Origin of the sequence: Shinella sp. SUS2, from assembly GCF_001262505.1 — a bacterium.
In the GTDB taxonomy this organism is placed as follows: Bacteria; Pseudomonadota; Alphaproteobacteria; order Rhizobiales; family Rhizobiaceae; genus Shinella.
On sequence record NZ_KQ410738.1, the window covers coordinates 1 to 57,058 of the forward strand.

Annotated in this window: 52 protein-coding genes (1 of these 52 cut by a window edge); 26 read left to right on the forward strand and 26 right to left on the reverse strand. The window is 65.1% G+C overall.

Annotated elements, in window-relative coordinates:
- Positions 1-230: 230 nt before the first annotated feature.
- From AKG11_RS23150 to AKG11_RS23160, 3 genes are read left to right on the forward strand one after another with little or no spacing between them, the layout of a single operon-like run.
- Positions 231-968 (forward strand): sulfite exporter TauE/SafE family protein, encoded by a 738-nt coding sequence (locus AKG11_RS23150; RefSeq protein ID WP_023515505.1) that lies wholly within the window; start codon positions 231-233, stop codon positions 966-968.
- Positions 969-996: 28 nt separating this feature from the next.
- Positions 997-2,151 carry a 2-methylaconitate cis-trans isomerase PrpF family protein gene (locus tag AKG11_RS23155; protein WP_050745603.1) on the forward strand — a complete coding sequence of 385 codons (1,155 nt, stop codon included), beginning with the start codon at positions 997-999 and terminating at the stop codon, positions 2,149-2,151.
- Positions 2,148-3,545 (forward strand): CoA transferase, encoded by a 1,398-nt coding sequence (locus tag AKG11_RS23160; protein WP_050745604.1) that lies wholly within the window; start codon positions 2,148-2,150, stop codon positions 3,543-3,545. Before AKG11_RS23155 ends, AKG11_RS23160 begins: the two co-directional genes overlap by 4 nt.
- 32 nt (positions 3,546-3,577) lie before the next feature.
- Here AKG11_RS23160 and AKG11_RS23165 read toward each other — a convergent pair whose 3' ends face one another.
- On the reverse strand, positions 3,578-4,234 hold the full coding sequence (locus AKG11_RS23165; protein WP_050745605.1) for a GntR family transcriptional regulator: 657 nt from the start codon (positions 4,232-4,234) through the stop codon (positions 3,578-3,580).
- Positions 4,235-4,406: 172 nt separating this feature from the next.
- On the opposite strand from AKG11_RS23165, the gene AKG11_RS23170 reads away from it, so the two are divergent.
- The 6 genes from AKG11_RS23170 (at position 4,407) to rraA (ending at position 9,328) form a co-directional block, all read left to right on the forward strand.
- Positions 4,407-5,462 carry an AbrB family transcriptional regulator gene (locus AKG11_RS23170; RefSeq protein WP_157255828.1) on the forward strand — a complete coding sequence of 352 codons (1,056 nt, stop codon included), beginning with the start codon at positions 4,407-4,409 and terminating at the stop codon, positions 5,460-5,462.
- Positions 5,463-5,580: 118 nt separating this feature from the next.
- Positions 5,581-5,838 (forward strand): hypothetical protein, encoded by a 258-nt coding sequence (locus AKG11_RS34650; RefSeq protein ID WP_156334123.1) that lies wholly within the window; start codon positions 5,581-5,583, stop codon positions 5,836-5,838.
- A complete protein-coding gene (locus tag AKG11_RS23175) occupies positions 5,756-6,652 on the forward strand; it encodes a LysR family transcriptional regulator (RefSeq protein ID WP_050745607.1) in 897 nt (298 codons plus the stop codon). Before AKG11_RS34650 ends, AKG11_RS23175 begins: the two co-directional genes overlap by 83 nt.
- A 118-nt stretch (positions 6,653-6,770) precedes the next feature.
- On the forward strand, positions 6,771-7,856 hold the full coding sequence (locus tag AKG11_RS23180; protein ID WP_050745608.1) for an Ldh family oxidoreductase: 1,086 nt from the start codon (positions 6,771-6,773) through the stop codon (positions 7,854-7,856).
- A gap of 3 nt (positions 7,857-7,859) precedes the next feature.
- Positions 7,860-8,837, forward strand: coding sequence for a D-2-hydroxyacid dehydrogenase family protein (locus AKG11_RS23185; RefSeq protein ID WP_050745609.1), 978 nt, complete (start codon positions 7,860-7,862; stop codon positions 8,835-8,837).
- The gene (gene rraA, locus AKG11_RS23190) at positions 8,834-9,328 is read left to right on the forward strand and encodes a ribonuclease E activity regulator RraA (RefSeq protein ID WP_050745610.1); all 495 of its coding nucleotides are present in this window, start codon (positions 8,834-8,836) and stop codon (positions 9,326-9,328) included. The genes AKG11_RS23185 and rraA overlap by 4 nt, the downstream gene beginning before the upstream one ends.
- Before the next feature lie 71 nt (positions 9,329-9,399).
- Here the strand turns inward: rraA and AKG11_RS23195 are convergent, their stop codons facing one another.
- From AKG11_RS23195 to AKG11_RS23210, 4 genes are all read right to left on the reverse strand, one after another.
- On the reverse strand, positions 9,400-10,458 hold the full coding sequence (locus tag AKG11_RS23195) for an isocitrate/isopropylmalate dehydrogenase family protein (protein ID WP_050745611.1): 1,059 nt from the start codon (positions 10,456-10,458) through the stop codon (positions 9,400-9,402).
- 53 nt (positions 10,459-10,511) lie between these two features.
- On the reverse strand, positions 10,512-11,618 hold the full coding sequence (locus AKG11_RS23200; protein WP_023515256.1) for a 4-oxalomesaconate tautomerase: 1,107 nt from the start codon (positions 11,616-11,618) through the stop codon (positions 10,512-10,514).
- A 93-nt stretch (positions 11,619-11,711) separates the two neighbouring features.
- Positions 11,712-13,736: a tripartite tricarboxylate transporter permease gene (locus AKG11_RS23205; protein ID WP_050745612.1), complete on the reverse strand. Its 2,025-nt coding sequence runs from the start codon at positions 13,734-13,736 to the stop codon at positions 11,712-11,714.
- Positions 13,737-13,875: 139 nt separating this feature from the next.
- Entirely contained in the window at positions 13,876-14,976 is a 1,101-nt protein-coding gene (locus AKG11_RS23210) for a Bug family tripartite tricarboxylate transporter substrate binding protein (RefSeq protein ID WP_050745613.1), read from the reverse strand.
- Between the two features lie 175 nt (positions 14,977-15,151).
- Between AKG11_RS23210 and AKG11_RS23215 the strand changes: the two genes are divergently transcribed.
- The 7 genes from AKG11_RS23215 to AKG11_RS23245 all read left to right on the forward strand — a co-directional run bounded on the left by AKG11_RS23215 (position 15,152) and on the right by AKG11_RS23245 (position 22,472).
- Positions 15,152-16,063, forward strand: a complete 912-nt coding sequence (locus AKG11_RS23215) for a LysR family transcriptional regulator (protein WP_023516247.1) — start codon at positions 15,152-15,154, stop codon at positions 16,061-16,063.
- Between the two features lie 150 nt (positions 16,064-16,213).
- A complete protein-coding gene (locus AKG11_RS23220; RefSeq protein ID WP_245290187.1) occupies positions 16,214-17,332 on the forward strand; it encodes an NAD(P)-binding domain-containing protein in 1,119 nt (372 codons plus the stop codon).
- Positions 17,333-17,513: 181 nt separating this feature from the next.
- Positions 17,514-18,128: a hypothetical protein gene (locus AKG11_RS23225; RefSeq protein ID WP_050745614.1), complete on the forward strand. Its 615-nt coding sequence runs from the start codon at positions 17,514-17,516 to the stop codon at positions 18,126-18,128.
- A 111-nt stretch (positions 18,129-18,239) separates the two neighbouring features.
- Positions 18,240-19,994, forward strand: a complete 1,755-nt coding sequence (locus AKG11_RS23230; protein WP_050745615.1) for an alkaline phosphatase — start codon at positions 18,240-18,242, stop codon at positions 19,992-19,994.
- Between the two features lie 71 nt (positions 19,995-20,065).
- The gene (locus tag AKG11_RS23235) at positions 20,066-20,530 is read left to right on the forward strand and encodes a hypothetical protein (protein ID WP_050745616.1); all 465 of its coding nucleotides are present in this window, start codon (positions 20,066-20,068) and stop codon (positions 20,528-20,530) included.
- Between the two features lie 2 nt (positions 20,531-20,532).
- Complete coding sequence (locus AKG11_RS23240) at positions 20,533-21,219, forward strand: ABC transporter ATP-binding protein (RefSeq protein WP_050745617.1); 687 nt, start codon at positions 20,533-20,535, stop codon at positions 21,217-21,219.
- On the forward strand, positions 21,216-22,472 hold the full coding sequence (locus AKG11_RS23245; protein WP_050745618.1) for an FtsX-like permease family protein: 1,257 nt from the start codon (positions 21,216-21,218) through the stop codon (positions 22,470-22,472). Before AKG11_RS23240 ends, AKG11_RS23245 begins: the two co-directional genes overlap by 4 nt.
- A gap of 78 nt (positions 22,473-22,550) precedes the next feature.
- On the opposite strand, the gene AKG11_RS23250 is transcribed toward AKG11_RS23245, so the two are convergent.
- The 6 genes from AKG11_RS23250 to AKG11_RS23275 form a co-directional block, all read right to left on the reverse strand.
- Positions 22,551-24,251 carry a dihydroxyacetone kinase family protein gene (locus AKG11_RS23250; protein WP_050745619.1) on the reverse strand — a complete coding sequence of 567 codons (1,701 nt, stop codon included), beginning with the start codon at positions 24,249-24,251 and terminating at the stop codon, positions 22,551-22,553.
- 38 nt (positions 24,252-24,289) lie between these two features.
- A complete protein-coding gene (locus AKG11_RS23255; protein WP_050745620.1) occupies positions 24,290-25,228 on the reverse strand; it encodes a sugar phosphate isomerase/epimerase family protein in 939 nt (312 codons plus the stop codon).
- Positions 25,229-25,267: 39 nt separating this feature from the next.
- Positions 25,268-26,806: a tripartite tricarboxylate transporter permease gene (locus AKG11_RS23260; RefSeq protein ID WP_050745621.1), complete on the reverse strand. Its 1,539-nt coding sequence runs from the start codon at positions 26,804-26,806 to the stop codon at positions 25,268-25,270.
- 34 nt (positions 26,807-26,840) lie between these two features.
- Entirely contained in the window at positions 26,841-27,341 is a 501-nt protein-coding gene (locus AKG11_RS23265; protein WP_050745622.1) for a tripartite tricarboxylate transporter TctB family protein, read from the reverse strand.
- Positions 27,342-27,406: 65 nt separating this feature from the next.
- Positions 27,407-28,399, reverse strand: coding sequence for a Bug family tripartite tricarboxylate transporter substrate binding protein (locus AKG11_RS23270; RefSeq protein ID WP_023515995.1), 993 nt, complete (start codon positions 28,397-28,399; stop codon positions 27,407-27,409).
- Between the two features lie 70 nt (positions 28,400-28,469).
- The gene (locus AKG11_RS23275) at positions 28,470-29,504 is read right to left on the reverse strand and encodes a 4-hydroxythreonine-4-phosphate dehydrogenase PdxA (protein ID WP_050745623.1); all 1,035 of its coding nucleotides are present in this window, start codon (positions 29,502-29,504) and stop codon (positions 28,470-28,472) included.
- A gap of 187 nt (positions 29,505-29,691) precedes the next feature.
- On the opposite strand from AKG11_RS23275, the gene AKG11_RS23280 reads away from it, so the two are divergent.
- From AKG11_RS23280 to AKG11_RS23305, 6 genes are all read left to right on the forward strand, one after another.
- Positions 29,692-30,393, forward strand: a complete 702-nt coding sequence (locus AKG11_RS23280; protein ID WP_050745624.1) for a GntR family transcriptional regulator — start codon at positions 29,692-29,694, stop codon at positions 30,391-30,393.
- A gap of 456 nt (positions 30,394-30,849) precedes the next feature.
- On the forward strand, positions 30,850-31,812 hold the full coding sequence (ytfQ, locus tag AKG11_RS23285) for a galactofuranose ABC transporter, galactofuranose-binding protein YtfQ (protein ID WP_050745625.1): 963 nt from the start codon (positions 30,850-30,852) through the stop codon (positions 31,810-31,812).
- Between the two features lie 106 nt (positions 31,813-31,918).
- Positions 31,919-33,439, forward strand: a complete 1,521-nt coding sequence (ytfR, locus tag AKG11_RS23290; protein WP_050745626.1) for a galactofuranose ABC transporter, ATP-binding protein YtfR — start codon at positions 31,919-31,921, stop codon at positions 33,437-33,439.
- Positions 33,436-34,461, forward strand: coding sequence for an ABC transporter permease (locus AKG11_RS23295; RefSeq protein ID WP_050745627.1), 1,026 nt, complete (start codon positions 33,436-33,438; stop codon positions 34,459-34,461). Before ytfR ends, AKG11_RS23295 begins: the two co-directional genes overlap by 4 nt.
- On the forward strand, positions 34,458-35,426 hold the full coding sequence (gene yjfF, locus AKG11_RS23300) for a galactofuranose ABC transporter, permease protein YjfF (protein WP_050745628.1): 969 nt from the start codon (positions 34,458-34,460) through the stop codon (positions 35,424-35,426). Before AKG11_RS23295 ends, yjfF begins: the two co-directional genes overlap by 4 nt.
- Before the next feature lie 87 nt (positions 35,427-35,513).
- Complete coding sequence (locus AKG11_RS23305) at positions 35,514-36,236, forward strand: FadR/GntR family transcriptional regulator (protein WP_037406640.1); 723 nt, start codon at positions 35,514-35,516, stop codon at positions 36,234-36,236.
- A gap of 16 nt (positions 36,237-36,252) precedes the next feature.
- Here AKG11_RS23305 and AKG11_RS23310 read toward each other — a convergent pair whose 3' ends face one another.
- The 11 genes from AKG11_RS23310 to AKG11_RS23355 all read right to left on the reverse strand — a co-directional run bounded on the left by AKG11_RS23310 (position 36,253) and on the right by AKG11_RS23355 (position 46,938).
- Complete coding sequence (locus AKG11_RS23310; RefSeq protein WP_278025897.1) at positions 36,253-36,957, reverse strand: cytochrome c3 family protein; 705 nt, start codon at positions 36,955-36,957, stop codon at positions 36,253-36,255.
- Between the two features lie 2 nt (positions 36,958-36,959).
- The gene (locus AKG11_RS23315) at positions 36,960-37,451 is read right to left on the reverse strand and encodes a nitrate reductase cytochrome c-type subunit (RefSeq protein WP_023514111.1); all 492 of its coding nucleotides are present in this window, start codon (positions 37,449-37,451) and stop codon (positions 36,960-36,962) included.
- On the reverse strand, positions 37,421-39,925 hold the full coding sequence (gene napA / locus AKG11_RS23320; RefSeq protein ID WP_050745629.1) for a periplasmic nitrate reductase subunit alpha: 2,505 nt from the start codon (positions 39,923-39,925) through the stop codon (positions 37,421-37,423). Before napA ends, AKG11_RS23315 begins: the two co-directional genes overlap by 31 nt.
- Positions 39,900-40,184 (reverse strand): chaperone NapD, encoded by a 285-nt coding sequence (locus AKG11_RS23325; protein ID WP_050745630.1) that lies wholly within the window; start codon positions 40,182-40,184, stop codon positions 39,900-39,902. The genes napA and AKG11_RS23325 overlap by 26 nt, the downstream gene beginning before the upstream one ends.
- On the reverse strand, positions 40,177-40,677 hold the full coding sequence (gene napF / locus AKG11_RS23330) for a ferredoxin-type protein NapF (RefSeq protein WP_050745631.1): 501 nt from the start codon (positions 40,675-40,677) through the stop codon (positions 40,177-40,179). Before napF ends, AKG11_RS23325 begins: the two co-directional genes overlap by 8 nt.
- 9 nt (positions 40,678-40,686) lie before the next feature.
- On the reverse strand, positions 40,687-40,878 hold the full coding sequence (napE, locus tag AKG11_RS33780) for a periplasmic nitrate reductase, NapE protein (RefSeq protein ID WP_082342609.1): 192 nt from the start codon (positions 40,876-40,878) through the stop codon (positions 40,687-40,689).
- A gap of 504 nt (positions 40,879-41,382) precedes the next feature.
- Positions 41,383-42,372: a phosphotransferase enzyme family protein gene (locus AKG11_RS23335; RefSeq protein ID WP_050745632.1), complete on the reverse strand. Its 990-nt coding sequence runs from the start codon at positions 42,370-42,372 to the stop codon at positions 41,383-41,385.
- 4 nt (positions 42,373-42,376) lie between these two features.
- Entirely contained in the window at positions 42,377-43,660 is a 1,284-nt protein-coding gene (locus tag AKG11_RS23340) for an aspartate aminotransferase family protein (protein WP_050745633.1), read from the reverse strand.
- A 1-nt stretch (position 43,661) separates the two neighbouring features.
- Positions 43,662-45,020 (reverse strand): aspartate aminotransferase family protein, encoded by a 1,359-nt coding sequence (locus AKG11_RS23345; RefSeq protein ID WP_050745634.1) that lies wholly within the window; start codon positions 45,018-45,020, stop codon positions 43,662-43,664.
- An 11-nt stretch (positions 45,021-45,031) separates the two neighbouring features.
- Positions 45,032-45,685, reverse strand: a complete 654-nt coding sequence (locus tag AKG11_RS23350; RefSeq protein ID WP_023512494.1) for an HAD family hydrolase — start codon at positions 45,683-45,685, stop codon at positions 45,032-45,034.
- On the reverse strand, positions 45,682-46,938 hold the full coding sequence (locus AKG11_RS23355; protein ID WP_050745635.1) for a Tm-1-like ATP-binding domain-containing protein: 1,257 nt from the start codon (positions 46,936-46,938) through the stop codon (positions 45,682-45,684). Before AKG11_RS23355 ends, AKG11_RS23350 begins: the two co-directional genes overlap by 4 nt.
- A 579-nt stretch (positions 46,939-47,517) precedes the next feature.
- On the opposite strand from AKG11_RS23355, the gene AKG11_RS23365 reads away from it, so the two are divergent.
- Entirely contained in the window at positions 47,518-48,924 is a 1,407-nt protein-coding gene (locus tag AKG11_RS23365) for a pyridoxal phosphate-dependent decarboxylase family protein (protein WP_050745637.1), read from the forward strand.
- Positions 48,925-48,986: 62 nt separating this feature from the next.
- On the opposite strand, the gene AKG11_RS23370 is transcribed toward AKG11_RS23365, so the two are convergent.
- Both AKG11_RS23370 and AKG11_RS23375 read right to left on the reverse strand, forming a co-directional pair.
- Complete coding sequence (locus tag AKG11_RS23370) at positions 48,987-50,465, reverse strand: aldehyde dehydrogenase (protein WP_050745638.1); 1,479 nt, start codon at positions 50,463-50,465, stop codon at positions 48,987-48,989.
- A 46-nt stretch (positions 50,466-50,511) separates the two neighbouring features.
- Complete coding sequence (locus AKG11_RS23375) at positions 50,512-51,963, reverse strand: APC family permease (protein ID WP_050745721.1); 1,452 nt, start codon at positions 51,961-51,963, stop codon at positions 50,512-50,514.
- A 269-nt stretch (positions 51,964-52,232) separates the two neighbouring features.
- Here AKG11_RS23375 and AKG11_RS23380 point away from each other — a divergent pair, with 269 nt between their 5' ends.
- Positions 52,233-52,982 (forward strand): IclR family transcriptional regulator, encoded by a 750-nt coding sequence (locus AKG11_RS23380; protein ID WP_050745639.1) that lies wholly within the window; start codon positions 52,233-52,235, stop codon positions 52,980-52,982.
- Between the two features lie 15 nt (positions 52,983-52,997).
- On the opposite strand, the gene AKG11_RS23385 is transcribed toward AKG11_RS23380, so the two are convergent.
- Positions 52,998-53,462 carry an Lrp/AsnC family transcriptional regulator gene (locus AKG11_RS23385; protein WP_023512977.1) on the reverse strand — a complete coding sequence of 155 codons (465 nt, stop codon included), beginning with the start codon at positions 53,460-53,462 and terminating at the stop codon, positions 52,998-53,000.
- A gap of 125 nt (positions 53,463-53,587) precedes the next feature.
- On the opposite strand from AKG11_RS23385, the gene alr reads away from it, so the two are divergent.
- Both alr and AKG11_RS23395 read left to right on the forward strand, forming a co-directional pair.
- Entirely contained in the window at positions 53,588-54,721 is a 1,134-nt protein-coding gene (gene alr, locus AKG11_RS23390) for an alanine racemase (RefSeq protein WP_050745640.1), read from the forward strand.
- 27 nt (positions 54,722-54,748) lie between these two features.
- On the forward strand, positions 54,749-55,999 hold the full coding sequence (locus AKG11_RS23395) for a D-amino acid dehydrogenase (RefSeq protein ID WP_050745641.1): 1,251 nt from the start codon (positions 54,749-54,751) through the stop codon (positions 55,997-55,999).
- Between the two features lie 27 nt (positions 56,000-56,026).
- On the opposite strand, the gene AKG11_RS23400 is transcribed toward AKG11_RS23395, so the two are convergent.
- A protein-coding gene (locus AKG11_RS23400) for a D-alanyl-D-alanine carboxypeptidase family protein (protein ID WP_050745642.1) crosses the window boundary here: on the reverse strand, positions 56,027-57,058 show its 3' portion. The gene runs 21 nt beyond the window's last position; only the last 1,032 of its 1,053 coding nucleotides appear in the window; its start codon lies beyond the right edge, outside the window; it ends in the stop codon at positions 56,027-56,029.

Consider the following 57,058-nt stretch of genomic DNA (forward strand, 5'->3'; position numbering starts at 1 on the left):
GCCGACGGCACCGTGAAAAACGTCCCCCTCCTCTGCCGTATCGATACACTCGACGAGGTCACATACATGAACAACGGAGGTATCCTGCAAACCGTCCTAAGAGACCTCGCAGCTTGACGACATAAAGGGCACCGGGTCGTGATCGATCCGGTGCCCAACCCTGAAAGGCGGCGCCGCCGCTGCCGAACGATGCCGCGCCGGCCGTTCGCCCGGACAATCCCGAGCTCTCCATGACCGTTGTACTCTTCGCCGGCATGACCGTCACGGTGTTCCTGACATCGCTGTTGTCAGGCATTTTCGGCATGGCCGGCGGGATGATCCTGCTCTGGGTCCTCCTGTTCCTTGTGCCTGTCGCCACCGCCATCGCCGTGCACGGCCTGGTACAGATGGTATCGAACGGGTCGCGGGCCTGGTTTTCCCGCGACTACCTCGACTACCGCATCCTCGCCGTCCTCACCGCCGGCCTGTTCAGCGCCGCGATCCTGCTCCTGCTCGTCGCCTACCGTCCGAGCCTCATCGTCGTCTCGATCGTCGTCGGCCTGCTACCGATCCTCGTCTGGCTGCCGCTCGGCAAGCTGGAACTCGACGCGTCGAAACCGCTGCACGCCTTTGTCTGCGGTTTCGTGTCCGGCGGGCTGGCGATCGGCGTCGGCGTTTCCGGGCCGAGCATCGACGTCTTCTTCATCCGTACCAACATGGACCGCCGCACGGTCATCGCCACCAAATCCGCCATCCAGTTCTTCACCCATGCGACCAAGGTGATCTTCTACTGGGATGCAGCCATGACGCTTTCATCGGAGGGCTGGCTGGCGGTCGCCGCGGCCGTGCCCATCGCCGTGCTGGGCACACGCTCGGGCAACATCATCCTGCACCGCATGACGGATGCCAATTTCCGCGCCTGGACGCGCTGGATCGTAACCGGGATCGGCGCTGTCTACTTCGTTTCGGGGATCATGCAGCTCGCCTGAGGCAAGGCCCGGGCGGGAAGGAGGGACGATGACACAGACATTCATACCGGCCGTCTTCTATCGCGGCGGCAGCAGCAAGGGCCTCTTCTTCCATGCCCGGCACTGTCCGCCGGATCATGCAGTGCTCGAACGGATGCTGCTCTCAGCTCTCGGCAGCCCCGATCCCAACGGCCGCCAACTCGACGGCATGGGCGGCGGTACCTCGTCGCTGTCGAAGGCCGTCATCATCGGCCCGCCGACGCATCCGGATGCCGATGTCGACTATACGTTCGCGCAGGTCGCCGTCGACCGCCCGGTCGTCGACTGGGGCGCCAATTGCGGCAACCTCTCCTCAGCCGTCGGCCCCTTCGCGGTGGACGAAGGGCTGGTGTGCGCGGCGGACGGCGAGGCGCTGGTGCGCATCCATCAGGTCAACACGAAGAAGATCATCCATGCCCGCTTTCCGGTTCGCAACGGCAAGGCCGTAACGACGGGCAATGCCACCGTGGACGGCGTTGCGGGAACGGGAGCGCCCATCGCCCTCGACTTCCTCGATCCCGGCGGCACGGTGACATCCGGCCTCCTGCCGACGGGGCAGGTTATCGAGACGATCGAGATCGATGGCCGCGCCTTTGACATGTCGCTGGTCGATGCCAGCAATCCCGTCGCCTTCGTTGCAGCGAACGATGTCGGCCTTGCCGGATCGGAGCATCCCGACACCGTCGAGACGGACCGCGCCGTCATGGCACTGCTCGACCGGCTGCGCCGCGCCGCCGCTGTGCGGATGGGGCTTGGGCAGACACCCGACAGTGTTGGCCTGGCCAATCCCAAGATCGCCGTCGTCTCGGCGCCTGCCACCTTCGTAACGCTCGACGGCCGGACCGTCGAGGGCGCGGCACAGGACATCGCGATCCGCATGCTCTCCATGGAACGCGCGCACCGGGCGGTTACGCTGACCGGCGCCATGTGCCTTGCCGTCGCCTGCCGGATCGAGGGCTCGCTGCCGCATCGGCTATGCTCCGGACACGCGGACATGCAAACCATCCGGGTTGCCCATCCCTCCGGCATCGTCGAGGCCGGTGCGACCGTGTTTCAACGTGGCAACGGCTGGCATGTCGAGAGCGGCCGGGTCTACCGCACGGCGCGGCGCCTGATGCAGGGCGAGGTGGCCGTCGCCCCATTTGAAGGGGAGGGGGACCGATGAGCCTCGGCGCCGCGGAAAGGCCGCTTCAGGACCTCCTCAAGGCTGCCAGGTGGGACGACGCGCCCCTCGAGCGTCTCACTATCGAGGAGCGGCCCAAGGCGCTCGCCACGTCCTGGCCCATCGCGCCGCTTGCCACCGCGGTGCTCGGCGCGGTGGGGCTGGCGGCGTCGCGCATCAGCGAACTGAAAACCGGCAAGTGCCCACACGTTTCGCTGGACACGCGAGAGGCGGAGCTTGCCATGGCAAGTTCCAGCTACCTGCTGGTCGACGCAAAGCCCGCCAAATTCCGCGATCCGTTCACTGGCTTCTATGCGGCGGCGGAAGGGGAATGGGTCTATCTGCACGGCAATTTCCCCCATCTGCGGGACGGCCTGCTCGCTCTCCTGGGCGTTGCCAACGATGGCGCTGCGGTGCGGGCGGCGGTGGCCAAGCGCCGGGCAGAGGACATCGAGAGGGAGGCAATCCGGCGCGGCCTGTGCGCCGCCCGGGTGCGGGGGCGAGTCGACTGGCTGCGCGAACCGCAGGCCGCAGCCATCGCGGCGCAGCCTCTCGTGTGTCTAGAACAAGGCGGAGCCACGGCCATGCCGCTGCCGCCGGGCGGCGAACGGCCGCTTTCCGGCCTGCGCATGCTGGATCTCTCCCGCGTCATCGCCGGCCCCATGGCCGGCCGCACGATGGCCGAGCACGGCGCGACGGTCATGCGCGTCTCCAGCCCCCGCCTTCCGTCGATCCCCTCCCTGGTGATCGATACCGGCTTCGGGAAACACGCGGCCTTCTGCGAATTGGATACCGCGGAGGGGATAGCGTCCTTGCGGGCGCTCGCCGCCGATGCCGATATCGTTCTCGACGCCTACCGGTCGTCATCGCTCCGCGAACGCGGCTTCGGGCGCGAAGATTTCTACCGTCTCAATCCCCATCTCGTCCATCTCTCGCTGTCCGCCTTCTCGCTGCAAGGTCCCTGGCAGGGGCGCAGGGGCTACGACAGCCTCGTGCAGGCAACAACCGGCATGGCGATGGAGGGACGCGAGGGCAGGGGACCAGCGCTGCTGCCGTGCCAGCCGCTCGACTATCTCACCGGTTATCTCGCCGCCTTCGCCGCCATGCTCGCCCTCATCCGGCGCCATGAAAAGGGTGGGCGCTGGCAGGCGACGCTGTCACTTGCCGCGACGGCGCACTGGATGTGGCGCATGCGCGACACGCTGGGTGAGGATGCCGCGCACCCGTCCGCCAACCCGGACTTTGCCGCCGTGGCCGATCTGCTGGAGACGCATGACACCGCCTTCGGCCGCGTCACCGCCCTGCGGCCGGCGCTTCGTTTCGACGGTGTGCGCGCCGTCTGGAGCCGCATGCCCGTGCCGCTCGGCAGCGATCCCGCCTGTTGGCCACAGCCATGACGGAGGCGCAAGCGACAAGGCGCAGGAATGCTTCAGCTCTCGGTCCTGGTGATGACGAGACGAACCTCGAGCGCCGCCTTGATATGGCCGACCGCCGCCTTTTCCGCCCCCTCCGAGTCGCGCCGACGGATCGCCTCGATGATTGCGACATGCTCGTCGGTCGCCGTCGTGGTGCGGCCCGGCTGGATGAAGGTCGTGTCAGGCAAAAGCGCGATCGTCTCCTGCAGGTCCTCCACCGCCTGGCGAAGGTAGCGGTTGCGGGCGGCATCGTAGAGGCGCGCATGGAACTGCCGGTTCCACTGGGCAGCAACCTTCGGATCCTCAGAGGTCGCAAAACGGGCATTGAGCCGCTCCAGATTGGCGATCTCGGCCTCGGTCGCATGGCGGGCGGCAAAGCGGGCGACGACACCCTCCAGTTCCTCGCGCATGGCATAGAGTTCAAAAATCTGCTGCATGGAGAGGATCGAAACGGCGACCCCGCGGCCAGGGGCCGCCTCGAGAAGGCCCTTCTCCTGCAAGCGACCCAGTGCCTCGCGCACCGGCGTGCGGCTGACCCCGAGGCGGGTCGCCACCTCCTCCTCGCGCAACGGATCGCCCGGCCGATAGATGCCGTCGCGGATGGCCGTCAGAATGGCCTGATAGGTGCTCTGGCCGCGCGTCTTGGAAAGCAGGTCCTTGGATGCGGTCATGGCTGGCTCTCCCGTCCGTGTGGACTTTCCGGCTACAGAAGGAAAAAGGCGTTGTCCACGGGCTTGTTTAATTGCATGCCATTGGATGCAAAGCAAAAGCGAAATGGTACGACCTTTGTCGAAGCATGAGACCCCACCCCTGAAGGCGGCCGGGCACGGCAAGACCGTTCCGTTGCATCAGACCCTCCGCACACTGGCCATCGGTACGGTCGGCGGCTGGTGCGGCTACATGCTCGGCCTGCCGCTCGGCTGGCTGCTGGGTGCGATGGTATTGACCATGGCGCTGGCGATTGCCGGTATACGCGTGAGCGCCTCGCCGAAGCCGCGTGCGGCGATGATCGCGGTTGTGGGACTGATGGTCGGCAGCGCCTTCAAGCCTGAAGTGCTGCGCCAGGCGGCCGAGTGGCCGGTGAGCCTTGCCGCCGTCGCCGTTTATACCGTCATCGTCGCAGCGTTCGGCATCGTCGTATGCCGCCGGCTCGGCCGGCTCGATCCGGCAACGGCCGCCTTGAGCGGCATGCCCGGCGGCCTCAGCGAACTGATCTCCATGGCGCCCGCCTTCAAGGCGGATGTACGCAGTGTCAGCATGGTGCATGCGACGCGCCTCGTTCTCCTGATCACGATCGTGCCGCTGTCGCTCACCCTCTCCGGTGCGCTTGCCGCGCTCACGGGGCGCACAGTCGACAGGACGATGCACTGGGCGCTGACGATCTCGCCGCTGGATGCGGCCATTCTAGCCGGTTGCGCCGCGCTCGGCATCATCCTCGGCCGCCGCCTCCACCTGCCGGCGGCGAACCTGACCGGTCCGCTGGCGCTGAGCGCCGCGGCCCATATGACAGGCCTGACGGATGCGGCGGTACCCGACCTCGTTATCGCCGTCGCTCAGGTGGTGATCGGTGCGACGATCGGCCAGCACTTTGCCGGCGTTGCACGGCGCACGATGCTGACCGGCGTGGTGCTCGGCCTCGTTCTCACCTGCTTCAGCCTCACCCTGGCCGCACACTTCGCCATCGCCTTCGACCGCTATCTCGATATTCCCTTCGCGCTCGGCCTGCTCGCCCTGGTCCCGGGCGGCTTGCCGGAGATGAGCCTGATCGCCATCTCGCTCGATGCCGATCCAGCCTTCGTGAGTCTGCATCACCTGTGTCGCGTGATCATCGTCGTTCTGGCCGCGCCGTCGATCCTGCCGCTCTGGTTGCGGTTGTCGGGCGGGGAGGGTAAGGGCTGAAGGCAGGAGACAGGTGTTGCCGAGGCGCGATGCCCTCCTCGCCAACCGTCGCTACCCGCCAGCAACAGGAACCGATAGGCCATGGATATCGAGCAACCCCCAATCGGTGGAACGTGCCATGATCCTGGTCATCCTTTCCAACCTCGCCTCCGCCATCGAACGCTATCTCGCCTTCGTCCGACGCTGCGGGGATTACTCGCTGCACCGTTTCGACGCGAGCCTCGTGGCGCGGGTGCGACGCGACTTCGGCCTTACCGATCCATCCCTGCCGCCGACAGCAACGGAGGCGCAGCATGCAGCCCTTCGACCCGGTAACGGCACGCCTCGTCGTCGCGGTCTCTCGGTACGGGTCCATCGGGCGGGCGGCGGAGCATGAGAACATTGCGCCGTCCGCCGTCAGCCGGCGCATCAGCGAGCTGGAAGCGAGACTTGGCGTTGCGCTGTTCGACCGCTCCCTGCAGGGCGCACGCCTGACGCCGGCGGGTGAGGTCTATGTCTCCGGCTGCCGGGAAATTCTGCGGCAGGTCGCCGACCTCAACACGCAGATGGTCGATTTCTCGACGGGCACGCGCGGTTCGTTGCGGCTTGCCTGCACCAGCTCCTCCCTGTCGGGCCGGCTGCCGGAGCTTCTGGCAATCTATGCACAGAGCCATCCCGGCATCAGCCTCGACATACAAGAGATGTCGGCGGCCCTTGCGCTTGCCGCGATGGACGATGGGCAGGCGGACATCGCGTTTGTCGCAGACAACAATGATGTCGCACGCTTCGAAACGGAGATCTTCGAGGACGACAACGTGCTCGTCCTGTGTTCGCCGGATCATCCGCTAGCGGCATGCCTGCAATCGGGAAAACCGGTCAGCTTCGACATGGTGGCCGAATACGAAATGGTGGGCATCCACCAGAGCGGGGCGCTCGACCGGCTGCTGAATGAGGCTGCCGCGCGCAGCGGCCGGGCGCTCGGCGAGCGGGTGCGCGTCGAAACCTTCCCGTCGCTGGTGCGCATGGTCGAGGCAGGTTTCGGCATCGGCTTCCTTCGCTCGACAAGCCTGCATCTGCTTGCGGGAACGGATGTCATCAGCGTGCGCCTCTCGGACGAATGGGCCAGCCGAAAGCTGCTTTCCGTGCGGCGCGGATCGAGCCCGCTCTCCCGACCGATCCGGGAGTTCCTGGCATTGGCCCGCACACGCTAGGGTCAAGATCGAGGGCAGCATGTCATCCAGATTCTCTGGATACAATAGTATACATTCGCATCTCTCACTGCTAGATCTTGCTCTCATACCCTTGGACTTCCTGCAGGAGGATCGGTGCATGCCGGGAAAGGACGACACGATCGCGCATGTGGACGCGCAACGACTGGAGGCGCTGGTCGCCGCGATTTTCGCCGGCCTCGACGTCCCCGAACAGGATGCTGCCTCCGTCGCGCGCTATCTCGTGCTTGCCGATCTACGCGGTGTCGGCACCCACGGCGTTTCACGTATTCCCGTTTATGCGGACCGCCTGCGCCGCGGCCTGGTGCGCGCCCGACCTGATATCCGCGTCACGCATCCGATGCCCGCTGCCGCGCATGTCGATGGCGATGATGGTCTCGGCTTTGTGGTTGCCCGCCGGGCCATGCAGGAGGCGATCACTGCCGCAGAGCGATGCGGCATCGGCATGGCGAGCGTCCGCAACAGCGCCCATTTCGGCATGGCCGCGGCCTATCTGCTGGAAGCGATCGACGCCGGTTATGCCGCCTTCGTTTTCACCAACGCTTCGCCCACCATGCCGGTCTGGGGCGGACGCACGCCCTTCCTCGGCACCAGCCCCTTCGCCTTCGGCGCGCCGGGTGGCGAGGGCTCGCCGCCGATCGTGCTCGACATGGCAACCTCCGTCGTCGCGCGCGGAAAAATCCGCCGCGCGATGCAGCAAGGCGAACCGATCCCGGCTGGCTGGGCGCTCGACGCGGAAGGCCGGGAAACGACGGACGCCCGCCGGGCCTATGAAGGCATCGTGCTGCCGCTTGGCGGCCCGAAGGGATCGGGACTGTCGCTGATGATGGAGGTCCTGGCCGGCGTGATGAGCGGCGCAGCCTATGGCGGCACGGTCGGCGACCAGTATCGCGATCTCGACCGGCCGCAGAATGTCGGCCACAGCTTCATCGCCTTCCGGCCCTCGCTTTTCCTCGGCGAAGCGGTCTATGGCACGCGCATGGGCGACCTCGTCACCCGCGCCCGCGCCTGTCCGCGGATCGACGACGATCAGCCGATCCTGATGCCGGGAGAACCGGAGGCGAACCGCATGAAAACGCGGCTTGCCGAAGGGATCCCGCTTACCGCAGCCGACCTTGCCATGCTGCGCGAACAGGCGGGTCTCGCCGGCCTCACCGTTGACCTCGACACGCTCGGAAAGGTTTGAACCATGCTGCGGATCGCGATCCTCGACGACTATCAGGATGTGGCACTTTCCCTTGCGGACTGGACCTTGCTCGGCGACGACTGCGAGATCGTCCGTTTCGACCGCAACCTTGCGAGCGAGGATGAGGCCGCAGCATCGCTCGCCGGATTCGACGTGCTCTGCCTCATGCGCGAGCGCATGCCACTTTCCTCCGGGCTGATCGAGCGGCTGCCGGCCCTAAAGCTGATCGTCGTCACCGGTGCGCGCGTGCGCACCATCGACATGGAGGCCGCCGTCGCCCGCGGCATCACCGTCTGCCACACCCATGCCGGCGAATCCGCCCATGCGACACCGGAAATCGCCTGGGGGCTGATTCTCTCGCTCGCCCGGTCGATCCCCGAAGAGGACGCCCGCATCCGCGCTGGCGGCTGGCAGCGCACGGTGGGAACCGTACTCGGCGGCAAGACGCTGGGGCTCGTCGGACTCGGCAAACTCGGTGGCCGCATGGTGCCGATCGCCAAAGCCTTCGGCATGGAGGTGATCGCCTGGAGCCAGAACCTGACGGACGAACGCGCCGCCGAGGCCGGCACCCGCCGCGTCGACAAGGAGATCCTGTTTCGCGAGGCCGACGTGGTCTCGCTGCATCTCATCCTTGGCGAACGCAGCCGGCACACCGTCTCCGCCGCTGAACTCGGCCTGATGAAACGGGGCGCATGGCTGATCAACACCGCGCGCGGCCCGCTGGTTGACGAGGCGGCGCTGATCGAAGCACTGCGGCAGGGCCGCATCAAGGCCGGGCTCGACGTCTTCGACATCGAGCCGCTGCCGGCCGATCACCCGCTGCGCACCCTGCCGAATACCGTGCTGACGCCGCATCTCGGCTATGTCACCGAAGGCGCCTATGCCGCCTTCTACCGCGACACGGTGGACAATATCAGGGCCTGGCGCGACGGTGCGCCCGTGCGGGTGCTCGCCGCACCGAAAACGGAGGGAAGACCGTGACAGACATCATCAAGACGGCGGATCTGGTCGACAGCCACGATGCCGAGGTGCGCTTCTGCGAGAAGCAGTGGAAATCCTACGGCCGGCGCAAGGGATTCCATGGCGAGATCGTCACACTGAAGACCTTCGAGGACAACCGCCTGCTGCGCGCCACGCTTGAGGAAAACGGCACGGGCAAAGTGCTCGTCGTCGATGGCGCCGGCTCGCTGCGCTGCGCGCTGGTGGGCGACCAGATCGCCGCCCTTGGCCAGGTGAACGGCTGGCGGGGCCTGCTGATCAACGGCGCGATCCGCGACAGCGCCGATATCGACACGATGGATTTCTGCGTGATGGCGCTCGGCCAGGCGCCGAAGAAGAGCGGCAAGACCGGCCATGGCGCCCGCGACGTGCCGCTCGTCTTCGGCAATGTCGAATTCCGCACGGGGGCCTATCTCTATGCGGATGCCGATGGCGTGCTGGTGGCGGACGGACCGGTCCATTCCGCCAACTGAGCGGAGCCGGCAAAACGATCATGTTGCAGCGGCACCGGGGTTCACACCCCGGTGCCGTTTTCTTTGCCGGCTCAGCCAAGGGCCGCAACGACCGTCTCGGTGAACTGCGCCGTGCCGAGTGGTCCGCCAAGATCTCGGGTGCGGGTGGCAGCATCGGAAAGCACCCGGTCGATGGTGCCTTCGATGAGGGTCGCAGCTTCGCCATAGCGCGCATCGCCGGTGCGCTCGCCGTGCCAGCGCAGCAGCATCGCGGCCGACAGGATCATCGATGTCGGGTTCGCCTTGTCCTGCCCGGCAATGTCGGGGGCGGAACCGTGCTGTGCCTGCGCGGCGGCATGGTCGGCACCGGCATTCAGCGACCCGGCAAGACCGAGGCTGCCTGACAGTTCGGAAGCGAGATCGGACAGCGTGTCACCATAGAAGTTGGTGGTGCAGATAACGTCGTAGCGGCTCGCATCGCGCACGAGCAGCGCCGCCATCGCGTCGATCAGCACCTCCTCGAGCTCCACGTCGGGATAGCCGGCGGCGACCTTGCGCACCTCCTTCAGGAAGAGCCCGTCGGTCAGCACGAAGGCATTGGCCTTGTGCACCGCGGTCACTTTCCGCCGGCGCAGGCGCGCGAGCTCGAAGGAGGCCCTGGCAATGCGTTCGATCGCCCTTGCCGTCACCTTGCGCATGGAGATCGCCACATCCTCCGTCGGCATGTATTCGCCGGTCCCGGCAAACATGTTCCGATCCGGATACATGCCCTCCGTCGCCTCGCGCATGATGACGAGGTCCATATCCGTGCCCCGGTGGAAGACGCCCTTGCGGGTGCGGGCCGGGCGGATGTTGGCGAAGAGATCGAGCTGGGTGCGGAAAGCCGCCGAGACGTTGATGCCGCCCTTGTCGCGCGGCGGATAGTCGAGATGCGAGATCGGGCCGAGCAGAGTTCCATCCATCCCGCGGGCCTGATCGAGCAGATCCGCAGGCAGCGTCGTGCCGGCTTTCTCCAGTGACGCAAAGCCGATGTCACGCGTCGTGTAGCGGAAACCGAAGGCAAAGCGCCGGTCGACGGCATCCAGCACCGCGACGGTAGCGCCAACGATTTCCGGGCCGATGCCATCGCCCGGGAGAACAAGCAGTTTCATGATTCCATAAACTCCAGAAACAGAAAGCGGGGTTACCCTGCGATACCGGTGGCTCAAGCCGCAGGAGGCGCCGACAGCAGGGCCGCCGCCGGCACGAAGATGTTGCCCTGCATCAGCTTGCGCGCGGTGCGCACCACGCCGCCACTGATGATCTCAACAGCATTGCCATCCGGCTTGCTCGTCATCGCAACGTCGATGATACCCGTCGGATGCTCTATGATCACGGTACAATCGTCCCCCTCCGGCCGTTCCGCAAGGCCATCCGCCACGGTGCCCGGCACCAGCACGCAGGAGGAGACGCAGAGGCCGCCCGTCACCGCGAAGGCCGCATGGGTCTTGTGTGGCACGAAATAGCGCGCGGCGACGTTGCCGCCATCTCGCGGGGCGGCCAGCATGGCCATTTTCGGCACCACCTTGCCGGTGACGTCGCCAAGGCCCATCCGGCGGCCCGCCTCCATGCGCATTGCCTCCATGCGTGCAAAAAACGCCTTGTCGGCATCGAGTTCGGCGGCGCTCTCATAGCCGGTCTTGCCGACATCGGCCGCCCGCACGATCATCATCGGCACTGCCACGTCGATAAGTGTCGCGTTGACCCCGTCGATCCCCTCGATCGGCTTGCCGGTCGGCAGCAAGGCGCCGGTCTTCGAGCCGACGATATCCATGAAATTGAGCCGGATCTCTGCGGCGGTGCCGGGCACGCCGTCAATGCGGGCGTCGCCCTCATAGTTGACGGCTCCATCGGGCGTCTCGACGATCGCCTCGATGCGGCTCTGGGTGTTGATGTCGTAGATGACGACGCTGGTTCTCTCCCCACTGACCGGCACCATACCCGTCTCAATGGCGAAGGGGCCGACGCCGGACAGCATGTTGCCGCAGGAGGGCGAGGTATCGACGATCGCCTTGTCGACGGAGACCTGGGCGAAGAGATAGTCGACATCGACACCTTCGCGGCTCGACGGACCGACCATCGCGACTTTGCTCGTCAGCGTGTCGGCGCCGCCGAGGCCATCGATCTGGCGGATATCCGGCGAGCCCATCGCCGCCAGCAGCACACGTGCGCGGATATCGGGATCCTGCGGAATATCCTGCATCTTGAAGTAGGGTCCCTTCGACGTTCCGCCGCGCATGAGAATGCAGGGGATGGGATGTTGTGCTGGCATGATGCCCTCGCTGATTGATGTAGACAATTGGATGCAATTGCACACCTTGCAAATCGGCGTGCGAAGCCCCGGCGTTGCCGCCGGGGCTGAGGGTCAGCGCAGCGGCCAGACCAGCTGGTCGTAGAACTGGTTCTGCAGGAGACCGCCCGGCAGGTTCATGTGCAGGATCGAGGTCAGCAGCAGCACGAGGCCGACGGCAGCGCCAGTCAGCGCCAGCGTCTGCAGCCAGCTCGACTTTCCGACGATCCTCAGGAAGGCGACGAAGAAGCCGATCAGCGCCAGCGTGAAGCCGACGAGGCCGATGGCCGCGACGAAGCCAACCAGCCAGCCGACGAAGCGCCAGAGGCTGCCGCTGGTCGCGCCGTCATCGAGATCGAAGTTCATGGTACCGGCCGTACCGCGTCCCGTGGCACCCCGGACCTGCCAGAACAATACGGTGGCGGCGGTCAACAGGCCGACCGTGCCGACGGTGATCGGGAACACCGCGTCGAGGAACGAGTTCTCCGCGCCTTCGACGATGGTAAAGACGAAGAAGGCGACAGCGATGGCGCTGAAGATGACCTGAGGCCAGAGGTTCCTGGCGGCCGCCGTCTCGTCCTCCTCGCGCTCGAAATCGATATCGGTGGTGATGCCACCGGGCACGGTTTCCTCCTTCCGGCGCATGCGCGAGCGGCTGGTGAACCAGAGCGAGGCAACGGTGACGAGCGCGATGACGATGGCGATCGGGCGCAGCGGGAAGCCGTATCCGTAGAATTGCACCGCCTGGTAGAAGTAGGTCTCGACCTGGCCGGCGAGCACGAAGCCGATGAGGAAGGCGGGGCGGGGCCAGCCGAAGCGCTTCAGGAAAATGCCCGTCAGCGCAACGATCAGCAGCGCCACGATGTCCTCGAACGACCGGGTCGACTGGAAGGCGCCGAACACGATGATGAGGATCATGAAGGGCGCGAAGAGCACGAAGCGGATGGTCGTCAGCCGCGCAATGCTCGGCGACAGGGCGATGCAGGCCGCCGTGCCGATGACATTGGCGAGCGCCAGCGTCCAGACGACCGTATAGGTGAGGTTGAGGTCACGGTTCGGGTCGGCCATGCCGGGGCCGGGCTGAAGCCCGATCAGGATCATCGCCGCGAGGAAGATCGCCATCGAGCCGGAGCCAGGGATGCCGAAGAGCAGGGTCGGAATGAGGTTGCCGCCGGCGCAGGAGTTGTTGGCCGCTTCCGGGCCGATCACGCCGCGGATATCGCCCTTGCCGAACTGCGACTTGTCCTTGGCGCTCTGCACGGTGTGACCGTAGGAGATCCAGTCGGAAACGCTGCCGCCGAGGCCGGGCATCAGACCCACGCAGGCGCCGATCGTCGAACAACGCAGCGTCAGCCACTTCTCCCGCCAGGTGTCGCGCACGCCGTCCAGCCAGCCGCGGCCGAGCTTGCCGGTACTCGAAATGCTCGAGTTACCGCGCAGCAGGTCAAGCACCTCCGGCAGGGCGAAGATACCGAGGCCGATGATGGTGATCTCGAGGCCGCTCATCAGGTAGAGCGAGCCGAAGGTCATGCGCTCGCCGCCATTGGCGGGTGCCGTGCCGATCGCACCGAAGGCAAGGCCGAGCGTACAGGCGGCGATGCCCTTCGCCAGGCTGCTGCCCGAGAGCACGCCCACCATGGAGAGGCCGAAGATCGCCAGCATGAAGAGCTCCGCCGACGTGAAGCTCAGGATGAGCGGCCGGGCGACGATGACGATGCCGGTGAGACAGAGCGCGCCGAAGAGGCCGCCGATCATCGAGGCTGAAAAGGAGGCGCTGAGTGCGCGGGCCGCTTCGCCCTTGCGGGCAAGCGGGAAGCCGTCCAGCACGGTCGCCTGCGAGGCGGACGAGCCGGGAATGCCCATGAGGATGCAGGAAAAGGTATCCGAGGTCGGAATGACCGCCAGCAGGCCGACCATCATGGCGATCGCCGCGGTCGGCTCCATGCCGTAGACGAAGGGCAACAGCAGCGACATGCCGGCAATGCCGCCGAGGGCCGGCAGGATGCCGACGATGAGGCCCACCGCGACACCGATCATCATGTAACCGAGATGGTGGAGGGTCAGCAGGTTGTGGAGCGAAGTGACGAAGACATCGATCACTGTGGCTGTCCTTTCGATAGCAACAGGTGCGAGACGGCGCGGGTGCTCCGGCCTCGTCAGTGTCGGCAGATGGCTGTTCAAGCCCGATGGCTTCGGGCGGGCGTGCCCGCCGCCCTTTCAGCGGCGGGATCGCTTCCGGTCAGAGCTTGACCTGGTATTCCGTCGTCAGGAAGTTGCGCACCCAGTCGCGCGCTTCAGGCTTGATCGACGTCGCCACGGCATAGAGCTTTTCGATATCGCCGCCGACGGCCTGCTTGTAGTCGCCGAGAACCTCAGCCTTGGCCTTCTGCAATTCGGGGTCGGCCACCGCATCGGCAAAGGCCTTGCGGTAGGTCGCAACGATATCGTCCGACGTGCCTTCCGGCAGCATGCACGGCTTCTGCGCCGCAAAACCGGAACCGAAGAAGGCGAGATAGGCGTCGTACTCCACGCCCGACGGCTTCTTGCCGTGCATCATCTCATAGGCTTCGACGAAATGCGGCAGGTCGGGGAAGGTCGGATCGCGCGCGACATTGCCGTCTGCATCGAGAACGCCCCAGGAGAACATCGGCACTGCCGTGCCGGCCTCGACGAGCGGGGTGACGTTGGTCAGATAGGCCGAGGAGGTCTGGTAGTCGATCGTCGCCTCGCCGCGCTCGAAGGCGAGCCGCCCGTCGCCGCGCCCCTGCATGCCGAAGACATGGCGGACGTTGAGGCCGAGCAGACGGTAGGCGAGCATCGGCACGAGGTCGAGAGAGGTGGCACCCTGGCTGCCATAGACCAGCTCCTGATCCTTGATCTTGCCAAGGTCGGCCGACGACTTCACCTCGAACTTGGCGGGCAGATAACAGACGCCGCCGGTCGGCGAAACGAGCACGGGGATCAGCTTGGCATAATCGTAGCGCACGCGCGGATCGCCGAGCAGGAAAGGGAACTGCGTGGAGCCTGAGGTGCCGAGAATGGCAAGCCCGTCCGGCCGCGCGCGGGCGACGAACTCGTTCGAGCCGGTAATCGAGCCACCGCCCGGCACGTTGCGCACGACGACATTGGGGTTGCCCGGTAGATATTTCGACAGGTACGGTGCGAAGAAGCGGGCCCACACATCCGAGCCGCCGCCTTCGGAGAACGGCATCCACCATTCAACCGTCTTGCCGGCAAAATCGACCGATGCCTGCGAAAAGGCGGGGCGCACTCCAATAAGCCCCACAGCCGCGGCGGCCGAGCCGGCGGCAAGCAGTTGACGACGCGTAAAATCAGCCATGTTTTTTCCTCCCACAATGGCAATGCGTTCAAATGTATACAAAGGTACACATGAAAGTCGGAAACGCCAAGCCCATGATCGCCCCGGGCAGACATCATCCCTTCTTTCTCCCTTGAGGGGTATGCGCCACATGGATTATTAAGTTAAGTGCAAAATTTTGGATCAGTGATGCACAATGCGCATTAATTGCGAAATCCTCGACCTTCGGGCTTTCCTCGCTGTGGTGGAGCTGGAGAGCTTCCACCGGGCGGCAGAAGCGCTCAACCTGTCACAGCCGGCGCTCAGCCGCCGCATCCAGAAGCTGGAAGCCTCCATCGGCGCACCGCTTCTCGAGCGCACCACCCGGCACGTTTCCCCGACGGCGCTCGGCCTCGAACTGATGCCGCTTGTGCAGCGTATGCTGGAGGAATTCGATGGGTCACTCTTCGCCGCCCGCGACCGGGGGCTGCGGCGCAGCGAACTGGTGACGATCGCCTGCCTGCCGACGGCGGCATTCTATTTCCTGCCGACCGTGATCAAGCAGTTCAATCAGGAATATCCCGATATCCGCTTCCGCATCCTCGACCTCACGGCGACCGAGGGGCTGCAGGCCGTTTCGCGCGGGGAGGTGGAATTCGGCATCAACTTCATGGGAACCTCGGATCCCGACCTCCTGTTCGACCGGATTGCAGAGGACCCGTTCGTGCTGGCGGCGCGGCGCGACCATCCGCTGGCGAAAAGGCATGAGGTCGCCTGGACCGACCTTGCCCCCTACAGGCTGATCACTGTGCACCGCTCCAGCGGCAACCGCACCATGCTGGACGCGGCGCTGGCAAGGGCCAATATCGAACTGCGCTGGTCCTACGAGGTGACGCATCTGTCGACATCCCTCGGCCTCGTGGAGGCGGGCCTCGGCATCTCGGTCCTGCCGCGCACGGCAACCCCGGGCCCCGACCATCCCATCATCGTCACGCGGCCACTGGGTGCTCCACGAATTTCCCGAACCATCGGCATCGTGCGCCGCCGCTCCGCCACACTCTCGCCCGCCGCCGAACATTTCCGGCGCATGCTGGTCGGGACCTGGCAGGGCGCCGGGGCCGACGACTGAGGGCATCGACAGGCTCGCCGCACGCAATATGCGGCAAGGTCTGGGCAGCACCACGCGCGGACGGCTTGGCTGTCCTGGCTGCGCCCGGTTTCCTCCAGGGCAGCAATGGGATACCGAAGGGTGCGAGCAGCCGAAGCAACGGAGGTCGATTTGCCATCGCCATCCACAACACCAGCAAACGAGGCGAGCCTGCGCGCCGCCATCAAGATCGACATCGTTGTGATCGGCGCTGGCCAGGCCGGATTGTCCTCCGCCTACCATTTGCTGCAGCTCGGCCTCAAACCGGGCCGCAACTTCATCGTGCTCGACAGGAACGAGAAGCCGGGCGGCGCCTGGCAACACCGCTGGCCCTCGCTGACGCTGAGCACCGTCAACCGCGTGCACGACCTGCCGGGCATGGGCTTTACCGAAGTGGTGTCGGCGTGGGAGACCGAGGCCAAGGCGTCCGTCGCAGTGCCCGACTATTTCGCCGCCTACGAAGAACGCTTCCGGTTGCCCATCTACCGCCCGGTCACGGTCAAGGTGGTCTGCGACCGCTTCGAAAGACTGCGGGTGGAGACGGATCACGAGGCCTTCTCCGCGCGTGGCCTCATCAACGCCACCGGGACGTGGGAAAACCCGCAAATCCCCGACTATCCCGGTGCCGCGCTGTTCCAGGGCAGACAGCTTCATTCGCGTGACTACCACACAGCCGAGGAATTCGCGGGCCAGCATGTCATCATCGTCGGCAGCGGCATTTCCGCACTCCAGCATCTCGACGAAATCTCCAAGGTCACGACGACAAGCTGGGTCACGCGCCGTGAACCGCAGTTCCGCGAGACGCCGTTCACGCCGGAAGACGGCCGCGCAGCCGTCGCCATCGTCGAGGACAAGGTGCGCAACGGCCTGGTCCCGGGCTCCGTCGTCTCCGTCACCGGCATTCCCTGGACACCCGCGCTGCGGGCCGCCGCCGCGCGGGGCGCTCTGGAACGCCTGCCCATGTTCAGCGAGATCACCGCGCAGGGGGTGCGCTGGCCGGATGGCACGGAGCAGAAGGCCGATGTCATCCTCTGGGCAACCGGCTTTCGCAGCGCACTCGACCATCTCGCGCCCCTGCAGCTGCGCGGGGAGAACGGCGGTATCGTCATGACCGGGCGCCTCGCCACGCAGGTGGAGAAGGACCCGCGCATCCATCTCGTCGGCTATGGCCCCTCCGCCTCGACCATCGGCGCCAACCGCGCAGGCGCGGCGGCGGCCCGAGAGCTTGCAACCTATCTCGACCTGTTGTGAACCCGGCGGAACTCCGGTCTTCCTGGCCGATCCTAACCCGCCGATGCGGGCACTCGAAGACGGCCACTTCACCGGACGATACTTCGTCCACACCAGGTTCGCCCTCGGCGAGAGGAAGGGAGACGCGGCATTGCGCTTGAGGATAGGGTAGGGCACCGTCATTCGAGCGAGATGGAGCGCCATGCCTCTTCAAAACCGTGTCACGCCCTTTGGCGAAATCGTCGCGCTGCCGCAGCGGGGCCTCTTTACCGGCAATCGGGGCATCCTTCACGATCCGGCGACGAAGACACTGCTTTCGAAGCGCTGGACGTCGAAGGCCTGGCTCATCTGCCTCTGTGATTTTCAGGATCGCCGGCGGCCGGTCATGGGGGGACGGAGCTGGACCGAACTGTTCTTCCTCGACGAGGCGGTCGCACTTGCCGCCGGCCATCGGCCCTGCTTTTTCTGCCGGCGGGGATCCGCATTGCACTTCCAGGCATGCTGGGCAACCGCGAAAGGCGAGACGCTGCCCTCCGCGGGCACGATGGACGCGGTCCTGCACGGTGAGCGCCTGGACCGCCGACGCAAGCGCCTGCATCCGATCGCCGGGCCGCTGGCAAAGCTTCCCGATGGGGTCGTCCTTGCGGCAGCCGGGCACGCCTACACGCTTCGTGGCGGTCTTGCCCATCGCTGGACAGTCGAAGGCTACGCGCCGCCGCAACACCTCGGCAAGGCGGACGCCCTGCTGACCCCGCCATCGACGGTCCTGGCGCTTGGTGCCGGCTATCGGCCCGTCTTCCATCCGTCGATTGGCTGAAAGCCCGATGCAGGCACTTTGGTCACAGCATGGTCACCGCGGTGTAATACGCCTGTCATGCTCGCTTTCTATGCGCTGGGAGGCAACGCACCGCTCAAGAGAGGTTCTCCCATGCGCAAACTCATCCTCGCCCTGGCATCGGCAACGTTCCTGGCCGGCGCCGCAAACGCTGCAACCGTCTATCCCATCGACCGGGCGACGATCCTCATCGGCTCGCCGTTCGATTTCAAGGTCGAATTCGATGCCGTGGTGAAGCCGGAAGACGTCAAGGTCACGGTCAACGGCAAGGATTATGCGGAGATTTTCGGCAAGGCCGCCGAATTCGTCGCGGAAGAGAAGGGCGCTGAGGACAAGGTGCTGGGGTCGGCGCTCATCCTGCGCGATCTCGCAATCGGCACGGCCGGCGCGTACAAGGTCGAGGTTTCCGCCGGCAGCGAAACGCAGTCGGTCAACTGGGATGTCTATGAGACTGTCGCCCAGCCGAAGGCGAAGAACATCATCTTCCTGATCGCCGACGGCCTCTCCGTCGCGCATCGGACCGGTGCACGCATCATGTCCAAGGGCATGACCGAGGGCAAGGCGAACGGCCGCCTGGCAATGGACGACATCCCGCCCGTCGCCTTCATCGGCACGTCTTCCACCCATTCGATCGCCACCGACAGCGCCAACACCATGTCGGCCTACATGACCGGCCACAAGTCGCGCGTCAACGCGCTCGGCGTCTACGCCGACCGCACGCCGGCCAGCCTCGACGATCCGAAGGTCGAGACCATTGCCGAGGCCCTGCGTCGGAACACCAAGAAATCCATCGGCATCGTCACCACTTCGGAGGTAGAGGACGCGACACCCGCTGCACTCGTCGCGCATACCCGCAAGCGGGCCGACAAGGCCGATATCGTCGGCATGATGCTCGACGTCAAGCCGGACGTGCTGCTCGGCGGCGGCTCGGCCTATTTCCTCTCGAAGGACGTGCCGGGCTCCAAGCGCAAGGACGACAAGGACTACATCGCTGAGTTCCGTAATGCTGATTATGCAATCGCAACCGACAAGGCCGAGCTTGCCGCGGCCGCCGGTTCGAACCAGGAGCGCCTGCTTGGCCTGTTCCACACGGGCAATCTGGACGTGACGCTCGATCGCGAATTCCTCAAGAAGGGCACGGTCGACAAGTTCCCGAACCAGCCCGGCCTCGTCGACATGACCAAGACCGCGCTCGACAAGCTCTCGAAGAATCCCGAGGGCTTCTTCCTGATGGTGGAGGCCGCCTCCGTCGACAAGATGAGCCATCCGCTCGACTGGGATCGCGCTCTCGTCGAAACGATCGAATTCGACAAGGCCGTGGGTATCGCCCGCGAGTTCGCCGAGAAGAACCCGGACACGCTGATCATCGTGACCGGTGACCACACGCATGGCGTCGCCATCATCGGCACGGTCGACGACGAGAAGCCCGGCGAAGAGATGCGCGAAAAGGTCGGCACCTATGACAGCGCCGGCTTCCCGAACTACGAGGACAAGGACGGCGACGGCTATCCTGATCGCATCGACGTCTCGCGCCGCCTGTTCCTGGCAGCCAACAACGGGCCGGATCACTACGAGACCTTCCGCCCGAAGCTCGACGGCCCCTTCGTCCCGGCTGTGCAGAACGAGGCGAAGGAATATGTCGCCAACGAAGCCTACAAGGACGTGCCCGGCGCGGTCTTCGTCCCGGGCAACATCCCGAAGGAAGACGACACGGGCGTGCATGCGGTCGATGACGTCGTGCTGCAGGCCGCCGGTCCGGGCTCCGAAGGGTTCCGCGGCTACATGGAACAGAGCGACGTCTATCGCGTGCTGGCCGACGCCTTTGCCCTCGGCGTGCCGAAGGATTGAGCGGCGTCTTGTGGACAGGCGGCCCGCGCCGCCTGTCCACAACCTCACAGATCAAAGAAGGAAGCCTGGTCATGATGAAGACGGACCCTGTGTCGCTCGAAAGGCGGGGCCTGCTCTTGACGCTTGCGGCCTTGCCCATGCTTGCCCTCCCCCGCATCGCCATGGCCGGCGAAACACTTGGCTTTGGTGAGCTCTACAAGCGTTTCGGCGTCCTCGGTCTCGAATTCTCGGACAAGGTCAAACGGCTCTCCGGGCAGCAGGTGGCCGTGAAGGGCTTCATGGCGCCGCCGCTGAAGGCCGAGGCGAACTTCTTCGTGCTCACCGAAATTCCAATGTCGCTCTGCCCCTTCTGCTCCTCCGATGCCGACTGGCCGGACAATATCCTCGTCGTCTATCTCGCCGAGCGGCAGACCTTCGTGCAATACAACGCGCCGATCGAGGCACAGGGTGTGCTGGAATACGGGTCGTGGGTCGATCCCGAAACCGGCTTCGTCAGCCAGCTGCGCCTGCGCGGTGCCGCATTCGATACGGTCTGACGATGCTCGCGCTCGATATTGCCGACCTGGAGATGCGCTTTCCCGGCCTGGCTACGCCGGTACTCGCCATCGAAAAGCTGCACCTTCCCGCCGGCGGCGGGCTCGCGATCACCGGCGCTTCAGGGTCGGGCAAGAGCACGCTGGTCAATGTTGTCACCGGGCTGGAGCCCGCGACGAAGGGCTGTGTCCGCTGGGGAGAGATGGAGATCAGCCGCCTGTCCACAGGTCGGTGTGATGCCTTCCGCGCTGCCAATATCGGCCTCGTGATGCAGGATTTCCACCTTTTTCCCGGCCTTTCGGCCTACGAGAATGTCGTGCTGCCGATACGGCTTGCCCGGCGCCTGAAGCCGACTGATCGCGAGCGGGCCCTTCATCTCCTCGAAATGACCGGCATCGCCCGCCCGGGTCAACCTATCGAAACGCTGTCGCGCGGCGAGATGCAGCGCGTGGCGGTGGCCCGAGCACTGCTGTCGAAGCCCGGCGTGATCGTGGCCGACGAGCCGACGGCCAGCCTCGACCGGCGCACCGGCGGCGAGGTGGCCGACCTCATCGTCCAGCTCGCCCGCTCAGAAGGTGCCACGCTGCTCGTCGTGACCCATGACCCGGCCCTGGTGGAGCGCATCGGCCAGCACATCGTCCTTGACGGTGGCCGCATCCTCGAAGCTGCCGGCAAGGCGGAAGCGGCATGATCGGCTTCATCCTCGCCGACCTTCGCCGGTTCAAGGGCGGCGCGTTCGCCGTCATCATGCTGGTCGCCCTTTCCATCGCCCTCAGCGTTGCCGTCACCCTGCAGGAACGGGCCGTGCGGCTGGGCAGCGCGCGGGCGGCGGAAAAGTTCGACCTCGTCGTCGGCGCCGCCGGCAGCGAGACGCAGCTCGCCTTGTCGGCCGTCTTTCTCCAGCCATCCCCCTTGCCGCTGATGTCTGGCGCGGTGCTGGAGAAACTCGCGCGTGATCCGCGCGTCTCCTTTGCCGCCCCCGTCGGCTTCGGCGATTCCGCGGATGGCCGGCCGGTCGTCGGTACGACGACGGCGCTGGTTGCCGCCCTGTCGCCGACACTTGCAGAGGGCTCGGTCTTCACCCGCCTTGGCGAGGCGGTGGTCGGCGCCGACGTACCGATGCGACTCGGTGCAGAGATCAAGCCGATGCATGGGGCCGCCGATACCGGCGGCCATACCCATGTCGAGATCGCCTACAAGATACGGGGCCGCATGGCGCCAACCGGCACTGCCTGGGACCGCGCGATCCTCGTGCCGATCCAAGCCGTCTGGCAGCTGCACGGTGTGGGAAGGGAGAACGACCACGGCCACACCGGCGAGGAAGCGGAAGGTTCTGTTGCAGAGGATCACGACCACGAAATCCATGTCGAGGCCGACGCGGCGCTTGACGAGGAGTTTGGCGCCGGGACACCCGCCATTCCAGCCGTCCTCGTCAAGCCGAAGACCATGGGCGATGCCTATCGCCTGCGCCAGGAATATCGCAGCGAGACGACGCTCGCCGTGTTCCCCGCCGAGGTGTTGACCCGCCTCTATGCGACGCTGGGCGATGCGCGCAGCCTGCTGCTTGCGATCGCCATCGGCACGCAGGCCATCGTCGTCGCCGCCATCCTGCTCGTCACGATCATGCATGTCGGCGCCCGCCGGCGGCAGATCGGCGCGCTGAGGGCCTTCGGCGCGCCACGACGGGCGGTCTTCGCGATCGTCTGGGGGGAACTGTTCCTGCTGCTCCTCGCCGGTTGTGCCCTCGGCATCACCATCGGCTACGGCGCCGCGCAGGCCGTTTCCGCCACCCTCGCCGCCGCAACAGCCGTCCACATGCCCGTGGAATTCGCCAGGGCGGATCTTTCACTGGCAATCTGGTTTATGGTCGTCGCCGTGCTGGTCTCGATCGTGCCGGCACTCTCCGCGCTCCGCCTCAGCCCGGCAGCCGCCTTGAGGGCCTGACGCCATCGGCAGCAAGGGAGTCCGAAGGGGCAGAGCGGTGAAATGACCCCGCCCCTTCGGGATGGCTCTGCCGGCCGGTCAGATAGCCTCGCCGATGATCCGTGCGACCAGTGCCAGCGAGACCGCGCCGGCATCCGGATGACCGATGCTGCGTTCAGCGAGCGGGCGAGCACGACCGAGTTTGGGCGTCAGCGCGGCGGTGGCGCCGGCCGCTGCCGTCGCCGCAGATGCCGCGTCGATCCAGGCGGTTTTCAGCGACTTTCCGGCAGCAAACGACGCTTCCAGCGTCTCGACGAAAGGCACCAGGGCATCGACGAGGGTCTTGTCGCCGACACGAGCACGGCCAAGCCGCGTCACGGCATCAAGCGCAAGGCGCGCCCCTTTTACCACGGCGGCATCGTCGAGAGCAGCATCGTCGGAAAGCGCATTGCTCCAGGCGCGAAGCAAAAGGCCCCATATGGCGCCCGACGTGCCGCCCGCCCGGTCCGCCCAGGCGTCACCGGCAACAGCAAGTGTGCTCGCAGCACCCGCACCGGCAGCAAGCGCCTGTCCGACGGCGTCCTCGGCGGCAGCGGAGCCGCGGCGCATGCCTTGCCCATGGTCGCCGTCACCGGCCTGCGCATCGATGCGACCCAACTCCTCTTCCGCATCCTTCAAGCCTTTCGCGGCGAGGCCGAGAAGCCTTGCGACACAGGCCGCAGCCTCGCGCGAAGCGGCCGAGGACGGGCCGAAAGTCGGCACGGCATCGTCATTGACGATAGCGTCGGTGGCGGGCTCCGTGCGAATACCGTTGCCGCGCCGGAGGACCGGTGCATCGCAGGCCGCAGTCCAGTAGGTTTCCAACTCCGCGTCCAGCCACATCAGCGTCAGCGAACATCCCTGCATGTCGAGACTGGTAACGTATTCACCCGTCTCGGGCGCCACGATCTCCAGCCCCGCCTCCTTCAACAGCTTGGAAATCCGGGTCCAGAGGACGAAGAGCTCCTCGTATTTCGTGGCGCCGAGACCGTTCAGCACCGTGGCGACGCGCATAACGCCCTGCGGGCGTTCGGCAAGAAGCCTTTCGACGAGCAACGCCGCGATATCCCCGGCCGGCACGATGGCCTCTTCGCGGATGCCGGGCTCGCCGTGAATGCCGAGGCCGAGCGCCATGCGGCCCTTCGGCACGGTGAAGAGCGGACCGCCCGCACCGGGCAAGGTACAACCATCGAAAGCGACGCCGAAGGAGACGGTTCGATCGTTGGCATGGCGCGTGATGCGCTCCACCTCGTCGAGGGAAAGCCCGGCTTCCGCCGCCGCCCCCGCGACCTTGAACACGGCAAGATCGCCCGCAATGCCACGGCGCTTTTCATGCGCCTCGGACGGCGCGCTCGCCACATCATCGGTGACGGGAACGATGCGCACGTCGATGCCCTCGGACCTGAGGCGTTCGGCAGCAACGCCGAAGTTCAGCACGTCGCCGGCATAGTTGCCGAAGCCGAGCAGGATGCCGCCACCGTGATGGGCCTGCCGGCAGACGCGCGCGACCGCCGCCGTCGAGGGCGAGGCGAAGACGTCGCCGGCAACCGCCGCGTCCGCCAAACCCGGGCCGACATAGCCGGCAAAGGCCGGATAGTGCCCCGAGCCGCCGCCAACAACGACCGAAACCTTGCCCTGCGATACCTGCGTCGCACGTACCACGCCGCCGCGCACGAGGCGCACATGACGGCTGTAGAGATCGGCAAAACCGGCGAGTGCGGTGGCCGCGAAATTCTCCGGTGCATCGAAGATGGTGGTCATGGTGATGGTGATCGTCCTCGTCTTGCTGGATCGTCTTGTCAGCGGCGCGGCAGGATGCGCCGCAGGTAGTCGCGGTTGGCAGCCGAGACCGAAAGGCCATCGCCGCCGTAGTGCTCGCAGAGGAAGGCGCTGCGGAAACCGTGCGCAAGCGCCATGCGGATGGCAGCGCGGTAGTTGATGATGCCGCTCTCCAGCGGTGCGGGGTGGGTGATGATCGCCCCCGTTCCCGGATCCTCCGTGCGCGTATAGTTCTTGACGTGCCAGTACTTCGCGAAGGGCGCGACCTTCGCCATCATCTCCTGCCAGTGCTCGACGGGACGGTGCAGGCGGATGAGGTTGCCGAGATCCGCGTTGATGCCGACATTCGGCAGGCCGACCGTCTCGACGAAGCGCACGCTGCTCTCGGCGGTTCCGAGATAGGTGTCCTCGTACATTTCCAGCGCCACCTCGATGCCGAGTTCCTCGGCATGGCGGCCAAGTGCGCGGATGCGCTCGACGGCCTTCTGCCAGACGGCCGGATCATCGGGATTGCGCGGGCCGTCGACCGTCCAGAACCAGAGCGCCTTCTTCTGCTCAGCCGTCAGCGGCTCGAAGAGGCCGAAGGAGACGGCGGACGCGCCGATCGCCTTTGCCGTGTCGATGACACGGTGGCCATAGGCGAGATGGGCATCGCCGTGGATCGGATCGATGACGCTGCGGCGGGACGTGGAAATTGCCGGGATCGTCAGGCCGAGCGAACCCACCAGCGTCATGAACGTGTCGAGCCGTGCCGGCGAAAGGTCGGCAAGGCGCAGCCAGCTGTCTGTTGGGTCGAGCTCGGTGAAGCCGGCATCGACGACGTCATCGAGCGTTTCGGCCCATTCCTCGACGGACTGGTCCTGCACCGAGCGGCCGTCCGCCAGAAGGTCCGGATACTGGATCATCGCGGCCGCGATCGGCCAGGTTTCACGGGTCCATGCGGGCGCAGGAACGGTCATGGCAAACTCCTGATGGGGAATGGGTGGGGCACCGGCGGATCAGACCGTCGGCGTGCCGCCCTGCGAGGATTTAGGAACGCCGAACCGCCGCCGACGCGAGACGCCGAGGAGCCAGAAGACGAGCGGCGAGAAGAGCAGCGCAAGACCGATCAGCATCAGCGTCGTCACCAGCCCGTTCGACCAGAAGACCGAAAGCTGGCCGCCGGACAGGAGCATGGACTGCCGAAAGGCATCCTCCGCCTTGTCGCCGAGCACCATGGCAAGAACCAGCGGGGCCAGCGGGTAGTCGAGCTTCTTGAAGACATAGCCGACGAGGCCGAAGAGAAGCACCAGCCACATGTCGCTGACGGCGTTGCCGACCTGGTAGGCGCCGGACAGGATGATCGCGACGATGATCGGCCCGATGATGGCGAAGGGCACGCGCAGGATCGACGCATAGAGCGGCACGGTGGCGATCACCAGCACTACGGCGACGATGTTGCCAAGATACATGGAGGCGATCAGGCCCCAGACGAAATCCGGCCGGTCGGTGAAGAGCGTCGGGCCGGGCGTGAGGCCCCAGATCATCAGGCCGCCCATCATGACGGCCGCGGTGGCCGAGCCCGGCACGCCGAGCGCCAGCATCGGCAGGAGGGCGGAGGTGCCGGCGGAATGGTCGGCCGTCTCCGGCGCCACGATGCCACGCGGATCCCCCTTGCCGAACTGCGACTTGTCGCGGGCCGAACGGCGGGCGACGCCGTAGCTCATGAAGGAGGCGGCCGTCGGCCCGGCGGGCGTGATGCCCATCCAGATGCCGATCAGCGTGGAGCGGGCGATGGTGAACCAGTAGCGCGGCATCTCGACCAGCGTGCGGCCGATCTCGCCGAGCTTGACGCGGGCCTTGATACCCTCGAAGCGCAGCCCCTCCTCCGTCGTCAGCAGCAGCTCGCCGATGCCGAATAGGCCCATGACGGCGATCAGGAACGAGACGCCCTTGATGAGTTCGGGAATGTCGAAGGTCAGGCGCAGGTTGCCCGAAATCGTATCCATACCGACGGAGGCGAGCGCGAAGCCGATCATCATGGAGACGAGCGTCTTGAACGGCGACTGGGCGCCCATCGAGATGAAGCTCGCAAAGGCGAGGAAATAGACGGCGAAATATTCCGGCGATGAGAAGCGCAGCGCGAAATTGGCAACCCAGCCGGAGAGCAGCGTGATCATCACGACGCCGGCAAGCGCGCCGAGGCCGGCCGAAACGAAGGCAAGCGTCAGCGCGCGGCTTGCCTCGCCCTTCTTGGCCATCGGATAGCCGTCGAAGGTGGTGGCGACGGAGGAGGGTTCGCCGGGAATGTTGAAGAGGATGGAGGTGGTGGAACCGCCGAAGAGCGCCCCCCAATACATGCACGAGAGCAGGATGATGGCCGAGATGGGATCCATCGAGAAGGTGAGCGGCAGGAGCAGCGACACGCCGTTCGGCGCGCCGAGGCCGGGCAGCACGCCAACCAGAATGCCGAGCGTAACGCCAAGCATCATGAGCAGGATGTGGTTGAAGCTCAGGATATGGCCGAAGCCATCCATGAGAAGACCGATATTTTCCATGTCTTTCCTCCGAAGACCGGCGCCTTCGCGCGGATCAGTAGATCCCGAAGAAGGCCTCGACCGGACCCTTCAGGAGCGGAACCTTGAAGCCGATCTCGAAAATGACGAAGAAGAAGAGGGCGACGCCGACGCCCGCGGCAAGGCTCGCCCACCACTTGTATCTGCCCTGGAAGGTCATCGTGCCGGCGATGTAGAGCGCCGTGCCGACATAGAGGCCGAGGAAGGTGGCGACCGCGGCGAAGGCAACAAGCGGCAGCAGGAAGCCGAGCACGACCTTGAAGCGCGCCATGTCGACGAAGATCTCGCCGCTGCCGCGATGCTTGACGACAGCATAGGCAAGGTTCATCGCGCTGCCGAAGACGATCAGGAGACCGATATAGAAGGGGAAATAGCCGGCATCCGGCCCCATCTCCGTCCAGCCCGCGCCGGCCTCGATCGAGCCGTAGGCGACGGCGATGCCGAAGGCGCCTGTCAGGAGTGCGACGCCCGTTTCCATGGCGAAACGGGAAAGCCCATTCGCGCTGTTCTCACGCATGGATCAGACCTTTCCGAAAGGGGTTGCGGATGCCGTGTCGGCATCCGCGCGGAACCTTGGGAGGTTCAGTTCGCAAGCCAGCCTTCGCGTTTCAGAACGGCGCTGACGGTGGCCTCGTCCTTCTTGATGAAGTCCGCAAACTCCGCGCCGCTCATATAGGTGCCGGACTGCGAGGTGTCGGCAAGATATTTCTGCCATTCCGGCGTCTCGGACACCTTCTTCAGGACATCCGCATAAAAGCTGACGACATCGGACTCGACGCCGGCGGCAAGCCACACGGTGCGGGGCATGGCGTAGTTGTCGATGGCGATGCCGCTGTCCTTGCAGGTCGGGATGTCGGCCCAGCCCTGGTCGCCGGCCACCTTCGCATCGCTCTTCAGCTTTTCCGATTTGAAGACGCAGACCGGCTTGACCATGCCGGCCTGCCACTGGCCGAGATTCTCGCTCGGATTGTTGACATTCGCCGCGACGTGATCGCCGGCGAGCTGAACGGCCGCCTCCCCGCCGCTCTTGAAGGGAACGTAGCCGATATCGGAGCCGGTCGCCTCGTTGATCATGGAGGTGAGGATCTGGTCGACATCCTTGGACTGGCTGCCGGCAACCTTGAGCGTGCCCGGCGCCGCCTTGGCTTTCTCGACGAAGTCGGCAGCCGTCTTGATGTCGGACTTGCCGTTGACCCAGAGCACGAATTCGTCGGAAGCGAGCGCGGCGACCGGCGTCAGGTCGGCTGCGGTGTAGGGCACCTTGGCGCGCACGGGCAGCAGATAGGCATTGTTCGTGCCGAAGGTCAGCTTGTGGGCGTCGCCCTTTGCCGTCGCGGCATAGACGAAGCCTTCAGCACCACCGGCACTGCCCTTGTTCGTCACCACCACCGGCGCCTTCATCAGCTCGTACTTGGCGATGATCGACTGGATGGTGCGGGCGAAGATATCGGTGCCGCCGCCGGGGCCGGCCGTGACGACGAATTCGACGGGGCGCTCCGGCTCAAAGGCAAAGGCCGGCAGCGCGACCCCCGATGCAGCCGCGACGATGCAGGCAATGGTAAGGGACTTTTTCATCTTGCTCCTCCGTTGGGATGATCCCGGCACGAACCTCCTCCGTGCCGGTATACCTCAAAATTTCGATCGATCAGGCGGCCGCCGAAAGCGCGGCGGCCTTTCTCGCCATGCGCGCGGCCAGAAGCAGCGCCTCGCGGCTCGCCCCGACATCGGCAATGCCCCTTCCGGCGATATCGTAGGCCGTGCCGTGGGCCGGCGTGCAGAGCGGGAACGGCAGGCCACCCATCATGGTGACGCCCTTGTCGAAGCCCATGAGCTTCATCGCGATCTGGCCCTGGTCGTGATACATGGTCATGACCGCCTGGAAGCCGTCTTTCAGGGCGCGCAGGAAGACGGTATCGGCCGGGAACGGACCCTCGACATCGAAGCCCCGCGCCTTCGCCGCGGCGACCGCGGGCTCGATGATGTCGATCTCCTCCATGCCGAAGGAACCGCCGTCGCCCGCATGCGGATTGAGGCCGGCGACCGCGATCTTCGGATTGTCGTAGCCCGCATTCTTCAAGCAATTGCTGGTCAGCTCGATCTCGGCGAGGATCGCCTCGAGCGAAAGCGCCGCCGCCACGTCCTTCAGCGGAATGTGCGAGGTGACACGCGCATTCCAGACCTTTTCCAGCACGTTGAATTCGCGGACCTTTCCGGTGAAGCCGATGACGTCGGCGACGAAGCGGATCTCGTCGTCATAACCCGGATAGGCGTAGCGCATGGCCTTCTTGTTGAAGGGCGTGAAGCAGACGGCACCAGCCTTGCCCTGGTCGGCAAGCTGCAACGCTGTGCGGAAATTGGCGGTGGCAAAGGTGCCGCCGGCAAGCGTCGCCTCGCCGCGCACCACATCCGCCGGGTCGAGATGAGCAAGATCGATGAAGACATGGCGCTCGCCGCTCGCCGCACCGAAGGTCTCGAGCGTTGCGGTTTCCAGGTCGAGATCGATGCCAGCCGCCTTGGCGCCCTCATCGAGAATACGGCGATCGCCAATGACCACGAGATGGGCCGCGGCCTTGACATCGTCGAGCGCGATGATGCGGGCGGTCAGCTCCGGGCTGATACCGGCCGGATCGCCCATGGCGAGCGCGATAACGGGGCGCGCGTCTTTTGCGCTCTCGGTCATGATGAAACTCCTCCGCTGCATTCTGTATGCAGCCTTCATACGGCATCAAAAATGCTGCATCAAGTCTTTTGTATTCTGTATGCAGCATTTTTTATTGACGCCACCGCCCGGGCTCTTCATGCTCGCACCAAATCGCCAACGCGGCCGGCGCCCTCGGGCTGGACTTGAAAGACGCAAGATCAAAGACATGGATGAGATCAGAAGCTTGGGGCTCCCGGAAGGCAGCCTGCCGGAACCGATCCGCCGCACGGCCCTGCACGACACGCTCGTCAGCCGTCTGCGCGACATGATCATCGAAGGGCACCTCTCCCCCGGAACGCGCCTCAACGAAGGTCAGCTCGGCCAGATGCTCGGCGTCTCGCGGACGCCCTTGCGCGAGGCCATCAAATATCTTGCGAGCGAAGGTCTGGTCGAACTCGTTCCCAGCCGCGGCGCGGTCGTGAAGCGTTTCGGGGCGAAGGACGTCAAGGACATGCTGTCGGTCCTCGCCACGCTGGAGGAGCTGGCCGGCAGGCTTGCCTGCGCGAGCGCGCGCGACGAGGAGATCGCGGAAATCCGCCGTCTGCACGATGACATGGTCCGGCATTACAAGGCAGGAGACCGCCTGGAATATTACAAGCTCAACCAGGCGATCCACACGCGCATCGTTGCCATTTCCGGCAATGCCGCCCTCGCGGAGGTGCACGGCATGCTGCAGACCCGGCTGAAGCGCATCCGCTTCGTCGGCCATGAAGGTCCGGAGAAGTGGGCTGCCGCGGTCGGCGAACACGAGGAAATGGTGGCAGCGCTGGAAGCGCGCGATGCCGGCCGCTTGTCCGAAGTTCTCGGACGCCACCTGAAGAAGGCCTGGGAGCGCGTCAGCGAAACGCTGGAAGGCTCCAGCCGGTAGGAGCCGTCACCACCTTAACGGCCTCGGTGTTTCGCCTTACCCTGACGGCGGCGCCTCCCTTGCCGCTGCGCCCATGCGAGGCAAATCCACGTCGAATTTTTCTTGCGGCATGCGCAACGCCGACAGCAGGTTCCAATTGCGGATTGGACCTCCACGGCACGGCTATCGCCAATCCGCCGCCCTGCCCTCCCCTCCCTCTTGCTCGACAAGACGGATCCACAAGCGGCCTCGACGTTCGATCCCCATACGCGCAGCGATTTTACGGCTGAGCCGGCGATTTCTCGCACCAGCCGGCAACGCCTTGAAACACCTCACCAAAGCCACCCCGCGGTTGGCACCCACTGGCCCTTTCGGGCAAGGAAAATCGCGGCCCCGCAAATTTGATGGTTTACAATAGTAATACAATATGATGTTTTACCCGCGCTGCTGAGGAGCAGCTTTCTTTGGGAGGACATCATGAAATTCAAAATCGCACTCGCGAGTGCCACGATCCTTGCTGCCTCGATGTTCAGCGCCGCATCCGCCGCCGAGCTGACCGTGGGCTTTTCGCAGATCGGGTCCGAGTCCGGCTGGCGCGCCGCCGAGACGACGCTCACCAAGCAGCAGGCCGAGCAGCGCGGCATCGACCTGAAATTCGCCGATGCGCAGCAGAAGCAGGAAAACCAGATCAAGGCGCTGCGCTCCTTCATTGCGCAGGGTGTCGATGCCATTCTCGTCGCCCCGGTCGTGGCAACCGGCTGGGACGAGGTGCTGCAGGAAGCCAAGGATGCGGAAATCCCGGTCATCCTGCTCGATCGCACGGTCGATGCCTCTGAGGACCTGTACCTGACAGCCGTCACCTCCGACCTCGTGCACGAGGGCAATGTCGCCGGCAAATGGCTGGTCGACACCGTCGCCGGCAAGCCGTGCAATGTCGTCGAACTCCAGGGCACGACCGGTTCCTCGCCGGCCATCGACCGCAAGAAGGGCTTTGAGGAGGCGCTGGCCGGCAAGGACAACCTGAAGATCATTCGCAGTCAGACCGGCGACTTCACCCGCACCAAGGGCAAGGAAGTCATGGAAAGCTTCCTGAAGGCGGAAGACGGCGGCAAGAACATCTGCGCGCTCTACGCCCACAACGACGACATGGCCGTCGGCGCGATCCAGGCGATCAAGGAAGCCGGCCTGAAGCCGGGCACGGACATCCTCGTCGTCTCGATCGACGCCGTACCCGACATCTTCCAGGCGATGGCCGCCGGCGAAGCCAATGCCACGGTCGAGCTGACGCCGAACATGGCAGGCCCCGCCTTCGACGCGCTTGATGCCTTCCGCAAGGACGGCAAGGCACCGCCGAAGTGGATCCAGACGGAATCGAAGCTCTATACGCAAGCTGACGATCCGGCGAAGGTCTATGAGGAGAAGAAGGGCCTCGGCTACTGATCTCTCTCTGGAGCCCCGCATCCGGCCACCGGCCGGCGCGGCGCACTGCCAGGCCCGCCGCCTCTCCTGGAGGCGGCGGGCGGCCATCCACATCCGGGTCGGGATCATGCAGCCTGCCAGTTCCTACATTCTCTCGGCGGCGGGGATCGACAAGATCTTCCCAGGCGCCAAGGCACTGAGCCGCGTCGATTTCTCTCTGCGGCGCGGCGAGGTGCATGCGCTGCTCGGCGAAAACGGCGCCGGCAAGTCGACGCTCGTCAAGTGCCTCACCGGCGCCTATCGCCGGGATGGCGGACACATCCTCGTCGATGGCGCCGACGTTGATCCGCAAAGCACGCTGGAGGCCCAGAACCTCGGCATCGGCACCGTCTACCAGGAAGTGAACCTGCTTTCGAACCTGACAGTCGCCGAGAACCTTTTCCTCGGTCGTCAGCCAAGACGTTTCGGTCTTATCGACACCCGCGAGATGAACCGCCGGGCGAGAGCGCTGCTTGCCGAATACGATCTCGACATCGACGTCACCGCCGAGCTTGCTGCCTATTCCGTCGCGGTACAGCAGGTCGTCGCCATCGCCCGCGCAGTCGACCTGTCGGGCAAGGTGCTGATCCTCGACGAGCCAACCGCCAGCCTCGACACGCACGAAGTGGCGATGCTGTTTGGCATTGTGCGTCGGTTGAAGGCGCGCGGCCTCGGCATCGTCTTCATCACCCACTTCCTCGAGCAGGTCTACGAGATTTCCGACCGCATCACCGTGCTGCGCAACGGCCAACGCGTCGGCACACGCGAGACGGCAGACCTGCCGCGCCGCGACCTGATCGCCATGATGCTCGGCCGCGAACTGGTGCAGGAAGTTTCGGCTGAACATGGCGCAAAGGCCGAGGCCCGCGCGGTCCGCTTCCGCTTCCGCAATTTCGGCCGCAAGGGCCATATCCAGCCGTTCGACCTCGATGTCGGCGCCGGCGAGGTCGTCGGCATTGCCGGCCTGCTCGGCTCCGGCCGCACGGAAACCGCCGAGATCCTCTTCGGCGCCGAGCGCGCCGACAGCGGCACGGCGGAGGGCGACGGCCGGGCACTCGACCTCTCATCCCCCCGCGCCGCCATCCGCGAGAAATTCGGCTTCTGCCCGGAAGACCGCAAGATCGACGGCATCATCGGCGACCTCTCCGTGCGCGAGAACATCGCACTCGCCCTCCAGGCCCGCCGCGGCTGGGCGCGGCCGATCAGCCGTGGCGAACAGGACCGGCTGGCGGACCACTACATCAAGGCGCTCGACATCCGCACGAGCGATCGAGAGAAGCCGATCAAGCTGCTTTCCGGCGGCAACCAGCAGAAGGCGATCCTCGCCCGCTGGCTCGCCACCAACCCGGACTTCCTCATCCTCGACGAGCCGACGCGCGGCATCGATGTCGGCGCGCATGCGGAGATCATCCGGCTCATCGAATCCCTCTGCGAGAAAGGCATGTCGCTGATCGTCATCTCCTCCGAACTCGAAGAGCTGGTCGCCTATTCCAGCCGCGTCATCGTGCTGCGCGACCGGGCGCATGTCGCCGAACTCACCGGCAGCGCGGTCACCACGGACGGCATCGTCGAGGCGATCGCTACCTCCACCTGCAGGACCGACGCATGAACGCGACCGTAAAAACCTACGCCATCAGGCTCTTTCCGCAGATCGCAGCGCTCGCCATCATCCTCCTGATGGTGTCGATCGCCTTTCCGGGTTTCTTTCGCCTCGAAATGCAGAACGGCCGTCTCTATGGCAGCGTCATCGACATCCTCAACCGCGGCACGCCGGTGGCGCTGCTGGCGATCGGCATGACTATCGTCATCGCCACCAAGGGCATCGACCTGTCGGTCGGCGCCATCATGGCGATCTGTGGGGCAGTGGCCGCCGCCTGCATCACGGAAGGTTACGGGCTGGTGGCGACGCTCACCATCACCATCGGCACAGGACTTCTCTGCGGCCTGTGGAACGGCGTCCTCGTTGCCGTGCTCGATATTCAGCCGATCATCGCGACCCTGGTGCTGATGGTCGCCGGACGCGGCATCGCCCAGCTCATCACCGAAGGGGCGATCCTCACCTTCAACGATGCCGGTCTCATCTTCATCGGCAGCGGCTCGTTTCTCGGCCTGCCCATGCCGATCCTCATCTGGCTCGTCTTCGGCCTTGCCGTGGCCATGCTCGTGCGCCGCACGGCGCTCGGCATGCTCATCGAGGCGCTCGGCGTCAACCGGCGCGCCTCCACGCTCTCGGGCGTCTCCACCGGCGTGCTGCTGATCGCCGCCTATGTGCTCTCGGGCCTCTGCGCCGCCCTCGCCGGCATCATCGCCGCCGCCGATATCCGTGGCGCGGATGCCAACAATGCCGGCCTCTGGCTGGAGCTCGACGCGATCCTCGCGGTCGTCGTCGGCGGCACCTCGCTGCTCGGCGGGCGCTTCTCCATCGCCGCCTCGCTGCTCGGCGCCCTCATCATCCAGTCGATCAACACCGGCATCCTCTTGTCCGGCTTCCCGCCCGAGTTCAACCTGATCATCAAAGCGGCGATCATCGTTCTGATCCTCGTCATCCAGTCGCCGCGCGCACAGTCGGCCTTCGTCTTCCTCTCCCGCGCGCAGGCGGCGGCAAGCAAGACCGGCGAGGAGACGAAATGAACCCGCGTTATCTTCCCCTCACCGCTACGATTGCGATCTTCCTCATCGCCTATGCCGTCTGCTTCGCGCAGTACCCCAACATGCTGTCGACGCGGGTGATCGGCAACCTCCTGACCGACAATGCCTTCCTCGGAATCGCGGCGGTCGGAATGACCTTCGTGATCCTGTCGGGCGGCATCGATCTATCGATCGGTGCGATCATCGCCTTCACGGGCGTGCTTCTCGCCGTGCTGTTGCAATCGACGGCGATCCATCCGCTTGCCGCCTTCGTGCTGGCGCTTCTCATCACCACCGCCTTTGGCGCTTTGATGGGTGCGATCATCCATCACCTCGAAATGCCGCCCTTCATCGTCACGCTCGCCGGCATGTTCCTGGCGCGCGGCATGGCCTTCGTGCTGTCGATCGATTCCATCCCGATCAAGCACCCCTTCTACGCTACCCTGAAGAGCGTCTACTACAAGCTGCCCGGTGGCGGGCGCATCACCCTCATCGGCGGGCTGATGCTCCTCGTCTTCGCTGCCGGCATTCTGATCGCCCACCGCACCCGCTTCGGCGCCAACATCTACGCGCTCGGCGGCAGCACGGCGACGGCACGGCTGATGGGCGTGCCGATCGGGCGCACGACAGTGATGATCTATGCCCTTTCCGGTTTTCTTGCAGGGCTTTCCGGCATCGTCTTCTCGCTCTACACCTCTGCCGGTTATTCGCTTGCCACCGTCGGCGTGGAGCTCGACGCGATCGCCGCGGTCGTGATCGGCGGCACACTGCTGACCGGCGGCTCCGGCTTCGTCGCCGGCACATTGGTCGGCATCCTCATTCAGGGCCTCATCCAAACCTACATTACCTTCGATGGATCGCTGTCGAGCTGGTGGACGAAGATCCTGATCGGCCTGTTGCTGTTCGCCTTCATCCTGCTCCAGAAGGGCCTGATCCTCGTGGCGGATCGGCGGAGGCGACATGCCTGAAACGCATCCTGCCGCCTTCGCCCGTATCCGAAACCCCGACGGCTAGGCGGAGATGAACCGGTGCGCAAGAAGGGCCTGCTCGAAACGATGATGAACGGACCCGTGGCCAGCACCAGCCACTCGCAGGTCGTGGGTGAACTCGGCAGGGCGATCGTCGCCGGCGAATTTGCAGTTGGCGCCACGCTGCCGGGCGACGCGGAACTCGAGGCCCGCTTCGGCGTCTCGCGCACGGTGCTTCGCGAAGCGATGAAGACGCTGGCAGCCAAGGGGCTCGTCGTTCCCCGCGCCCGCATCGGCACGCGCGTCACGGCAAAGACCCAGTGGAACCTCTTCGACAGCGACATTCTTACCTGGCACTTCGCCGTCGGTGTGGACGAGCAGTTCCTCGTTCACCTCAGCGAGATCCGCCTCGGTTTCGAGCCACAGGCCGCCGCCCTCGCCGCCCGCCACGCGAGCGAGACCGACATCAACCAGATGATGCTGCTTGCCGTCGCCATGGGCGATCCGGCCCACACACCGGAAACCCTGGCGCTCGCCGATCTTCGTTTCCATCTCAGCGTGATCGACGCCGCGCGCAATCCTTTCATGCGTACGGTGGGCAGCCTCATCGAGGCAGCGCTGGCCGGCATCTTCAAGCTCTCTTCGCCCGCCGCCGACCAAATCAAGATCGGCGACGTCGCCGCGAGCCATATGCGTATCGTCGAGGAAATTCGCCGGCGCGACGAAGACGGCGCCCGGCGTGCCATGGAAACGGTTATCCGCGTCGGCCGCAACCGCCTGACGGACACGCTGGCGCGGAAGCAGCCGTAGCGCTCAAGTCCCGCAATTAGAACGTCATTGCCCCATGCGCGCTTGCCACCGCCTTGCGCAAGTCCTCGATCGCGCCGTTGGATGCCGTGGGACGCTCCTTGCCCTCCAGCTCGCGCGGCATCTTCCAGCCGGGATCGACGCCTTCCATGTTGGGCAGTTCGTGAGCGATACCCTTGTGGCAGTCGATGCAGGTCGCCTTGCCGGGCAGGAGGAACTTGGCATGGATGTCCGCCGCACGCTGGGTCTGCTTGGTGAAATCCATCGCCACGGACGAATGGCAGTTGCGGCATTCCAGACTGTCATTCGCCTTCAGCCGCGCCCATTCGTGCTGGGCAAGCTCCAGCCGCTTGTCGAGGAATTTCTCGCGCGTGTTGATCGTGCCGAAGATCTTGCCCCAGACCTCCTTCGATGCCTGCATCTTGCGGGCGATCTTGTCGGTCCACTCATGCGGCACATGGCAATCCGGACAGGAGGCACGCACGCCGGAGCGGTTGGTGAAATGCACCGTATTGGTTAGTTCCTGATAGACGTTGTCCCGCATCTCATGGCACGAGGTGCAGAATGTCTCCGTGTTCGTCAGCTCCAGCGCCGTGTTGAAGGCACCCCAGAACATGACCCCGCCGACAAAGCCGCCAAGCGTCAGGAAGGCGAGGCTGAGCGTTGCCGCGGGCGTGGTAAGCATGGTCCAGACCCAGGCGATCAGTGCCTTGATGCGCGCCACCATCACTCGCTTCCCGCCTTTGTGACACCCATCTCGCTCATGTCCTTGAACGTGTTCTCGACGAGCGGCTTCCTGTCGGCCTGCGGCACATGGCAGGCGGTGCAGAAGTAGCGCCGCGGCGAGACGTCCGCGAGCATCTGGCCCTCGCGCGTCATGTAGTGGGTGATGCTGATCATGGGCGCGCCGGCATCCTGCGAGAATTCACGCTTGTGGCAGGAAAGACAGCGGTTGGCATTGACCGACAACTGGTAGCCGTCGATCGAGTGCGGGATGACCGGCGGCTGTTCCGGGTAGGCGCGCATGCGCCTGATATCGTCGACGATCCATTTCGGCAGGGGATCGGCCGGCAGGGTCTGCATCGCGTCCCCCTGCGGGCCGGAAAGCTGCGGCACCATCTGCGCCATGGCCCCGGTGGCAAGCACCGCAACGCCGATCGCGGCGAAAATCCATCCGGGGCTCGGGGTCAGGCGACGGGTTCGATCTTGACTGCGCATTTCTTGAAATCCGTCTGTTTCGAGATGGGGTCGGTGGCGTCGAGCGTAACCTTGTTGATGAGCTGGCTGGCATCGAACCACGGCACGAAGATCACGCCCGGCGGCATGCGGTTGCGTCCGCGCGTCTCGACGCGCGAGCGGATCTCGCCGCGCCGGGAGATGATGCGGATTTCCGATCCCTGGTTGAGGCCGCGCTTGCGCGCATCGTCGGCATTCATGAAGCAGCGCGCGCCGGGGAAGGCCTTGTAGAGCTCTGGCACGCGCATGGTCATCGAGCCGGAATGCCAATGCTCCAGCACGCGTCCCGTGACGAGCCAGGTGTCGTACTCGTTGTCGGGGGATTCGGCCGGCGGCTCGTAGGGCACGGCGATGATCGCCGCCTTGCCGTCCTTGTTGCCATAGAATTTCACCCCTTCGCCGGCCTTCACATAGGGATCGTAACCCTCACGGTAACGCCACAGCGTCTCCTTGCCGTCGACCACCGGCCAGCGCAGACCGCGCACCTCGTGATAGGTGTCGTAAGGCGCAAGATCGTGGCCATGGCCGCGGCCGAAAGCAGCATACTCCTCGAACAGCCCTTTCTGCAGGTAGAAGCCGAACTGCTGCGCCTCGTTGTTGGCGTGGTCGGGACTGATCTCGCTGACGGGAAACTTCGCCACATCGCTCTCGGCAAACAGCACCTGGTAGAGCGTCTTGCCCTTGTAGGCGGGGTTGGCCGCCAGGATCTCCGCCGGCCAGACCTCGTCCGTGGCGAAGCGCTTGGAGAACTCGACCATCTGCCAGAGATCGGACCGCGCCTCGCCCGGCGCTTGCACAAGCTGATGCCAGACATGGGTTCGTCGCTCGGCATTCCCGTAGGCGCCCTCCTTCTCCACCCACATGGCGGCTGGGAGGATGAGGTCCGCGCTCATCGCCGTGATCGTCGGATAGGCATCCGACACGACAATGAAGTTCTCCGGGTTGCGATAGCCCTTGTAGGTCTCGTTCGAGGTGTTCGGACCGGCCTGGACGTTGTTGTTGACCTGCACCCAGTAGAAATTGAGCTTGCCGTCGCGAAGCATGCGGTCCTGCTGGACGGCGTGGTAGCCGGGCTTTTCCGGGATGAGCCCGTGCGGCACGCGCCAGATTTCTTCCGCATGCTTGCGGTGTTCCGGGTTCGTCACCACCATGTCGGCCGGCAGGCGGTGGGCGAAGGTTCCGACCTCGCGCGCCGTGCCGCAGGCCGACGGCTGGCCGGTCAGCGAGAACGGACTGTTGCCGGGCTCGGAGATCTTGCCCGTCAGAAGATGGAGGTTATAGACCATCTGGTTCGCCCAGACGCCGCGCACATGCTGGTTGAAGCCCATGGTCCAGAGCGACATGACCTTGCGGCCCGGGTCGGCATAGAGCTCGGCGAGTTGCTTGAGGAAGCCAGCCTCGACGCCGGTCATCTCGACCGCCTTTTCCAGCGTGTATTCGGCAACGAAGGCCTTGAAGGCCTCGTAGTCCATCGGTTCCGTCTTGCCCGGATCGGCGGAATTGGCCGCCTTGACCTCCACCGGGTCGTCCGGCCTGAGGCCATAGCCGATATCGGTGACGCCGCGCACGAACTTCGTGTGGTTGCGTACGAAATCCTCGTTCACCCGGCCGGACTGGATGATGTGGTTGGCGATATAGTTGAGGATCACCAGGTCCGTGCCCGGCTTGAAGACCATCGGGATGTCGGCAAGGTCCATGCTGCGATGGGTGAAGGTGGACAAAACGGCCACGCGCACATGCTCGTTGCCAAGCCGCCGGTCGGCGATGCGCGTCCACAGGATCGGGTGCATCTCCGCCATATTCGAGCCCCAGAGCACGAAGGCATCGGCATGCTCGAAGTCGTCGTAGCAGCCCATCGGCTCGTCCATGCCGAAGGTGCGCATGAAGGCGACGGCGGCAGAGGCCATGCAGTGGCGGGCGTTCGGGTCGAGATTGTTCGAGCGGAAGCCGGCGCGCATCAGCTTGGTCGCGGCATAGCCCTCGAAGATCGTCCACTGACCGGAACCGAACATGCCGACAGCGGTTGGCCCCTTTTCCTTCAGCACCTTCTTGGCCTGGTCGGCCATCACGTCAAAGGCCTCTTCCCAGGTCACCGGCTCGAACTCGCCGTCCTTGGCATAGACGCCGTTTCGCTTGCGCAGAAGCGGCGCTGTCAGGCGGTCCGTACCGTACATGATCTTCGACAGGAAATAGCCCTTGATGCAGTTGAGACCGCGATTGACCTCAGCCTGCATGTCACCGTGCGTGGCGACGACCTTGCCCTCCTTGACGCCCACCATGACGCCGCAGCCGGTGCCGCAGAAGCGGCAGGGCGCCTTGTCCCATTTGATCTCCAGCGCGCTCACCCCGCCCGGAACCGGCTGGGCGGCGGCAGGCAGCGCGATGCCTGCCGCCGCCGCCGCAACGCCCGCCGCCTGGGCCTTCAGGATGTCACGCCGCGTCAGTTCGCTGCCCATGCACCTCGTCCTCTTCCAATTCGACATGCTCGAAAACCATGTTCGCCGCGATCACGCCGTCGAGGACGGAGATGCGCGTCAGCGTATCCCCGAGCACACCGGTGTTCGGCCCCTCTATGACGACGACGATCTTGCCTTTGTCCGCACCGTGCACCTCGACATTGTCGATGGTCGCAAGTGTCGCCAACACGCTGTCGAGCGCGCCCGGCTTCGTGGCGACCACAGCGCTGGAGATATGATGGCGCCGCTGTTCAGACATGGGCGGCCTCCGCGCCTCGCGGCGCGGTCGCAACCGCGCCGACGGGACAGACGGAAATGCAGGCGCCACAGCCCGTGCAGGCCTCGGCCGTCAGCTCCGGCACGAACGGCCCGCCACGCACCGGCCGAAAGCGAATGGCGCCGGTGGGACAGGCGTCACGGCAGGCCTGGCAATCAACCCCCTGGAACGGCAGGCAGGAAGGCCCGATGGCAACGGCATGATCGAAGCGGGCGGCAAGCCCATCGGTGAACACCGGCTCGGGACAGCTTTGCGCGCAGGCGCCGCAGAAAGTGCATTCCGCCACGGAAAAATCGAGAAGAGGCACTCCATCGACAAGACCGACAATGCCGGTCGGACAGTGTTCGACGCATTGCCCGCAGCCCGTGCAGTCTGCAAGCCCGCCTTCCGCAATCCCGGGCGGGCGAATACCGGCGACCGCGGCGCGCCTGCCACCGCTCAGAAACATCCGCCTGGAAAGGACTTGCTGCGTCATGACCGTCCCTCAATGACCGGGCGGACCCGGCGGGCCGTAGAGGATCTGAAACATCCAGACGAGGAAACCATAACCGCCGACCACACCGACAGCGACGATCGGCCAGATGCCGAAAGCAAGGACAAAGAACGTAACAAGCTCCCGTCGCCGTCGAGATACGGGTTGTTGCGGCGCCAGTTGTTCCGGGGCGACCTCAGACAAGGAACATGTCCTCCGATACCATTCAGTGCCGCAATACTAGCATTGCCCCCCCTGAAAATAAAGTGAAATAAATATTTCTATTTTACTCAAGAATACTTTTGCGCAATATCAATTGTCGATATATTCGTACAGATATAACGATTCAAAGAATTTCTTATAAAATGAATGAAAAATACAGAATTAAATGTCACGATCCGAGGCAAATATTAGACATTTGTCATTTCAGAGGAAAAACTATTCGCGGGGAAACAGGGTTTCTGGCCTGTCTTGGAGGAGCACGTCGCAGCTGCACCCCGGCAAACATCCGCCAGGCAGGGTGGCCATTCCGAATTCGCCCCCACGCATATTTCACCTCGCGGGTGCTCGTGGTGCCAGAAGGACAGGAGGCTGGACGTTGGAGCAACGCTTTTGCTGTCGCACGAATCCGCAGGCCGACTGAAGCCAGCGACCTTTCCATTCACGGCAATCCCGCTGATCGCATCGATCGGCGAGGGCACGCGCTCTTCAAACGCGAAGATCCTTCGCGAGCGTTTCGATGTCGCCGAGATACCGCCGCAAACGGGCGGGATTGTCGGGAAGCTCCGGTCGCGCGGCCGCCCAGCCGACATAGGTGAGCGCGCGCAGCAGCAGGAACAGCGGCAGGTGCTGGAAATCCGGTTCCGCCTGCGGCCGGACGGCAGTATAGCCTTCCAGCAAGGCCCCGCGCAGCTGCGGGTAGTCCGGCTCGTGCCTGTTGCGCAGCAGCGCGGTTGCCAGATCGAACAGCCGGAAACCGAAGCCGCAGTCGTCGAAGTCGATGAAGGCGACCGCGCCATCCGCCACGAGGACGTTTTCGCGCACGAGGTCGGCATGGATCAGGCCGTAGTCCAGACCTGGCGCCAGCGCCGAAAGCCGCGGCAGCAGACGGTCCCGCAGGCGCGCAAGGTCATCCCGCTGCGTCGGCGCAAGCAGCGGGCAATCCCAGAACCGGCCCCAGAAGGGCGCCTGCCCCAGCAACCCTTCGACATCCCAGGCCGGGCGCTCAAATCCCGCCGCCTGCACGAAACCATCGGCTACGTCGTGAAGGCGCGCCATTTCCTGCCCGATGACGCGAAAGAGCGCCGGGAGGTCGCGGCCGGTACGCGGAAGCGGAGCTCCGGTATCGCCGAGCGGCTCGCCCTCCATCCAGCCAATCAGATCGGCATAGTGCGGAGCAGAGCTCTCCGGAGAAGGCAGGACGGCGAGCAGGCTGCCATCCGCCGCGGCGATCGGCAGCGGCACGGCGATGCCTTTCTCACGCAGCAGCGCCATGAAGGCCAGTTCGGAGGCAAGCGCCACGGGCGAATGATAAGCAGGGCGGTGCAGCCGCAAGGCCGCCGGACGACCATCCCGCAGGCGGACCTTGAAGACCGCGTTCTCGCGGTATTTCAACAATTCAGGTACCTGGTCCGGCAGGTTCCAATGCGCAATGGCGCTCGCCGCCCGTGCCGTCAGGGTTGCGATCATGTCGTCCATCGCGTCACAGCCCACCCAGCACGTCGTCGAGCGCTGCCAGCATCAAATCGGCATTCTCCCGGGAGAAGGGCATGGGCGGGCGGATCTTTGTGGCGTTCTGGTGGATGCCGAGCTTGCCCATCAGCACACCACGCTCGCGCATGCCGTTGACGACCCGCGTGGCGATGTCCGAGGCGGGCGTCTTTTCCTGCCGGTCGAGCACCAGTTCGGCCCCGAAGAACAGGCCGCTGCCGCGCACATTGCCGATCAGCGGGTGTTTGTCCGCCAGCTTCTGCAACCCCGCGCAGGCATAGGCGCCGACATGAAGCGCGTTCTCCTGCAGCTTCTCCTCCTCCAGCACGTCGAGCACGGCCATCGCCGCAGCGCAGGATACCGGATTGCCGCCAAAGGTGTTGAAGTAGCGAAACGCCTTTCGAAACGCATTCAGCGTTTCGGATGCGGCGACGACACCACCGACCGGATGGCCATTGCCCATCGGCTTGCCGAGGGTGACGATATCAGGGAGGATGCCGGCCTTCTGGTGCCCCCAAAGGTGGGTGCCGGTGCGGCCGAAACCGGGCTGCACCTCGTCGCAGATGACAAGGCCCCCGGCCTTCCTTGCCGCCGCGACGGCGGGCGCCAGGAAGTCTTCCGGCAAGTCCGGAAAACCCTCATTGGCGAAGAACGGATCGATGATCAGCGCGGAAAAGCCGAAGGGACTTTCCTGCAGCGAGGCGATTGCCGCCTCCACCGCAGCGGCCCAGGCCTCGGCAAAGGCCTTGCCGCCCTCCCCGCCGAGCGGACGATAGGCATCCGGCGCCGGCACATGGCGGACGTGGCCACCGTAGCCGCCGACCGGCGGCATGCGCGTCGAGAGTTGCGAGACCGCCGTCGTGTTGCCATGATAGGTGAAATCGGTGGCGATGACGCCCGTCCTGCCGGTCACCGCCTGCGCCATGCGCAAGGCCACGTCGTTGGCCTCGCTGCCGGTGCAGGTAAGGATGGCCGTGTCGAGGCTCCTGTCGAAGGTCGCCGTCAGCCGCTCGACATAGTCAAGAATCCCTTCATGCAGGTAGCGTGTGTGGGTATTGAGCGTCGAGGCCTGCCGGCAGATCGCCTCGACCACCCGCGGATGGCAATGGCCGACATGCGGCACGTTGTTGTAGCAATCGAGATATTTGCGCCCGTCCGCATCCCACAGAAAGACGCCCTCGCCTCTGACCAGATGCACCGGGTCGTCATAGAAGAGCGACATGTTGCGGCCGAGCAGCTGCTCGCGGCGGGCGCGCAGGGCTTGTGCGCCGGTCATTCTAGCGCCCTTCCGCCGCACTGAGGCCGGCATCCAGCGCCGAGACGATCTTCTCTACATCAGCGGCCGTGATGACGAGCGGCGGCGAGATGATGACATTGCTGCCCGACGTGCGGACCATCACGCCCTCATCATAGGCAACATCGTAGACCTTCTGCACCACATCCTTGGCGGCTGCACTCTTCTTCGGGCGGTCGGAGACGAGCTCCAGCGCCGCCATCAGCCCCTTGCCGCGCACATCGCCGACCAGTTCGTGTTTGGCCTTCAGCCTCTCAAGACCGGCGATCAGCTCGACACCGCGTGCGGCCGCATTGGCGGCGGTGTCGACGCGGGCGGTTTCCTTCAGCGTCGCCAGTGCCGCCGCCGCGCCGACCGGATGGCCAGAATAGGTATAGCCGTGACCGATGGCGCCGAAGGCGTCCTTGTTGGCTTCGAAGGCATTGGCAACCTTGTCGGCGATCATCACCGCACCGAAGGGGAAGTAGCCGTTGGTGATCGCCTTGGCGGTGGTCATCATGTCGGGCTTGACGCCCCAGCCGCGCGAACCGGTCCAGGCGCCGGTGCGGCCGAAGGCGGTAATGACCTCGTCAGCGATGAGGAGAATGCCGTGCCTGTCGCAGATGGCGCGCATCAGCGGCATGAAAGTCTCGTGCGGCACGATGACACCGCCGGCGCCGAGCACCGGCTCCATGATGAAGGCGGCGATGGTGTCGGCGCCCTGGAAGGCAATCTCGTCCTCGAACTGGCGGGCGATCGCCTGGGCGATTTCAGCCGGGTCGCTGGTGTTGAAGGGGTTGCGATAGGGATAGGGCGCGGCAAGATGGAAGACGCCGGGCAGCAGCGGCTCGTAGTTGCGGCGGAAATTGGCGTTGCCGTTGACCGAGGCGCCGCCGAAATGCGTACCGTGATAGCCCTTCTTCAGCGCCACGAACTTGGTGCGCTCCGGCTGACCGTTGATCTTGTGGAACTGGCGCGCGAGCCTGAGTGCCGTCTCGACGGAATCCGAGCCGCCCGAGGTGAAGAACGCGCGGGTAAGGCCGTCCTCCTTGAAGAACGCCGCCAGCTCATAGGACAGTTCGATCAGCGGCGAATTGGTGGTGCCGCGGAAGGTGGAATAATAGGGCAGTTCGTCGAGCTGGTCGCGGATCGCCTTCTTCACCGGCTCGCAGGAATAGCCGAGGTTGACGTTCCACAGACCACCGACGGCATCCAGCACCGTCTTGCCGTGGATATCCACCACCGAAACGCCCTCGCCTGCATTGATGATGCGCGGGGGCTTGGCCTGCATTTCGGCCGGATGCGCCATGGGGTGCCAGAGATGGCGGGCGTTGTTCTCGATCAGGAAGTTGGAATCGCGCATGGGATATCCTTTCAAAGTCCAAGCATGTTCAGCGCCTGCGCGTAGCTTTCGGCAGGCCGGGTCACGTCGAAATGAACATGGGGAAGGCCGATGGCCACCGCACCCTCTATGTTCTTCTTCTGGTCATCGACGAAGACACAGTCGGCGCGGGCAAGCCCCAGTTCCGCCAGCACCTGTTCGTAGGCGCGTGGATCGGGCTTCAGGATCTTCGTGTATGTCGCATCGACGATGACATCGAAAAGGTCGATCAGCGGAAAGCGCTTGCGAAAGCTTTCGCCGTAGAAAAGGTCGAGTTCGTTGGAGAGGATGGCGAGCTTCAGCCCGGCCGCCTTGGCTTTCAGGATCGCATCGCGCGCCTCGGGACGCAGGACAAGCTCGGGATCCGCCCCGCGCGCCCGCTGCACGAAGGTCTTCATGTCCGTCCAGTTCTCGCCGAGCAGCGCGCCGACCTCCTGCGTGCGCGTCATCCAGTAATCGCGCTCGGTGATTTCTCGCGCCTGCAGCGATACCCACAGAGGGTCGGCAGCGGGGTCGAACGGACCGCGCCAGGTCAGCGTGCCGGCCGGCAGGCCGAGCGCACGCTCGGTAACGTCGTGCGTTTCGAACAGCGTGCGGGTGACGACACCGCCGAAATCGAGGATCAATGCCCGCTGCGCTTCCGTCATGCCTCCTGCCCCTTCTCGACGATGCCTTCGGCGACCCAGCGGTCGAAAACTTCTAGCGCTCTTGCGGCGAAGTCAGGAGCATTGATGTGCGCATCGACCTCTTCGAAGGCGACCGAGGCCGGCATGGCACGGCGCATCTCGTCGAGGAAGGCATCCAGCGCATCCGGTTCATGCAGCGGCTCGCCCTCCCGGTCCCATTCCTGGATGCCTTGTGTCGGCAGCAGGAAGGCGACCGGCGCACTCGCGCCTCCCAGCTTGGTGGCGACCACGCGGGCAACTGCGCGGCGCTCATCGGGCGAGACGGTGACGGAGGCAATCAGCCGGTTGTGTGCATGATAGGGCCGGCCGGCGAAGCGATCCGGCGTCTCCTGCCAGGCGGGCATATCCACCATATCGACCGCGCCGGGCGCGACAATCTGCGGAATGCCGGCGCGGCCTGCATTTTCCATACGGTCCGGCCCGGAGACGGCGACCGAGCCGTTCTGCGCATTGGTCACTTCCTGGACGCAAAAATCGAAGACGGCGGCAAAGCCCCGCTGCGCCGCGACCGCCTCATAGGCACGCCCGCCCATGCCTGTGGAATGGAAGACGGCAACGTCGTAGCCGCGCCGCTCCAGCTCCGGCTTTAACACCTTCATATAGCTGAGGCAGGAGGAGCCGAGCGAGGTCATGCCGACCAGCGGGCGCTGGCGGCCGGGCCGCTCACCAGCCTTGGCAGCGCCGACGACCGCGCCCGACGCCTGCGACAGCACCGCCCGGCAGATCGGATTGAGACCATAGAGCCCACCCGCCCACAGGATCATCATCAGGTCGGGCGCGATGCGCTCCGGCGGCAGGAGATGGGAATAGGCGATGGTGGAGACGATGAACTTCGGCACGCCGAGCGGCAGCACGGCTGCGACATCGAGCGCAAGGTCGGTGCCGAGCGAGCCACCAAGCGCGATCATGCCGTCCACCGCTCCTGCATCAGAGAGCCGGCGCACCAGCGCCGCCGCGCCCCTGGCCATCAGCGCCATAGCGGTGTTCTCGTCGCCGCTGCCAGTGATCGCCTCCATGGTGGTGCCGGCGGCGGCGGCGATGTCATGCTTGGAATGGCCCGGCACATAGGGCGGGTCGCCGAGCACGCTGACATCGACCAGAACGGGAACGCCACCGGCCTTGCCGATGACCTCGGCCATAAACAGCAGTTCCTCGCTCTTGGTGTCTCCGGTGCCGATCACCAGAATATGGGGCAGACGGGCGCTGGCGCTCATCGACCATTCCTCCTCGATTGAATGGCGGAACCGACCTTCCGGCCGACCTGATAGAATGCATTGGAACCAACCGATGCGTGGCCCGGCGCCCGGCGCCCCTGCACGAGAAGATACCCGGCGCCCGCTATCCGCGTCAGCCCCCTCCCCACGTCCTTCACGGACATGGCTTCCCGACCCATGCTGGCTGTGGCACTCATACCCGTTCTCTCCCCGTCAAGCCCGGCTCCCCTCAGGCGCTGTCGCGCGGTGTCACGACAGATACTTAACATGCGAATTAATCTGGCAGGAAGTTTGATCGTTTGCAAGTCTATATTTGAAGCTATGGTTTGTATAATGAACCGTTGGAATCCGTTCTACTTCTCCGATCCAGGCTCCTTCAAGCGGAAGCGACCAAAGGGACGCGGCCGAAAACCGGGGCACTCTTGACAGAAATTACCCCTTGATTAACGTGTTAATTAACCTCAATCCGGCACATCTGCCCCGGCGCATATGCGCGCCTATTGGCACAACATGCCGACAAGACATTGCAAATCGCAGGGCAAGCATCGAGAAATGCGCAACGCAAACAGGGAGCAAGACATGGATAGCGAGGAATTCCGCCGGTGGTCGCGCACGGTAGCCGATTGGGGCGCCGACTACCGGGCGGGCCTGCGCGACCGGCCGGTGCGGGCGCAGACGAAGCCTGGCGACATCGCCAGGCAGATCGCCGATACGGCCCCGGAAGGGGGCGAGGCGATGGAGGCGATTTTCGCGGATTTCGAGCGCATCATCCCCGATGGCCTCACCCATTGGCAGCACCCGCGCTTCTTCGCCTACTTTCCTGCCAATGCCGCGCCCGTTTCGGTGATCGCCGATTATCTCGTCACCTCCGTCGCGGCCCAATGCATGCTCTGGCAGACGTCGCCCGCCGCCACCGAGCTTGAAACGCGGGTGGTCGACTGGCTGCGCCAGGCGCTCGGTCTGCCGGATGGCTTTTCCGGTGTGATCCAGGATTCCGCCTCCACCGCGACGCTCGCCGCCGTGCTGGTCATGCGCGAGAAGGCACTCGGCTGGAAGGGCAACAGCGAGGGACTGGCGGCGCACGGCGCGGTGCGCGTCTATGCCTCGAAACAGGTGCACACCTCGATCGACCGGGCGATCTGGATTGCCGGCATCGGCGAGGCGAACCTCGTGCGCATTCCGACCAAGGGGCCGCTCAACGGCATGGACCCCGAGGCGCTCGACGCCGCGATCCGCGCGGACCTTGCCGCCGACCACGTCCCGGCCGGCATCATCGCCTGCACCGGCGGCACCTCCATCGGCGCCTGCGATCCGATCGGCGATGTGGCAACAGTGGCAAAGGCACATGGCCTCTACCTGCATGTCGATGCCGCCTGGGCGGGTTCGGCCATGATCTGCCCGGAATTCCGCAGCCTCTGGGAGGGCATCGAGGCCGCCGATTCCATCGTCTTCAATCCGCACAAATGGCTCGGCGCCAACTTCGACTGCTCGGTGCAGTTCATCCGCAGTCCCGAGGACCAGGTGCGCACGCTCGCCATCCAGCCGGAATACCTGAAGACGCACGGCCATGACGGCATCATCAACTATTCCGAATGGTCCGTACCGCTCGGACGGCGCTTTCGCGCGCTGAAACTGTGGTTCCTGATGCGCTATCATGGCCTTGAAGGCCTGCGCACGATGATCCGCAACCACGTCGCCTGGTCGAGGGAACTGGCGGAGCGGCTTGCCGGGGAGCCGGATTTCGAGATCGTCAGCGAACCGGTGCTCTCGCTCTTCTCCTTCCGCCACACGGGCGGCGCAGAGGCCGACCAGCACAATATCGCCCTCGTCAACGCCATCAACGACGACGGACGTATCTACCTGACACAGACCCGCGTCGATGGACGCATCGCCATCCGTTTCCAGGCCGGCCAGTTCGAGATGACCCGCGACGACGCGGACACCGCCTTCGCGGTCATTACGGAAATCGCCCGCTCGCTGACATGACATGCGCCGGAGCCCGGCGTGTCCTTACGGACAGCCGGGCTCCTACGCAAAATCGTGGGGACTTAAAGCTGGATCCAGGCCGTCTTCAGGTCGAGATACTTGTCCAGCGCATGCAGGGATTTGTCGTACCCGTTGCCGGACTGGCGCACGCCGCCGAGCGGCACCGTGTTGTCCGCCCCGCCATAGGTGTTGACATGCACGACACCAGCACGGATGCCGCGCACCATGCGATGCGCCCGTGACAGATTGGCGGTCCAGACGGCCGAGGCGAGGCCGAAGTCCGTGCCATTGGCGATGCGCAAGGCCTCATTCTCGCCGTCGAAGGGGATGATGGAGAGGATCGGTCCGAACACCTCCTCGCGGGCAAGCGTCATGCCCGGCGTAACGTCGAAGACGGTCGGCTGCATGTAAAAGCCGCCGGTCTCGGCAAGGATACGCTTTCCACCGGTGCGCAGCCGGGCGCCCTCGGATAGCGCCTGTTCGGCAAAGCCGAGATTCTTGCCAAGCTGCGCCTCGCTGGAAATGGCACCGGCCTCGGTGGTCAGCAACAGCGGATCGCCGACCGTCATCGCCGCGGCAACCTCCGCCACCTTCTGCGAAAACGCCTCCGCAATGGAACGCTCGACGAGCAGCCGCGAACCGGCCACGCAGACCTGCCCCGAATTGCGGAAGATGCCATAGGCCGAGACCTTGGCCGCGCGGTCGAGGTCCGGCGCATCGGCGAAGACGACGTTCGGCGATTTACCACCGAGTTCAAGATAGACGCGCTTCAGGTTGGAGCGGGCGGAATATTCCAGGAGGCGCCGGCCAACGGGGCCGGAACCGGTAAAGACCAGCACGTCGATGTCCGGATGCAGCCCCATCGCCTCACCCGTAACCGCACCACGACCGGTCAAGACGTTCAGCACGCCTTCCGGCAGCCCCGCCTCGGCGCAAAGGGCAGCGAGGCGCAGCAGCGTCAACGAGGCGGCCTCCGCCGGCTTCAGCACGATGGAGTTGCCGGCAGCGAGCGCCGGGGCGATCTTCCAGGCGCCGATCATCAGCGGAAAGTTCCACGGCACGATGGCACCGACGACACCGACCGGCTCGCGGTGGACGAGGCCGAGGATGTCGCCGGCCGTCGGTGCGATCTCGCCATAGATCTTGTCGATCGCCTCGCCATAGTAACGGAACGTGCCGGCGGCGCTGCCGGGCTCGGCCTTCAGTGCCATGGAAATCTCGGTGCCGTTGTCCCGCACGCCGAGCACGGCAAGCTCCAGCGCGTGTTGCTCGATCAGGTCGGCGATCTTCAGCAGCACCCGCTTGCGCTCGGCCGGCGCCGCCTTTGCCCAGCGCCCCCTTTCGAAAGCGGTACGGGCGGCCTTTACCGCCCGGTCCACATCTGCCACACCGGCGTCGGCAATCGTCGTCAGCGTGCACCCGTCGATGGGCGAGAGGACATCCAGCACCGCGCCATCCGCCGGGTCCTGCCAAATGCCGTTTATAAACAGCGCCTGCGGAGCGACCGCCAGATTGCGGAGTGCGTTGATCTTTTCCTGCATGGTCTTTCCTCAAAGGGCAGGTGGCGCCGAAGCGCCACCCCTGGTCTCACACTTCCCGGCGGACGCCGAGCCGGGCAAAGGCGCCGGCATCGCCCGCCTTCAGGCGCAGGGCGCAAAGGAGGCCGATGATCGCGGCAATCAGCACAAGGCCCGGCAGGAACACGGCAAGCGGTCCCTCCGCACCGGCCAGGGCGCCGAAGTTCGTTGCGATATAGAACACCAGCGCCAGCAGGATGAGGCCCGTCAATACCGGCAGCACGGTCGTGACGATCCGGTTGCCTTCGAGGCCCGGATTGCGGCCGAAGAAGGCGACGATGGCGAAGGCAGTCAGCGCCATCAGGAGAATGATCGCCAGCGTGCCGACATTGGTGAGCCAGGAGAACAGCGCCAGCACCGGATCCTGCCCCGTGAAGGCGAAGAGCGCCACGACGAGGACGGCGATGATCGTTTGCACGACCGAGCCGGCATGCGGGCTCTGGAACACCGGATGGGTGACGCCGAGCGCCTTGGGCAGCAGACCTTCGCGGCCGGCGACATAGAGATAGCGGGCAACGCCATTGTGGAAGGCGACGACGCCGGCAAAGAGGCTGGTGATGAAGAGAATGCTCATGATGGTGGTGATGCCGCCGCCGACATAGCGATCCGCGAGGCCGAAGAGGAAGGTGGTCGGATCGGCAAGGCCCTGGATTTCCGGCACCAGCTTGTCGACGCCCGCGCCGTTGACCATCAGCCAGGAGGTCAGCATGTAGAAGAGGCCGATGATCAGCACGGAGATGTAGGTGGCGCGCGGCACGGTCTTTTCCGGCTCGCGGGCCTCCTCGCTGTAGATGGTCGTCGCCTCGAAGCCGATGAAGGCGGCAAAGCAGAACAGGATGCCAATGGCCGGCGTCCCCGAGAAGAAGGCTGACGGCGTAAAGGGCGCAGCGGAAAGGCCACTGTCGCCGCCCTTTACGAGGATGGCCGCATCGATGACCAGCACGACCAGATATTCGAGCACGACGAGCACGGCGAGCACGCGGGCGGAAAAGTCCACCCGCCGGTAGCCGAAGACCGCAACGAGGGCGATGCCGATGTAGGTCCAGACCCACCAGGGCAGGTCGAGGCCATAGCCGGCGAAAAAGCCGGCCGTTGCCGCCCCAAACAGGCCGAAGATGCCGATCTGCATGGCATTGTAGGCGAGGATGGCAATCAGTGCGGCAGCGCCGCCGGCGAGACCGCCGAGGCCCTGCGCCGTATAAGCATAGAAGGCGCCGGCATTGCTGATATGCCGGGCCATGGCGACATAGCCGATGGCAAAGAGCAGCAGCACCGTCGTTACGAAGGCGAAGGTCAGCGGAATGCCTGGGCCGTTGCCCAGCATCATCGACAGCGGCACGCCGCCAGCAACCGCCGTCAGCGGCGCAGCCGCGGAGACGACGAGGAATGTGACAGCCCCGACACCGAGGCTGTTCTTGCGCAACTGGTTCGCGCCGCCAGACGGCACGCTGTGTTCTGTCATGATCTTGCTCCCATCCTGGCGGCTGCCCTCATGCATCCGGCGGCCGCGTGTCCGATGCCGCGCCAAAAGCGACGGCGGTTCCCACGAAACATTTTCCTTGTGGTTCATTATTTGAACCGTTATTTTAATTATAGATTTGCAAAAGCCAGTTCCGGCGTCAAGTTATTTCTCATGTTAAGTATCTCGACTTGTCGGGCGTGCGAAACAGGAGCGGTAACGGAGAGGACGAACGTTCGCAGGAGACTGGCATTACACTGCGGAGCGCATGCATGAGCACCATCGGAAAGGCCCTTTCCCTCCTCGATCTGATTTCCGAGCTCGACAAGGATATCGGCCTCAGCGACCTCGCGCGGCTTTCCGCACTCGACAAGGCGACCGCGCGACGCTTTCTCGTGGAACTCGAAAAGCACGGCTTCGTGGAACAGGACGAAGATACGCGCCGTTATCGCCTCGGCGCGGCGCCCATCCGGCTGGCGCGCCTTCGCCAGGCGCGTTTCCCCTTCGTCGCCGTGGCTGCCCCTTTCGCCAAGGCGCTGGCGGAACAGGCCGGCGAGACGGTGCACTTCTCGGAGTTTTCCGGCGGGCGGCTCTCCACCATTCATGTTGAGGATTCGTCGCAGGCCCACCGTGTGATCGTCGAACCCGGGGCTGTGTTGCCCCTCCATGCCACCGCCTCGGGTCTCGCCTATCTCGCCTTCCTTCCGCCCGACGAGATCGACCGCGCGCTGGCGCGGCCGCTGGAACGCTTTTCAGCCGAGACCGTCACCGACGCCGGAGCCGTGCGCACGCTCCTGCGTGAAACGCTGGAGCGTGGCTATTCGATCAGCCAGCAGGGGTTCGAGATCGGCGTCATCAGCGCCGCAGCACCGATCCTGACACCCGGCGGGCGGCCAGTGGGCGCGCTCGCCGTGGCAGCGCCGACCGCGCGCGCCGACCTTGCCCGCATGCAGGAGATCGGCCGGAAGGTCGCCACCGCCGCCCGCGGCATTGCGGAGAAATATTATGGCAACCGGACCTGACAGACGACAGGCCGTCTATCGCCGCCCGCGTGGCCGCGTCGCCAGCACGTTGCGGATCGCGAAGCTCGAATGGATGCGTGAGACGCCCGGCATGGCCGAGAGGATTTCCTTGTGGATGCGCTCGAACTCGCCGGCATTGGCCACCTCGACACGCAGCAGGTAATCCGAACCGCCCGTCATCAGGAAACATTCGCGGATTTCCGGGTGTTTGCGCACCGCCGCCTCGAAGCGGTCGAGGTGGTCCTCCGTCTGTCGTTCCAGCGTAATGTTGATGATGACGGCGATCGTCGCCTCGACATTCGATGTGTCCACCAGCGCTGTATAGCCGCGAATGACACCCGCCTTTTCCATCAGCTTGATCCGGCGGAGGCAGGCAGACGGCGACAGGCCGACATCGGCCGCAAGGCTGGCATTGCTCATGCGCGCATCGAGCCGCAGGAGCCGGAGGATGTTGCGGTCGATCGCATCGAGGGCAGCCATGGCAGATCATTCCAAATCGTCATCGTTTCGTTCAAAAATCATGCTTTGGCACAACAATCAATCGCTGATTCCTCGGTAATTTCACGATCGTTTCACTAGGCTTCGCACACTTGAGGGGGCTTGGGATGGACGGTGGATTGCAAAGCAACAGAAGCGGCGCTACGGCGGTGATCGACGGTGCATCAGGCTATCTGAGCATCGATCTCGGCGCCCTCGCCCGCAACTACGAAAAGCTTGCCGCAGAGGTCGCCCCGGCACGCGCTGCGGCCGTCGTCAAGGCAGATGCCTACGGGCTCGGCGCCGGCGAGGTAGCAGCAAAACTCTACGCCCACGGCTGCCGGCATTTCTTCGTTGCCCAGTTCGTCGAAGCGCGTCGCCTGCGCCCGCTTCTGGCGGCCGATGCCACGGTCTTCGTGCTGAACGGCCTGCAGCCCGGCAACGAAAGTGCCTGCGCCCGCGAAAACATCGTGCCGGTCGTCAATTCGCTGGAGCAGTGGCATGCGTGGAGCGGCACCGCGAAAGCCTTCGGCCGCACGCTGCCGGCGGTGCTGCAGTTCGACACCGGCATGTCCCGCCTCGGCGTGCCACCGGAGGAGCGCGCGGCGCTCGCCAGCCTCGTCACTGCCGGTGGCGGCATCGACGTCCTGTTCCTGATGAGCCACCTTGCCTCCGCCGACGACCCCGCCAGCGGGCAGAACGGCGACCAGCGCGCCGAGATGGATCGCGTGGCGGCGGAATTTCCCGCCTACGACGTCTGCTTTGCCAATTCGGGCGGCATCTTCCTCGGCAAAGACTATCACGGCGTGCTCGCCCGTCCCGGTATCGCGCTCTATGGTGGCGCGCCGACCGGCGGGCGGGCGAACCCGATGGAACCGGTCGTCAGTCTCGACGTTGCCGTGGTGCAGACCCGCAGCGTGCCCCCGGGCACACGCGTCGGCTACAGCGCCACCCATGTCACGGCCGGCCCGACACGCCTTGCCACCATCGCCGCCGGCTATGCCGACGGCCTGCCGCGCAGCCTCTCGGGCCGCGGCGCCGCCTATTGCGACGGCGTGCGCCTGCCCATAGTCGGCCGCGTATCAATGGACAGCATCACCATCGACATCTCCGCCCTGCCGGAGGGGCGCCTTGCCCTGGGCAGCCGCGTCCAAATCCTCGGCCCGCACCAGAGCCTGGAGGACGTGGCGCGCGATGCCGGCACCATCGCCTATGAAATCCTGACCGGCCTCGGTCACCGTTACCAGCGGCAATACCGCTGAGCCTGTTTCTTCCCCAATGAGGACATCATGAAAGTCATCGTTCTCGGCGCCGGCATCGTCGGCGTCACCTCGGCCTACCAGCTTGCCCGTGCCGGCCACGAGGTCACGGTCGTCGATCGCCAGCCCGGCCCCGCACTGGAGACGAGCTTTGCCAATGCCGGCGAGGTCTCCTTCGGCTATTGCTCGCCCTGGGCCGCCCCCGGCATTCTGATGAAGGCGATGAAGTGGCTGTTCATGCAGCATGCGCCGCTGATCCTGCGCCCCAAGGTCGATATGGCCATGCTTTCCTGGATGACGCAGATGCTGCGCAACTGCACCTCGGCGCGCTATGCCCTCAACAAGAGCCGCATGCTGCGCCTTGCCGACTACAGCCGCATCTCGCTCGCCGCGTTGCGCGAGGAGACGGGTATCGCCTACGACGAACGCATGCAGGGCACGTTGCAGCTCTTCCGCACCGAAGCCCAGCTCGACGCCTCGGCCAAGGACGTCAAGGCGCTCGCCGCCGACGGCATTCCCTACGAAGTGCTGGATCCCGAAGGCTGCATCCGCGTCGAACCGGCGCTGAAGCATGTGCGCGAAAAGATCGTTGGCGGCCTGTTGACCCCGAAGGACGAGACCGGCGACTGCTTCAAGTTCGCCAATGCGCTGGCCGCAAAGGCCGAGGCGCTCGGCGTGCGCTTCAACTACGGCAGCATCATCCGGGGGCTCGACGTGGAAGGGGGCCGTGTGCGCGGCGTTGTTACCGCCCATGGAGTGCTCACGGCCGATGCCGTTGTCGTCGCCCTCGGCAGCTTCTCGCCACTGCTCGTCCGTCCGCACGGCATCCGCCTGCCGGTCTATCCGGTCAAGGGCTATTCGCTGACGATCCCGATCACCGACACCACGCGCGCGCCGGAATCGACCGTGATGGACGAAACCTACAAGATCGCCATCACACGGCTCGGCGACCGCATCCGCGTCGGCGGCATGGCGGAAATCTCCGGCTACACCAACGATCTTGGCGAGCCCCGCCGCCTGACGCTGCAGCACTCCGTGACCGATCTCTTCCCCGGTGGCGACGTGTCGAAGGCAAGCTTCTGGTCAGGTCTTCGCCCAATGACACCGGACGGCACGCCCGTCATCGGCCCGACGAAGGTCGCCGGCCTCTACCTCAACACCGGCCACGGCACGCTCGGCTGGACGATGAGCTCCGGCTCGGCCCGCCTTGTCGCAGACCTCGTTTCGGGCAGGAAGCCCGAGATCGATGCCACCGACCTTGCCGTCGCGCGCTACGCCTGAGGCCCTTGCGGACCCCGATCGCGCCGTTCAGGAAGGACGGCGTGTCGGGACCGGCACGTCATCCGCGATGTCGGTAGCCCAGGTGCTGATCGCACGGATCTGGGCCGGTATCTGGTCCTGCAGATAGGTCTCGTGGCCTGGCAGGCCCATCGGATACAGCGCATCCCGGCTCGCTTCATAGGCCGCGCTCTTGTCGGTGCAGAGGCGGATGCGCATGTCCTCCGGTGCGACATCGGCCCGGTTCTGCAGGTTTTCCAGGAGCCCCGCATTGGAAGACAGGCGACCGTCAAAGGCCTGCGTCAGATATTGAGCAGATCGTTCGTTGCGTTCCCGCTCGGTCGTCGCACCGAGAATGACCACCATCACGCGCCGTCCGTTGCGCGTCGCCAAGCCCACGAAATTGCGCCCGGAGGCGCAGAGGAAGCCTGTCTTCATCCCGACCGTGCCGTTGAAGCGGGTCAAAAGCAGATTGTTGGACTTGATCTCCTTGCCGTCGATCGAAACGGCGGAGGCCAGGAAGAAGCGGCGATACTCCGGAAACAGCCGGTCCACTTCCATGCCCAGCAGCGCAAGGTCGCGGGCGGTCGTATAGTTCTTCCGGTCGAACAGGCCGTTCGGGTTGGAAAAATGCGTGCCTGTGAGCCCGATGCGAGCGGCCGTCTCATTCATGCGCCGCACGAAGGAGGCTTCGTCGGAGGCCACCGCTTCCGCCAGGGCGACGGCGACGTCGTTCGCCGATGCGGTGATCATGGCGAAGAGCGCGTCTTCCAGGGTCATCGTGCGCCCGAGGACCAGGCCGGATTCCAGGAAAGCCTGCTTCGTCGCGTTGCGGGACATGACGACCGGCGTCGTCAGGTTCACCTCACCGGCGCGGATGGCTTCGAACACCACAAGCGCGGACATGAGCTTGGTCGTCGAGGCAGGATACCAGGGTACCCCGGCATCCTCCTCATGCAGGACCTGATGATTGTCGGCATCCACGACGAGCACCGGCGTTGCGTTTGCCGCCGCCCCCATGAAAAGCGACGCAGCAAGCACCAGGCTCTTCCATGGTCGTCC

Bases quoted from the DNA above. Each gene is read 5' to 3' on its own strand.
- AKG11_RS23230 (WP_050745615.1), top strand. From the start codon at position 18,240: ATGCGCAAACTCATCCTCGCCCTGGCATCGGCAACGTTCCTGGCCGGC.
- AKG11_RS23195 (WP_050745611.1), bottom strand. From the start codon at position 10,458: ATGAAACTGCTTGTTCTCCCGGGCGATGGCATCGGCCCGGAAATCGTT.
- AKG11_RS23335 (WP_050745632.1), bottom strand. From the start codon at position 42,372: ATGGACGACATGATCGCAACCCTGACGGCACGGGCGGCGAGCGCCATT.
- ytfQ (WP_050745625.1), top strand. From the start codon at position 30,850: ATGAAATTCAAAATCGCACTCGCGAGTGCCACGATCCTTGCTGCCTCG.
- AKG11_RS23365 (WP_050745637.1), top strand. From the start codon at position 47,518: ATGGATAGCGAGGAATTCCGCCGGTGGTCGCGCACGGTAGCCGATTGG.
- AKG11_RS23150 (WP_023515505.1), top strand. From the start codon at position 231: ATGACCGTTGTACTCTTCGCCGGCATGACCGTCACGGTGTTCCTGACA.
- AKG11_RS23345 (WP_050745634.1), bottom strand. From the start codon at position 45,020: ATGCGCGATTCCAACTTCCTGATCGAGAACAACGCCCGCCATCTCTGG.
- AKG11_RS23245 (WP_050745618.1), top strand. From the start codon at position 21,216: ATGATCGGCTTCATCCTCGCCGACCTTCGCCGGTTCAAGGGCGGCGCG.
- napF (WP_050745631.1), bottom strand. From the start codon at position 40,677: ATGACGCAGCAAGTCCTTTCCAGGCGGATGTTTCTGAGCGGTGGCAGG.
- AKG11_RS23180 (WP_050745608.1), top strand. From the start codon at position 6,771: ATGCCGGGAAAGGACGACACGATCGCGCATGTGGACGCGCAACGACTG.
- AKG11_RS23185 (WP_050745609.1), top strand. From the start codon at position 7,860: ATGCTGCGGATCGCGATCCTCGACGACTATCAGGATGTGGCACTTTCC.
- AKG11_RS23210 (WP_050745613.1), bottom strand. From the start codon at position 14,976: ATGGCTGATTTTACGCGTCGTCAACTGCTTGCCGCCGGCTCGGCCGCC.
- AKG11_RS23155 (WP_050745603.1), top strand. From the start codon at position 997: ATGACACAGACATTCATACCGGCCGTCTTCTATCGCGGCGGCAGCAGC.
- AKG11_RS23375 (WP_050745721.1), bottom strand. From the start codon at position 51,963: ATGACAGAACACAGCGTGCCGTCTGGCGGCGCGAACCAGTTGCGCAAG.
- AKG11_RS23215 (WP_023516247.1), top strand. From the start codon at position 15,152: ATGCGCATTAATTGCGAAATCCTCGACCTTCGGGCTTTCCTCGCTGTG.
- AKG11_RS34650 (WP_156334123.1), top strand. From the start codon at position 5,581: ATGATCCTGGTCATCCTTTCCAACCTCGCCTCCGCCATCGAACGCTAT.
- AKG11_RS23340 (WP_050745633.1), bottom strand. From the start codon at position 43,660: ATGACCGGCGCACAAGCCCTGCGCGCCCGCCGCGAGCAGCTGCTCGGC.
- AKG11_RS23385 (WP_023512977.1), bottom strand. From the start codon at position 53,462: ATGGCTGCCCTCGATGCGATCGACCGCAACATCCTCCGGCTCCTGCGG.
- AKG11_RS23265 (WP_050745622.1), bottom strand. From the start codon at position 27,341: ATGCGTGAGAACAGCGCGAATGGGCTTTCCCGTTTCGCCATGGAAACG.
- AKG11_RS23250 (WP_050745619.1), bottom strand. From the start codon at position 24,251: ATGACCACCATCTTCGATGCACCGGAGAATTTCGCGGCCACCGCACTC.
- AKG11_RS23395 (WP_050745641.1), top strand. From the start codon at position 54,749: ATGAAAGTCATCGTTCTCGGCGCCGGCATCGTCGGCGTCACCTCGGCC.
- AKG11_RS23225 (WP_050745614.1), top strand. From the start codon at position 17,514: ATGCCTCTTCAAAACCGTGTCACGCCCTTTGGCGAAATCGTCGCGCTG.
- AKG11_RS23255 (WP_050745620.1), bottom strand. From the start codon at position 25,228: ATGACCGTTCCTGCGCCCGCATGGACCCGTGAAACCTGGCCGATCGCG.
- AKG11_RS23355 (WP_050745635.1), bottom strand. From the start codon at position 46,938: ATGAGCGCCAGCGCCCGTCTGCCCCATATTCTGGTGATCGGCACCGGA.
- alr (WP_050745640.1), top strand. From the start codon at position 53,588: ATGGACGGTGGATTGCAAAGCAACAGAAGCGGCGCTACGGCGGTGATC.
- yjfF (WP_050745628.1), top strand. From the start codon at position 34,458: ATGAACCCGCGTTATCTTCCCCTCACCGCTACGATTGCGATCTTCCTC.
- napA (WP_050745629.1), bottom strand. From the start codon at position 39,925: ATGGGCAGCGAACTGACGCGGCGTGACATCCTGAAGGCCCAGGCGGCG.
- AKG11_RS23275 (WP_050745623.1), bottom strand. From the start codon at position 29,504: ATGACCGAGAGCGCAAAAGACGCGCGCCCCGTTATCGCGCTCGCCATG.
- AKG11_RS23305 (WP_037406640.1), top strand. From the start codon at position 35,514: ATGATGAACGGACCCGTGGCCAGCACCAGCCACTCGCAGGTCGTGGGT.
- AKG11_RS23295 (WP_050745627.1), top strand. From the start codon at position 33,436: ATGAACGCGACCGTAAAAACCTACGCCATCAGGCTCTTTCCGCAGATC.
- AKG11_RS23160 (WP_050745604.1), top strand. From the start codon at position 2,148: ATGAGCCTCGGCGCCGCGGAAAGGCCGCTTCAGGACCTCCTCAAGGCT.
- AKG11_RS23270 (WP_023515995.1), bottom strand. From the start codon at position 28,399: ATGAAAAAGTCCCTTACCATTGCCTGCATCGTCGCGGCTGCATCGGGG.
- AKG11_RS23165 (WP_050745605.1), bottom strand. From the start codon at position 4,234: ATGACCGCATCCAAGGACCTGCTTTCCAAGACGCGCGGCCAGAGCACC.
- AKG11_RS23175 (WP_050745607.1), top strand. From the start codon at position 5,756: ATGCAGCCCTTCGACCCGGTAACGGCACGCCTCGTCGTCGCGGTCTCT.
- AKG11_RS23235 (WP_050745616.1), top strand. From the start codon at position 20,066: ATGATGAAGACGGACCCTGTGTCGCTCGAAAGGCGGGGCCTGCTCTTG.
- AKG11_RS23370 (WP_050745638.1), bottom strand. From the start codon at position 50,465: ATGCAGGAAAAGATCAACGCACTCCGCAATCTGGCGGTCGCTCCGCAG.
- AKG11_RS23280 (WP_050745624.1), top strand. From the start codon at position 29,692: ATGGATGAGATCAGAAGCTTGGGGCTCCCGGAAGGCAGCCTGCCGGAA.
- AKG11_RS23260 (WP_050745621.1), bottom strand. From the start codon at position 26,806: ATGGAAAATATCGGTCTTCTCATGGATGGCTTCGGCCATATCCTGAGC.
- AKG11_RS23315 (WP_023514111.1), bottom strand. From the start codon at position 37,451: ATGCGCAGTCAAGATCGAACCCGTCGCCTGACCCCGAGCCCCGGATGG.
- AKG11_RS23325 (WP_050745630.1), bottom strand. From the start codon at position 40,184: ATGTCTGAACAGCGGCGCCATCATATCTCCAGCGCTGTGGTCGCCACG.
- AKG11_RS23350 (WP_023512494.1), bottom strand. From the start codon at position 45,685: ATGACGGAAGCGCAGCGGGCATTGATCCTCGATTTCGGCGGTGTCGTC.
- AKG11_RS23200 (WP_023515256.1), bottom strand. From the start codon at position 11,618: ATGCCAGCACAACATCCCATCCCCTGCATTCTCATGCGCGGCGGAACG.
- ytfR (WP_050745626.1), top strand. From the start codon at position 31,919: ATGCAGCCTGCCAGTTCCTACATTCTCTCGGCGGCGGGGATCGACAAG.
- AKG11_RS23240 (WP_050745617.1), top strand. From the start codon at position 20,533: ATGCTCGCGCTCGATATTGCCGACCTGGAGATGCGCTTTCCCGGCCTG.
- AKG11_RS23380 (WP_050745639.1), top strand. From the start codon at position 52,233: ATGAGCACCATCGGAAAGGCCCTTTCCCTCCTCGATCTGATTTCCGAG.